This is a genomic window from Photobacterium ganghwense (genome assembly GCF_017329545.1).
Taxonomy (GTDB): domain Bacteria; phylum Pseudomonadota; class Gammaproteobacteria; order Enterobacterales; family Vibrionaceae; genus Photobacterium; species Photobacterium ganghwense.
In genome coordinates, this window is sequence record NZ_CP071325.1 from 1 (window position 1) to 57,671 (window position 57,671).

Below are 57,671 nucleotides of genomic sequence, written 5' to 3' on the forward strand. Positions count from 1 at the left end.
TTGTCATCTTCGCTATGGTTGCAGTGCCTTCAACGCCTTCAGGAAGAACTCCCTGCAACAGAATTCAGTATGTGGGTTCGACCGCTTCAAGCCGAGTTGAACGACAACACGTTGACCTTGTTCGCACCGAATCGATTTGTCCTGGATTGGGTGCGGGATAAGTACCTCAACAATATTAACCGCTTGCTTAACGAGTTTTGCGGTAATGATGTGCCGATCCTGCGATTTGAGGTTGGCAGCCGACCTGTCACGGCACCGCCGCCGCAACCGGCGGTGATACCCGCCAGCCTGCAGCCCGCTCCGGGCATTATTGATGAACCGCCTTCCCGTCGCTGGGAGCCTGCGCCGTCACCGGTGCAGCCGGAATCGCAGGCCGGGTACCGCTCGAACGTCAACCCGAAGCACAACTTCAACAATTTCGTGGAAGGTAAGTCGAACCAGCTGGGTCTGGCTGCCTGCCGCCAAGTGGCGGACAATCCGGGCGCGGCGTACAACCCGTTGTTCCTGTACGGCGGAACCGGCCTGGGTAAAACCCACTTGTTGCATGCGGTGGGTAACGCGATCGCGGATCGCAAGCCGAACGCCAAAGTGGTGTACATGCACTCGGAACGTTTCGTGCAGGACATGGTAAAAGCGCTGCAGAACAATGCCATCGAAGAATTCAAACGTTACTACCGCAGCGTCGATGCGCTGCTGATCGATGACATTCAGTTCTTCGCCAACAAAGAGCGCTCACAAGAAGAATTTTTCCACACCTTTAACGCTTTGCTGGAAGGCAACCAGCAAATCATTCTGACTTCGGACCGCTACCCGCGAGAAATTAACGGGGTAGAGGATCGCCTCAAGTCCCGTTTTGGCTGGGGCCTGACGGTGGCGATTGAGCCGCCGGAGCTGGAAACCCGGGTCGCGATCCTGATGAAAAAAGCGGAAGACCACAATATCCGTCTGGCCGACGAAGTGGCCTTCTTTATTGCCAAGCGCCTGCGCTCAAACGTGCGTGAGCTGGAAGGGGCGCTGAATCGGGTAATTGCCAACGCCAACTTTACCGGCCGTGCGATTACCATTGATTTTGTCCGTGAAGCGCTGCGCGATTTGCTGGCGCTGCAGGAAAAACTGGTCACGATCGATAACATTCAGAAGACCGTGGCTGAATACTATAAGATTAAGATGGCTGATATGCTGTCCAAGCGCCGGTCACGCTCGGTGGCTCGCCCGCGCCAGATGGCGATGGCGCTGGCTAAGGAGCTGACCAACCACAGCCTGCCGGAAATCGGCGATGCCTTTGGCGGTCGTGACCACACGACGGTGCTACACGCGTGCCGCAAGATTGAGCAGCTGCGTGAAGAAAGCCATGACATCAAAGAAGATTATTCCAACCTAATTAGAACATTGTCATCTTAATATGAAGTTTACCGTTGCACGCGAACAATTACTGAAGCCGCTCCAGCAGGTGTCTGGGGCGCTGGGAAGCCGTCCGTCACTGCCGATTCTCGGCAATATTCTGCTGGTGGTGGAGCAGGGTTGCCTGTCTATGACCGGGACCGATCTGGAAGTGGAAATGATCGCCCGCCTGCCGCTGGAAGGTGACTTCGAACCGGGAGCGGTGACTGTGCCGTCTCGTAAGTTCCTGGATATCTGCCGCGGTCTGCCGGATCAGGCCAGCATCAGTGTGACCCTGGAAGGTGATCGGGTGATCATCCGGTCCGGTCGCAGCCGCTACACCCTGTCCATTCTGCCGGCGGCGGACTTCCCGAACATTGAAGACTGGCAAAGTGAAGTGGAATTGGCACTGCCACAGGGGCAAATGCGCCACCTGATCGACAGCACCCAGTTTTCCATGGCCCACCAGGATGTCCGTTACTACCTAAATGGGATGCTGTTTGAGACCGATGGCTCGCACCTGCGTTCCGTGGCGACCGACGGTCACCGGATGGCGGTGTGTGCGATCGACCTGGCGGATACGCTGCCAGCTAAACAAATCATTGTGCCGCGCAAAGGCGTGATGGAGCTGATGCGTCTGCTCGATACTCCTGATGCGGACGTCCGCATTCAGATCGGCCATTCCAACATCCGGGCGGAAGTGAATAACTTTATCTTCACCTCGAAGCTGGTGGATGGTCGCTTCCCTGACTATCGCCGGGTGCTGCCGCAAAATACCACCAAAACCCTGGAAGCCAATTGTGATGAACTGCGTAAGGCGTTCTCGCGAGCGGCGATTCTGTCGAACGAAAAATTCCGTGGTGTGCGCCTGAACCTGGCCAACGGTGAAATGCGGATCACCGCAAATAACCCAGAACAGGAAGAAGCGGAAGAATTTCTGGATGTCGACTACCAGGGAGAGCCACTGGAAATCGGCTTTAACGTCAGTTATGTGCTGGACGTTTTAAATACCCTGAAGTGTGAACAGGTGCGCTGGTCGCTGACCGATGCCAATGCCAGTGCTTTGCTGGAAGACTGCGCCAATGGCGATGCCATGTATGTGGTGATGCCAATCAGGCTGTAAGGTATGCCATTAACACGTCTTATCGTAAAAGACTTCCGTAATATTGAAGCCTGCGACCTGTCGTTGTCGCCAGGCTTTAATTTTCTGGTCGGTGCTAACGGCAGTGGGAAAACCAGCGTGCTGGAGGCCATCCATTTTCTTGGCCATGGCCGTTCTTTTCGTAGTCACCTGACCGGGCGTGTGATCCGCCATGAGCAGGCCGAATTGTTTGTCCATGGTAGGTTGCAGTCGGCTTCTCTCAAAATGGAACTGCCGGTCGGCATCAATAAAAAACGCGACGGTACCACTGAGCTGAAAATCGGTGGAGAGAGCGGGCAAAAGCTGGCTCAGCTGGCGCAAATCCTGCCGCTGCAGCTCATTACCCCGGAAGGGTTTGAGCTGCTGATTGGTGGGCCTAAGTTTCGGCGATCGTTTATCGACTGGGGCGTGTTTCACGTGGAACCTCAGTTTTATCACGCTTGGAGCCGGGTGCGCCGATTAACCAAACAGCGCAATGCCTTGTTGAAAACGGCCGCCAGTTACCGCGAGCTCAGCTACTGGGATCAGGAACTGGCTCAGCTGGCGGAAGACATCGACCGCTGGCGTGATGCGTATTTACAGGCAGTCAAAGCCAAAGCGGCCGAAATTTGTCAGGGCTTCTTGCCGGAATTTGATATCCAGCTCGGGTACTACCGCGGCTGGGAAAAAGACACCCCGTATGCTGAGCTGCTGCGCCGCAATTTTGAGCGTGACGGACAGTTGGGGTATACCGCAAGCGGACCGCACAAAGCGGACTTGCGGATCAAAGTGGCCGGTACGCCGGTCGAAGATGTACTGTCCCGCGGTCAGCTGAAATTAATGGTCTGTGCCCTGCGCCTTGCCCAGGGATTACACCTGACCGAAGCCACCGGGAAGCAGTGCATTTATTTAATTGACGATTTTGCTTCCGAACTGGACAGCCAGCGGCGCACGCTGCTGGCACAACGGTTAAAGGAAACCGGTGCCCAGGTGTTCATCAGTGCGATCAGCGGTGACCAAATCGCGGAAATGCATGATGAAAATGGCAAGATGTTTCATGTGGAACACGGTAAAATAACCGCAGGATAATCAAAGCGAGAGTAACTCAATGTCCAACAACTACGATTCATCAAGTATCAAGGTACTGAAGGGCCTTGATGCGGTACGTAAGCGCCCAGGGATGTACATTGGTGATACCGATGACGGCACGGGCTTGCACCACATGGTCTTTGAGGTGGTCGATAACTCTATCGATGAAGCTCTTGCTGGCCATTGTGAAGATATCATCGTAACTATCCATGAAGACGGCTCGGTGTCTGTAAGCGATGATGGTCGTGGTATTCCGACAGAACTGCACCCTGAAGAAGGGGTTTCTGCGGCAGAAGTCATCATGACGGTTCTGCACGCCGGCGGTAAGTTTGACGACAACTCCTACAAAGTTTCCGGCGGTCTGCACGGGGTGGGTGTGTCGGTAGTGAACGCCCTGTCTGAAAAAGTGGAACTGACCATTCACCGCGGCGGCCATATCCATCAGCAGATTTACCACCATGGTGAACCTCAGGCACCTCTGGCTGTGATTGGTGATTCTGACCGCACCGGTACCCGTATTCGTTTCTGGCCGAGTGCGGCCACGTTTAGCAACATCGAATTCCACTACGAGATCCTGGCGAAGCGTCTGCGCGAACTGTCGTTCCTGAACTCCGGGGTTTCTATCCGACTGATTGATGAGCGCGAAGAAAACAAGCAAGACCACTTCATGTATGAAGGCGGGATTAAAGCGTTCGTTGAGCACCTGAACCGTAACAAGACTCCAATTCACCCGAAAGTGTTCCACTTTGAGTTCACTCGTGAAGACGGTATCGGGGTTGAAGTGGCGATGCAGTGGAACGATGGTTTCCAGGAAAACATTTACTGCTTTACCAACAACATTCCGCAGCGTGACGGCGGTACACACCTGGCGGGTTTCCGTGGCGCGCTGACCCGTACCCTGAACCTTTTCATGGAAAAAGAAGGGTATTCGAAGAAAGCGAAAACCGCGACCTCGGGTGACGATGCCCGTGAAGGCCTGACGGCCGTGGTCTCGGTGAAAGTGCCGGATCCTAAGTTCTCCAGCCAGACCAAAGACAAGCTGGTATCGAGTGAAGTGAAACCGGCCGTTGAGTCGGCGATGGGTGAAAAGCTGAGTGAATTCCTACTGGAAAACCCAAGTGATGCCAAAACGGTTTGTAGCAAGATTATCGAAGCGTCACGAGCCCGTGAAGCGGCTCGTAAAGCGCGCGAAATGACGCGTCGTAAAGGCGCTCTGGATCTGGCGGGTCTGCCGGGCAAACTGGCTGACTGTCAGGAAAAAGATCCTGCGCTGTCTGAACTCTACATAGTGGAGGGTGACTCGGCGGGCGGTTCTGCCAAGCAGGGTCGTAACCGTAAGAATCAGGCGATTCTGCCGCTGAAAGGTAAAATCCTGAACGTGGAAAAAGCCCGTTTTGACAAGATGCTGTCTTCGCAGGAAGTGGCTACGCTGATCACGGCCATGGGCTGTGGTATCGGCCGCGACGAATACAACCCGGATAAACTGCGTTACCACAGCATCATCATCATGACCGATGCCGACGTTGACGGCTCGCACATCCGTACGCTGCTGTTGACCTTCTTCTACCGTCAGATGCCAGAACTGATCGAGCGTGGTCATATCTACATTGCTCAGCCACCACTGTACAAAGTGAAGAAAGGCAAACAAGAGCAGTACATCCAGGATGATGACAACATGACGCAGTACCAGATCACTCTGGCACTGGATAACGCGCAGCTGTTTACCGCAGAAGGGGCGCCGGCGATCATGGGTCAGGCGTTGGAAACGCTGGTGCAGCAATACAATAGTGCCGGTAAGATGATTGACCGCATGAGCCGTCGCTATCCGAAACTGATGCTGAATGAGTTCCTGTATCAGCCGCGTCTGACGGCGGACATGCTGGCGGATCAGTCTCAGGTAGAAGGCTGGACGAACACGCTGGTGGCCGCGCTGCAGCAAAAACAAACCGGTGAAAGTCACTTCTCGTTTGAGGTGGTGAAGGACGACGAGCACAACGTATGGTTGCCGAAAGTGATCGTGCGTACTCACGGTGTGGAATACGACTACCTGCTGAGTGTTGATCTGCTGAACTCGAAAGAGTATGCGAAACTGGCGGATCTGTCGGAAGCATTGGACGGCCTGCTGGATGACTCTGCCTACGTTCAACGTGGCGAGCGTAAACAGCCGGTTGACAGTTTCAGTGAAGCACTGGACTGGATGATCAAAGAATCTCGCCGTGGCCTGAGCATTCAGCGCTATAAAGGTCTGGGTGAAATGAACCCGGATCAGCTGTGGGAAACCACCATGGATCCAGAATCGCGCCGTATGATGCAGGTAACTGTTCAGGATGCAGTTGCTGCTGACGAACTGTTTACCACGCTGATGGGTGATCAGGTTGAGCCGCGTCGTAACTTTATCGAAGCGAACGCCCTGAACGCCAACCTGGACGTGTAATTACGCCGAGATAGTACCTGCCCAAGTGGCAGAATGTCAGATAGGGTGTTGGAAAACGCCGCTCGAAAGAGCGGCGTTTTTTTATGACCTCGATTATAGGCTGCCGTAGCCGTTATCCTGGCGGAGGCTTTTCTTTTGGATCGTGGTTAGTCTGGAGTATGAACTGGGCAGGCTCGCTGCTCCCAGATCACGTTTGAGTAAAGATGCGGGCTCTCCTTGCTAAACCGTAGTGGGTATTTTCTGATTTTGGGCAAATTTGTTGTCGGGGATGGGAGACTTTTACTTGCTGGGTGCTGCAGTTTTGGGGGAACCAGACGGCTAGTTGCCTGGTTAGGACAAAAACGGCTGACTGCGAATAAACCGCTGAGCAAAAAAATTGCTATCGGGGTCTTGAATCGGATTTGGCCGACCTTATATCTAGTAGTGAAGCAGAGCAAGGTGCCAGAGTTTGGGCCTGCATACGCTTGTCCGGTAGGAAAGCAGCTTCACTGACCTTAACCGTAATCATATTGCTTCAAAGAAGGATAGGTATTATGCGTACACTTGATTTTACTCCTCTATATCGTTCTGCCATTGGTTTTGATCGTCTGTTTAATCAGATGGAGCAGAACCTGAACAACAGCAATGGTGGCTACCCGCCATACAACATTGAGCAGCGTGGCGATAACCAGTACCGCATTACGATGGCGGTCGCGGGGTTTGCTGAGTCGCAGCTGGATATCACTCAGCACGAGAACAAACTGATTGTGCGCGGTACTCGCCCTGAGTCCGAGCACGACGAGCGCCAGTACCTGTATCAGGGGATCGCAGAACGCGACTTTGAGCGCAAGTTCCAGTTGGCAGACTATGTCAAAGTGATTGGGGCTAATATGGAGAACGGGCTACTGCATATTGATCTTGAACGTGAGATCCCAGAAGAGCAGAAGCCACGTAAGATCACCATCAATGGCACGCCGCTACTGGAAAGTGAGTAACGCCGCTAGCTAAACGCAGCAACGATAAGAGAGAAGGTCAGCCATCGGCTGGCCTTTTTGTTTGGCTGGATTCTAGTAATTGCAGTAGGAGAAGCGGTTCCCGTTTTGGTTTCACGTGAAACCAAGAAAGCTGCCTAATGGCAGCTTTCTGAGGGAGAGCGATAATAACAATGCTCGCGGCGGACCAAGGTTGGTGACTTGGTAAAGACCGATTACCCATCTAGATGCGATGCTGCTATGTCCCTAAACGGGGAGTGCACTCCAGGAGTCATAGCTTGTAGGCTATCAATCAGCGGGTTTGCCTTCCCGGTAGGCGCGAGCAACTTCTTCGGCAATGATAGCAATGCCGCGTTGCATCACGTCGTCTTCCTGCACATAGTTCATGCGCAGGCATTCATGACCATGCTGCCAGTCTTCTTCCAATCCGATAAAGAAGTATTCGCCCGGGACAATCAACACTCCGCGATCCTTGAGGCGTTGGTACAGTTCCATGGTGCTGATAGGGAGATCGTTAAACCACAACCACAGGAACATGGCCCCTTCAGGTTTGTGAATTCGAAAGCGCGGATCGGTAATGGCTTGTTGCAGCAGTGCGACCGCGTGCTGTGATTTACGCTGGTAAAACGGTTTAATCACAGTTTCGCTCAGCGTCAGCAAGTCGTTCTGTTCAATCATCCGATAAGCCAGGGCGGGCCCGACACTGCCAGGGGCCAGGCTGAGCACGCCGTTCATGTTGGTAATGGCTGTCGCGATTTCTTCGCGGGCAACGACAATCCCACAGCGGACACCCGGCAAGCCGAGCTTGGACAGGCTCATGCACAGCACCGTGTTGTCGTTCCAGAAAGGGGTGACATCTTCAAAAATGATATCCGGGAACGGCATGCCGTAGGCGTTATCAATAATCAGTGGGATACCGTGTTCACGCGCCAGTGCATCCAGGTGGGCAATTTCTTCGTCGGTCAACACATTGCCGGTTGGGTTGGTCGGGCGCGACGCACAGATCGCCCCAATGCTGTCATCCACCACCAGGTTTTTGAAGTCGACATGGTACTTAAACAGGCCATCTTCCAGTAGGGTGATTTCCGGGCGGTAGGAGATAAACATCTCTTCACTTAACCCCGCATCCCCATAGCCAATGTATTCCGGTGCCAGCGGCAGCAGAATTTTTTTGCGGGTCCCATCGCTGAATGTGCCTGCCAGAAGGTTGAACAAATTGAAGAAGGCGCTCTGGCTGCCGTTGGTCAGGGCGATATTGCGTGCGGTTATCGGCCAGCCGAATCGCTCACGCAACAGATCGGCCAGGGCATTGATGAACGTGTTTTTGCCTTGCGGACCATCGTAGTTCGTCATGGCCTGGGTCAGTTCGCCACTGGCGGCCATTTGCTGGCAAAGCTGATTGAAGTAGGTGAGCATTTCGGGAATCTGCGCCGGATTCCCGCCACCCAGCATGATGGCATCGGGATTGCGTAATCCGTCGTTCAAATCATCCATTAGTTGGGTGATCCCAGAGTAGCGGGCGAACTTGTCACCGAATGTTGAAAACTCCATCTTATTACTTCCGATTCTCAGTCTATCTAAGGTTGACTTTTATTTATTCGATATGGTTATGGATTATGTTGTGTACTCCGTCAACATACCTGAATGCTGGAGGTAGGGAAAGTCTGAATTGCGGCGTTCTTTTCCCTTTACACCCAGTGAAGAATTCCGCGGTTTAATCCGGTGTGGCGGAGAATCTGTGGTCGTGATTTTTGGCATTCTGGTTCTGTTGCCATGCCTCTGCCTCTGCCTCTGCCTCTGCCTCTGCCTCTGTGTGTTTCACATGAAACATTTCTCTGCTTGGGAGGGGTGAGTAAGGTCGGTTGGGCTGGCGGTTGGAGGTATATACTGTTGGCTGCAATGGCTCATTTATCACTGGCAATTGGCTGTAGATGCAGGTTCACCAGAGACGGCAGATGCAGGTTCCACGTGAAACCACTTACCGTCAGACTCAGTCATGCCCGAGGGGCGGAATCAGTAGCGTCGGCATCAGGGGGGAGTTCAGGGGAAGTAAGTAGCGGAATTGCCAAGAGTTACTCAGGCTATATAGTGGAATAGTGGAGCAGAAGAAAAACCCCGGCACTGCCGGGGTTTGGACTAACTTATTTCTGAAGCAGTGAAATATCAGCCACTTTCAGGAATTCGTTACGCAGCAGGTTCAGCATGGTCAGACGGTTCACTTTTAGCTTCTCGTCATCAGCCATGACCATGACGTTGTCGAAGAACGCATCAACCGCTTCACGCAGGGTGGCCAGTTCAGACAGTGCCAACTGGTAATCGCCTTCCGCAAAGATTGGCGCCAGAGCCGCGATTTTCGCTTCCACTTTTTCGGCCAGAGCTTTCTCGGCATCTTCAACCAGCAGACCGGTATCAATCGCGTCAGACAGCGCTCCGTCAAATTTCGCCAGGATATTACCCACACGCTTGTTCGCGGCAGCCAGCGACTCCGCGGCATCCAGTGATCGGAAGTGGCTCACGGCTTTCACGCGTTTGTCGAAATCAGCAGGCTGGGTTGGGCGACGGGTCAGAACCGCTTGGATCACGTCAACGCTGTGGCCTTCATCCTGATACCAGGCGCGGAAACGGCCCAGCATGAATTCCAGTACTTCAGCTTCAACCTCACGGTTGCTGACTTTGCCGTCCAGCAATTCGTGCGCTTTGGCGATCAGGTCAACCAGATCCAGGTTGTAACCACGCTCAACAATGATGCGTAGCACACCCAGTGCTGCACGACGCAGGGCAAATGGGTCACTGCCTTTTGGCGCCTGACCGATACCAAAGATACCTACCAGCGTATCCAGTTTGTCGGCCATCGCAACAGCTGCAGAGACGTCAGTGCTTGGCAGGCTGTCACCGGCAAAGCGTGGCATGTACTGCTCGTTCAGTGCCAGTGCGACATCTTCCAGTTCACCGTCGTGGCGTGCGTAGTGCATGCCCATAACACCTTGGGTGTCGGTAAACTCAAAGACCATGGAGGTCATCAGGTCACATTTAGACAGCAGACCGGCACGCTCAGCGTGCTCCACATCGGCACCAATTTGCGCCGCAATGTAACCTGCCAGGGCTGTGATGCGATCGGTTTTGTCGCGCAGGGTACCCAGTTGTTTCTGGAACAGGACATTGTCCAGTTCTGACAGACGTTCAACCAGCGGACGTTTGCGGTCAGTGTTGAAGAAGAACTCGGCATCTGCCAAGCGCGGACGAACCACTTTCTCATTACCTTCAACGATTTGACGTGGATCTTTGGAAATGATGTTCGATACGAAGATGAACTTAGGCAGTAGCTTGCCGTTCTGATCGTAAATCGGGAAGTACTTCTGGTCACCTTTCATGGTGTAAACCAGTGCTTCAGCCGGCACTTTCAGGAATTCTTCTTCGAATGATGCAGTCATAACGACTGGCCATTCAACCAGCGACGTTACTTCTTCCAGCAGGTCATCTTCCAGATCGGCAATGCCGCCCACTTCGGCTGCGGCTTTTTGCGCATCGGCCAGAATCAGGGCTTTACGGGTTTCGTAGTCGGCCATAACCATACCGCGTTCCTGCAAAATTGCAGGGTACTGATCAGCGTGGTCGATAGTGAACTCAGCTTCACCCATGAAGCGGTGACCGCGAATCACGCGATCGGCGGTAACGCCCAGTACTGTGCCGGAGATCAGCTCGTCACCCAGCAGCATCGTCAGGGTTTTCACCGGACGGATGAATTGTGTTTCTTTGTCACCCCAGCGCATTGGCTTAGGGATAGGCAGTTTAGCCAGGGCATTTGCCACCAGTTCAGGGAGCAGATTTTGTGCCGGTTGGCCTTTAACGGCTTCTTTGTACAGCAGCCATTCGCCTTTGTCTGTGGCCAGACGCTCAGCCTGGTCAACGGTGATACCGTTACCGCGAGCCCAGCCCATTGCTGCTTTGGTTGGGTTACCGTTAGCATCGAATGCGGCCGCGACGGCTGGGCCACGTTTTTCTACCACTTTGTCAGGCTGCGCCGGTGCCATGGCCTGCACTTTCAGTGCCAGACGACGTGGAGCTGCGAACCACTCGATACCCTGATGGGTCAAATCGGCGGTGTTCAGCTCTGCGGCAAAGTTTTCAGCAAAAGCTTCGGCCAGAGTACGCAGCGCTTTTGGTGGCAGCTCTTCGGTACCCAGTTCAATCAGAAAATTCTTTTCGCTCATGCCGTTCCCTTATAGATTGGTTTTGCACATCGGGAAGCCCAGAGCTTCACGGGAAGCGTAATAAGCTTCAGCAACTTGTTTAGTCAGGTTGCGAATACGCAGGATGTAACGCTGGCGCTCAGTAACAGAGATCGCTTTGCGGGCATCTAGCAGGTTAAAGGCATGGCCGGCTTTCAGAATACGCTCGTAAGCAGGCAGCGGCAGGGGCTTCTCCAGCTCCAGCAGCGATTGACATTCTTTTTCGCATTGGTCGAAGAAAGTGAACAGGAAGTCAACGTCCGCGTGCTCGAAGTTGTACGTGGATTGTTCCACTTCGTTCTGGTGGAAGATGTCACCGTACGTCACTTTACCTAGCGGGCCGTCGGTCCAGACCAGGTCATACACAGAGTCAACGCCCTGAATGTACATTGCCAGACGCTCAATACCGTAAGTGATTTCACCCGTCACCGGTTTGCATTCAAGTCCACCAACCTGCTGGAAGTAAGTGAACTGGGTCACTTCCATGCCGTTCAGCCAGACTTCCCAACCCAGACCCCAAGCACCCAGCGTCGGGTTTTCCCAGTTGTCTTCCACAAAGCGGATATCGTGGATTTGAGTATCGATGCCCAGCGCTTCCAGTGAACCCAGGTACAGTTCCTGAATGTTGTCCGGTGATGGCTTGATGATCACCTGGAACTGGTAGTAGTGCTGAAGGCGGTTCGGGTTTTCACCGTAACGGCCGTCAGTCGGGCGACGGGAAGGTTGCACATACGCTGCTGCAATAGGTTCCGGACCCAGAGCACGTAGACATGTCATCGGGTGCGAGGTACCGGCACCGACTTCCATGTCCAGCGGTTGTACGATAGTACAGCCTTGCTGGCCCCAGTAATCCTGCAGCGCGAGGATCATGCCCTGAAAGGTTTTAATATCATATTTCTGCATTGTCAGCTTCGCGTGATTGATGGATTAATAGATGTTAAGTAACAATCCAGTATACCTCGCCAGCCCGCTTGCTAGTAGGGTTCGTGCATGTTTTTTGGGCATGTTTACGGCTAATTGCCAAAATTTGTGTGGGTAACGGGTGTGGCGTTAAAGAAATAGCACTATTTTGACAATGTTCTGAATATTTTGTCTTAATGACAGTATAAAATTACCTGAGAGGGAAATTGGCTACATCGTTCTGCCAAGACAGTGAGATCGGCGGAGCCGAGAGTGAATGAGATTTTTACTATGGAACTGAAAATGACCAATAAAAATAAATGGGTTCGCAATCTGGTGATGGCGACGGCCGCTGCGCTGGTAGCGACGGGCTGTTCGACCGTGAATCCATATACGGGTGAAGAGCAAACAGCGAAAGCAACAACCGGTTCACTGATCGGTGCGGTGGCTGGTGCTGCGATCGGTGTTGCTTCTTCCAGTAAGAGCGACCGTGGTAAGGGTGCCCTGATTGGTGCTGCTTCTGGTGCTGCCCTGGGCGGTGGTATCGGTTACTACATGGATGTTCAGGAAGCGGAACTGCGTAAGAAACTGCGTGCGTCAGGCGTGAGCGTGACTCGTGACGGTGACAACATTGTGCTGAACATGCCAAACGCCATTACTTTTGGTTTTGATCAGACCGATCTGAGCTCTCAGGCAAAACAAGCACTATCGAGCGTAGCGGTTGTGGTGAAAGAGTATGAGAAAACTCGCCTGAACGTTTACGGCTTTACTGATAGCAAGGGTACGGATTCGTACAACCTGCGTTTGTCTCAGGTTCGTGCGAGCGAAGTGAGCAACCAGCTGATGCGTGAAGGTGTGGCGAGCAGCCGTATTATCACCAAAGGTATGGGTGAAGCGCATCCAATCGCGTCAAACTCGACTGAGCAGGGCCGCGCGGAAAACCGCCGTGTTGAGATCGTTCTGTCTCCAATGTCTTAATGGCATGGTCTTAATAGCATGGTGAGATTGTTCACCATCTAATTGCTAACTTATCAGTTAATTCCCAAAAGGAGCCATCATGGCTCCTTTTTCTTGGCTGCGATTCGGCCATTGGGCCAGGGGGCAGTGTCGGTTTTGTGCTTGATCCAGAGCGCAAAGCTGGCTAGAATTCACGCTCCTTTGGGGAGTAGCCTCTTGTTCTGTACAAGACAAACGTCAACATAATTGAAGCAAAATCTTCATGGCGTTTGTGACCCACGCAATCCTACTTGTGGGTTTGGCGAGACCATTGGTAAATCGGCATGAACCGGGGTGGGGCGTGCTTGTTTACCTATGGTTTAAAATAATTACCCTCGCCCCAAAGAGCATGTCATGAGCATTTTAGCTGTTTCCATTACTACCGTTGCCTTGGCCGAAATTGGGGATAAAACCCAGCTGTTGTCCTTGCTGCTGGCCAGTCGTTATCGTAAACCGGTGCCGATTATTCTGGCGATTTTCTTTGCCACCATTGCCAATCATGCCCTGGCGGCGTGGCTGGGTGTGGTCGTCGCTGATTACCTCAGCCCTGACGTACTGAAGTGGGTACTGGTGGTCAGTTTTGTCGCGATGGCAGGGTGGATTCTGATCCCCGACAAGCTCGACGATGACGAGAAAATTTCCGGCCGCGGCCCGTTTATTGCCAGCTTTATTGCCTTCTTTGTAGCGGAAATCGGTGACAAAACTCAGGTGGCGACCACGATGCTGGGCGCGAAGTACTCCGACGGTTTGCTGTTGGTTGTCCTGGGTACCACCATCGGGATGTTGCTTGCTAATGTACCGGTTGTCCTGATTGGTAAACTCTCGGCGGATCGTATGCCGCTGAAAACTATCCGTATCATTACCGCTGTGTTGTTCCTCGGCTTGGCGGTGGTGGCCGGCATCGGACTGTAAGCGGGTGGCGGCGGGGCGCGCAGAGGCCAGAAAGGTTTCACGTGAAACCTTTCTGCAGCACGGTTGCGGATCGCCCCAAGAGGGCTTGCATTTTACTGCAGTGTTGCAATTAACATTTTGAAATATAAATGTTTAATGAAAGTTCGATGACGTTGGCAGGATTTGTGAGCCTGAGTGTAGTGCAGGAAAATTGCTCGTGCTAAGGTGATACCAGTACCGGAAAGCGTGCTCTAAGGAGGAGATATGGAACGTTTTCTCGCAATCTCACCACGCAGCCAGTTTTGGCTGTTTAATGTCGCACTGGCACTGAATATCCTTGGGATGGTGCTGACTGATATGTGGTTACCGATGGTGGTGGGTGCCATCATCACGACTTATCTGTCGGTGGATGCGCTGGTGCGGTTACGTTACGTCCTGCCGATGAAAAAGGAAATTCGCGAGCTGCGCCATGAGTTAGAGAAAGCCCGCCGTCAATTGCGCGAGAATGACACGGAGCGTGAGTGGCAGGAGCCGTAATGCAGTACCGTGTTGTGCATCCCTAACGGACGAATAAGCAAAAGGCAGCTCATTGAGCTGCCTTTTTTAGTTAGTCCCTTTCTTAATCAGATACCGGTAGGGAACCGTATCTGTCTCGGCGGCGATCAGAGTGTGATCCATAAACCGGCAGAAGCTCGGAATATCGCGCGTCGTTGACGGGTCATCAGCGATCACCAGCAGGGTATCGCCATCCGCCATTTTTCTTACCGTTTTCCGCACCATCATTACGGGTTCCGGACAGCGGAGTCCTTCTGCTTCCAGGCAATGTGTCGGGTTATCAAAAATCGTAGTCATAGTGTCGACATCTTGTTGCGAAGCCTTCGATCATACTTACGGGCAAGAATTAATCAATAAGGGTTGGCAAATCGAAATAAAACGTGTAACTTATTTAACAAGTCGTTAACGTTTTATCTTCTAATGGATTAGGAGGGATGACTATGCTTACGTCGATGGATCGCCTCACCATTTACAGTGTGTTGTGCTTTATCACTTTTTGTACCCTGATATTGCGTACACCGAACGACTCCAGTTTTTTTGCGCTGGCTGGTTTGATTGCCGCCGCGCTGGGCCTTTGGTTCGAGCTTATTCATTCTCCTGAGCTCGAAGAAGAGGAAAGCTGACAGCTAACTTTGCACATCTACTACACTCCCCCAGTTTTCTTGGGCTTCCCCGCTTTTATAGCGGGATTTTTTTTATTGGGCGCGGGATAATATGCTTTCCTTGGGCATAGACACAGGTAAGGCATGGAACTCGAAGACATCTATCGCCGCGATCTGAATCTGCTGGTAGCGCTGCGGGTGCTGCTGGAAGAAGGCAGCGTCAGTAAAGCTGCTGTTCGGCTCAATCTGAGCCAGTCAGCCATGAGCCGAGTACTGGGACGCTTGCGCGATCTACTGAATGACCCCTTATTCACCCGTCAGGGACAGCATCTGTTGCCGACTCAGCGGGCGCTGGAAATCAATGAAGCGCTGAATGCACCACTGGAAGCCATGCGTAACCTGCTTAGTCCAAGTGATTTCCGGCCGCAGGCGTGTGAGCAGCGGTTTGTGATTGCCACCACTGACTATGCGATGCAAACCATTCTGCCGTTTGCCCTGCCGCGCATTTATCAGGAAGCCCCCCACATTTCCCTGGAGTTTGCCCCGCTGCAGCATGATCACTTGTTGACCCAGCTGACCACCGATGGGTGTGACATGGCGATCTGTCGCCCGACCGGGCCGGTTGCTCCACTGCAAGCGGAGCACCTTGGCCGGGTCAGTGTGTTTTGCATGATGTCCCGTCAGCATCCGTTGGCGGCACACCCACTCACGCTGGCGGATTACCTGGCGTATCCGCATGCCATGATAGCGATCAGCGACGGGGTGAAAGCGCTGATCGATGATGCTTTGCTGGGACAGCCGGAAAGAAAATTGGTGTTGCGGGCCTATCATCTTGAAGCAGCTCTGGCGATTGTGGATACCATGCCACTGATCATTACCGTCCCGGCTGATTTGGCGTACCTGGTGGCAGCGCAGCATGATCTGGTGGTCAAGCCGTTGCCATTTACGTTTAAGCCGTTTGACTATTCACTGATCTGGCATCCGCGCTGTGAATATTCAGCGTCGCAGATCTGGCTGCGCCAACTGATCCGCGAAGAGTGCGGCAGGTTGATTGATAAACGGATTCACGACATGGGTTTACTGGGTGAAAGTGAGCGCTTGACGTGAGGTTAGCGATGAGACGGTGATCTGTGGTCGTGAGGGATGGAGGTGATTGCCGGTTATTATCTCTTCATCTTCATCGCCATAGTCGTGCTATAAAAAAGGCCAGCATGATGGCTGGCCAAGGTAGTCATTCGGGTCTTGTCGTTTGTGATCGGATCGCGTCAGCCTGTTAGTGTTTACACTGTGAGTGCTTACACTGATGATGGCTACCGCTACAGTTTGATCACCACCCGACCGGTGATTTGTCCGCGGGTGATCGCCTCGGCGCACTCTGGCACCTCTTCCAGGTTCACTTCGCGGCAGGCCTGGGCGTAGAAACTCGCTGGCAGCAGTTCGCTCAAACGCTGCCACGCCGCCATGCGTTTTTCATACGGACACATCACGGAATCGATGCCCAGCAGTTTGACGTTACGCAGAATAAACGGCATGACTGTGGTCGGCAGGTCAAATCCGCCCGCCAGCCCACACGCAGCCACGGCACCATCGTAGTCAACCTGCGCCAGGACTTTAGCCAGCACTTTACTGCCGACGGTATCGACCGCGCCGACCCAGAGTTGTTTTTCCAGTGGACGCGCCGGTTCTTCCAGCTCATGGCGTTCAGTGATCCGGCTGGCACCCAGTGATTTCAGCCAATCCCCGTTTTCTGCTGCACGACCGGTCACGGCTGCCACCTGATAGCCAAGTTGAGCCAGTAGCGTGACCGCGACTGAGCCCACACCGCCGCTGGCTCCCGTTACCAGCACTTCACCGGCTTGCGGTTTGACCCCGGCATCGACCAGTGCCTGGACACACAACATCGCTGTCAGACCGGCGGTGCCGATCATCATCGATTGCTTGCCGTCCAGCGCCGCAGGCAGTGGTACCAGCCAATCGGCGTTGAGGCGCGCTTTCTGGGCCATGCCGCCCCAGTGGCCTTCACCTACGCCCCAGCCGGTCAGCACGACTTTATCTCCAGGCTGGTAACGCTCGTCGCTGGACTCACACACTGTACCGGTAAGATCGATACCCGGCACCATAGGAAACTGGCGGACAATTTTGCCTTTCCCGGTAATGGCCAGGCCATCTTTGTAGTTCAGGGAGGAGTAATCGACATCAATGAGCACATTGCCTTCCGGCAGCTGGCTGTCATCCAGTTGTTCAATCGTTGCAAGGGTCTGCTTGTCGTGTTGGTTGAGTACCAAGGCCTTAAACATAGGGAAGCTCCGAATTCGTCAGGCGTCTTTAATTGGTTTTGAGTGTAGACGCCAAATAACCATGAATAAAATGAAACTTAATCATCTGATATATGCGGTGACTGCATAGTTAACAGAGATCAAAAAAAGCCCGCAAAAGCGGGCTTCATCAGGCGAAAAGGCTTATTCCACTCGTTCAAAGACCGTGGCGATCCCCTGACCGAGCCCGATACACATGGTCGCCAGGCCGAATTTCGCATCCTGATGTTCCATCAGGTTGATCAGCGTAGTCGAGATACGCGAGCCGGAACAGCCAAGCGGGTGACCTAGCGCGATCGCACCACCGTTCAGGTTCACTTTCTCATCGACCTTCTCCAGCAGACCCAGATCTTTGGCGCAAGGCAGTGACTGCGCCGCAAAGGCTTCATTCAGTTCAACCAGATCGATATCGTCGATTGTCAGGCCTGCGCGCTGCAGGGCTTTCTGCGTCGCCGGAACCGGGCCGTAACCCATGATCGACGGATCGCAGCCGGCAATCGCCATGGACTTGATGCGGGCACGAATGGTCAGACCCAGCGCGCGGGCTTTGCTCTCGCTCATGACCAGCATGGCCGAGGCACCGTCAGACAGGGCGGAAGATGTCCCGGCGGTCACGGTGCCGTTAACCGGATCAAACACCGGACGCAGGGCAGCCAGCGACTCAATGGTTGTTTCGGGGCGGATCACTTCGTCGTGAGCCAGCAGCGTCAGGCGGCCATCGGCATCATGGCCTTCCGTTGGCAGGATTTCGTTGGTAAAGCGGCCTTCCAGCGTCGCAGCATGGGCTCGCTGGTGGGAGCGGGCAGCGAACGCATCCTGCATTTCGCGGCTGATGCCGTGCATGCGGCCAAGCATTTCCGCGGTCAGCCCCATCATACCGGCAGCTTTGGCCACCGACTTTGACAGACCCGGGTGGAAATCGACGCCGTGGTTCATTGGGACGTGACCCATATGTTCCACACCACCAATCAGGCAAATGTCCGCATCGCCGACCATGATGGCGCGTGCCGCATCATGCAGTGCCTGCATGGACGAGCCACACAGGCGGTTGACCGTGGTGGCGCCCACGGTGTGCGGGATGCCGGCCAGCAGCGCGGCATTACGGCCAATGTTGAAACCTTGCTCCAGCGTTTGTTGAACACAGCCCCAGTAAATGTCTTCGATGGCCGCTGGATCCACCTGCGGGTTACGGGCCAGCAGGCCTTTCATCAGGTGCGCAGACAGATCTTCGGCGCGGACATGGCGGAACGCACCGCCTTTTGAACGGCCCATTGGGGTACGGAGACAGTCGACAATTACAACGTTATTCATTTATTAATCCTCATCCTTAAGCCGTGATCACGCGTTGGTTGGTACTGGGTAGTAAGTTTCACCTTTGCCCGCTTTTTCGCGCAGGCCAGCCGGTACCTCATACAGGGCACCCAGATGAGCAAAACGATCTGCCATCGCCACGTAGTTCGCCAGACCCACAGTATCCAGGTAACGGAACACACCGCCGCGGAACGGAGGGAAACCAAGACCATATACCAGCGCCATATCGGCTTCTGCCGGGCTGGCAATAATGTCTTCTTCCAGACAGCGAACGACTTCGTTGATCATCGGTACCATCATGCGGGCGATGATAGCCTCGGCATCCAGCTCCACATTGCCACTGACCACCGGTGCCAGTAGCCTGGCCACGTCGGCATCCACTGTTTTCTTAGGCTTGCCTTTACGGTCAACCGTGTAGGCGTAGAAGCCTTTGCCATTTTTCTGGCCGAAGCGCTGGGTTTCGTACATTACATCCACAGCGTCTTTGAAGTCTTTGCCCATACGATCAGGGAACCCTTCTGCCATGACGGCTTGCGCATGGTGCGCGGTGTCGATACCCACCACATCCAGCAGGTAAGCCGGGCCCATCGGCCAGCCGAATTGCTTCTCCATCACTTTGTCGATTTGCGTGAAGTCGGCACCGTCACGCAGCAGCAGGCTGAAACCCGCAAAGTAAGGGAACAGCACACGGTTGACGAAGAACCCCGGGCAGTCGTTGACCACAATCGGGGATTTACCCATCTTCGCGGCATACGCGACGACGCGGTTAATGGTCTCTTCCGATGTGTGCTCGCCACGGATAATTTCAACCAGCGGCATGCGGTGAACCGGGTTGAAGAAATGCATTCCGCAGAATTTTTCCGGGCGCTTCAGGCTTTTCGCCAGTTGGTTGATCGGGATGGTAGAGGTATTCGAGGTAATCACGGCATCGTCACCGACCAGCGCTTCCACTTCGCTCAATACAGCAGCTTTGATTTTCGGGTTTTCCACGACCGCTTCCACAACCACATCTACGTCTTCGGCACCGGCGTAGTGGAGGGTTGGTGTGATGCTGCTCAGGACGCGGGCCATGCCCAGGCCGTCAAGGTAGCCGCGTTCCATCTGCTTGTTAAGCAGTTTGGCCGCTTCTCCCATCCCCAGCTCCAGTGACGGGTCAGCAATATCTTTCATGATTACCGGCACACCTTTCAGTGCTGACTGGTAGGCAATACCGCCACCCATGATGCCGGCACCCAGTACCATGCCTTTAGCTGCTGGTTTACCGGCTTTGGCTGCTTGTTTGGCCTGGCCTTTGATGTACTGGTCGTTCAGGAAGATGCCGACCAATGCTTTGGCTACGTCGGTTTTCGCCAGGGTTACAAAGTGTTTGTTTTCGATAGCCAGCGCTTCATCACGGCTGCAGCGGGCAGCTTCTTCGATGGTTTTGACGGCTGTCATGGGGGCCGGATAGTGTGGGCCGGCAATTTGCGCCACCATGCCTTTGGCCATGGTAAAGCTCATGGTGGCTTCGATCTTGTTCAGTGCCAGCGGGGCTTTTTTCTGGGCACGGCGGTGTTGCCAGTCCAGCTTACCGGCAATGGCCTCTTTCAGCATGGCCAGTGCTGCATCACGCAGCTGCGCCGGTTCGACCACACCGTCCACCAGGCCCAATTTCAGGGCATCCAGGGCTTTTTTGTCTTTACCGGCAGTAATGATTTCCATGGCGGAGTCCGCCCCCAACAGACGAGGTAGTCGGACAGTGCCGCCAAATCCAGGCATGATGCCCAGCTTGATTTCCGGCAGGCCAACGCGGGCCGTGCTGTCTGCCAGGCGGAAGTCGGTGGACAGCACGCATTCGCAGCCACCACCCAAAGCATGACCATTGATCGCCGACAGTGTCGGCACCGGCAGGTCTTCTAATTTGTTGAAGATATCATTGGCATGGGTCACCCATTGAGACAATTCTTCAGCCGGTTTGGCAAACAGGCCGAGGAACTCGGTAATGTCAGCGCCGACAATGAAAGCGGATTTAGCCGATGTCAGTAGCAGTCCTTTCAGCTCGGTTTGGTGATACAGGACATTCAGTGCTTCGTTCAGGCTCTCTAGGGTTTTCAGGTCGAATTTATTGACACTGCCAGGGGCATTGAAGTTGAGTTCCGCGATGCCATCTTCCAGATAGCTAACGGATAGGGTTTCACCTTGGTAAATCATGTTCTATCTCCGTGAAGTTCGGTCTGAGCCGAATTGATTTAACTAGTTAGACCTGCCAGTAGGTTAAAGAATAGTCTGAACCCCTTGCTCAACAATTACAACACTCAATTTAAACATTTGTTTAACTTTCTTGATCTATACCCAAGAGGGATAGGGTATGTAAATGCAAAATATTGCTTTTTTGGAAGGTGATTTATTCTGTTTTTCAGTCAATTAGATGGTTTTGGGAGAAAGCTCTAAAGCTGAAAGATGAAGACTGGCAGGCTGAAAAGTATCGATCGTAAATGAGATATTCGTAGCACGGGGCTGCGGATTTATTCCATCGAAGGATCGATAGATATGAAGAATAAGCGGACATTTTTGTCTGTGGCGCTGGCGGCGGCATTATTGCCGGTGACAGGGCAAGCAGCCATGATGAAGAAGCCTGAACCGGTATGGGTGCCGGATATGGATTTCAGCTGGGTACCCGATTTACCACCCGGTGACCCGTTGTTCAGTCAGCAGTGGCATTTACGCAATACCGGCCAGAATGCTTTTGCTAAGACCGCCGGGACACCCGGTCAGGACATGAACCTGTGGCTGACTCATCTGCTGGGGATTCATGGTGTCGGGGTGAATGTCGCTGTTATTGATGACGGCCTGGAGATCCACCATCCGGATCTGGCTGCCAATATTCGTCCCGGCTCCTGGGATGTGGTGAACAATGACAACGATCCCAGCCCGGAAGATCCGTCCGACAATCACGGTACTGCGGTAGCCGGTTTAACGGCAGCGGTGGGCTGGAATGCGATCGGGGGCCGAGGAGTGGCTCCCCGGGCCGGATTGAAAGGGTTTAACTGGCTGAAAAACCAGTCTCAGGAAGGATGGCTGATGTCACACGGGGCGGCCGCCAATACCCAAGACACCCGGGTATTCAACCAGAGTTACGGCTATTCCACCATTTTCCCCATTGCTTATGATTTGACGGACCCTGAGTTTGCCCTCGAAGAGCAAGTGTATGAGCAGGTGACCCGCGATGCCCATCAGGGGCGCGGCAGTCTATTCGTGAAGTCGGCCGGTAACAGCTACCGTTATTTCTATGGCTGGATTGGCGAGGGGCTGGGCGGTGCTTATGTTCTACCGGGTGACTTTTTCGATAAATCCCGGGTCGGTCCGGCTAATGCCGGGCTGCCGATGCAGGACAGTAACCTGACGCCGACCAATGCCAACTACTGGAACCTGGTCGTTTCGGCCCTCAATGCCGACGGCGGTTTGTCTTCCTACAGCAGTGTGGGAGCCAACGTCTTCGTTTCTGCCCCGGGTGGGGAATACGGTGATGAAAAACCAGCCATGATTACCACCGACTTGTCGGGCTGTGAAGCCGGCAGCAATGTCACTGGTGATACCAGTAACGGCTTGCACGGTGGCCATGAGCTTGACCCGAACTGTGACTTTATAGGCACCATGAACGGGACGTCATCTGCGGCACCGAATACATCGGGTGCGGTCGCGTTGATCATGTCGGCCAATCCGGCGCTGAGCTGGCGGGACATCCGCCATATCCTGGCGTCGACAGCGACCAAAACCGATCCGGCTAACTCGGGGGTTTCGCTCAGTTTTACCCAGACATCGGGAGATGTAGCCACCTATGACGCGATACCGGGCTGGCAAACCAATGCGGCCGGATACGATTTCCATAATTTTTATGGCTTTGGCCGGGTCAACATTGATGCGGCTGTAATGATGGCGATGCACTACCGCAAGCATTTACCGCCATTGCAGATTACTGACTGGGCAACGACTCAGGCAGATGCCGTCATTCCGGATGCGAAGATTGACGGGGTGACCAGTACGTTTAATCAGCGCAAGAACTTTGTGGTCGAGAGCGTCCAGGTCAAACTGGATCTTGATCATGAGCGCCTGAATGATCTGGCGATCGAGCTGGTCTCGCCGTCCGGTACCCGCAGTGTCCTATTGTCACCACGTACCGGTCTGGTAAGCCAGTCGCTGGACAAATCCATTACCGGGTTTGAGCAGCAGTTGCTGCTGACCCACCATTTCTACGGTGAGAAAGCGAAAGGCAACTGGCAGCTGGTGGTACGGGATACCAGCCAGGACAGCAGTAGCTGGGTGGCGTATTTTGATCCGTCGAACGCCTTCCCAATCAGTTTCCCGAATAACAGTGCCGATGGGGTGCTGAAGGCATGGGATATTCGTTTCTTCGGTCACAAGGGCAATAAGGGGAAAAAACAATGAAGAAATTGCATTGGCAGTTCGGACTGCTGGCGGCACTGGTGATGGGTGCCGGTTCTGTAATGGCTGAACAGCTTCCCCCGTTACCGGCTGACGCGCAGGCGAGTTTGCATGCTGCGGGCGAAGTGGAAATGAACGGTAAGCGCTACACCAAACTGGCGCCGACGGCTGCGGCTCCTGGCATGCTTCGTGCCGCTCCGACAGTGAGCGAGGGTCTGTTTGTCGGGGATCGATTGCTGGCGGATGGGTCAACCCTGGGGCCGGTAGAGGTCAGCGGGGGAATTTTTGTCCGTCTCGCGCCGGGTGTCAGCGCGCAGCAATTTGCGGCGGATAATCAGCTGGACGTGGTGTTCACCGGGACAGACATTGTATTGTTTAAAGCCGCGGCGGGGGGGGATTTGCTCCCTCTGCTGGCGGAGCTGGAGCGCGATCCCCGTGTCAGCCAGGCAAAACTGGAGCTGGTAGGGCAGCGTAATCGCCCGCAATAATCGGTCGAAGTTTAACTGGGCCAAAGCAGCAAAGGGAGGCGTAAGCCTCCCTTTTGTTATCTGGGTTGTTGCTGGCATTGCCGTTTGTGCTCTCAGTGTAGGTCGCGTCAGGGGAAAAAGTCACAAGTTGTGAGCCGGGAGCCGTAATCTGGTTGGCGAGGCCGTGGGCAGGATGTGTTATTCTGTGTGGTTCACGTAATTTGACGAGCAGCATGGCAGAAGCATGACAGCATCACAGCCCTATCTCATTCCGGCCCAGGGGGTAGTGTTTGAGGAAGAAATCAAAAAAAGCCGCTTTATTACCTATCTGGCGCACACGCCTACGGTTGAAGCGGCTAAAGCCTTTGTCCAGCAGATAAAGGAAAAGCACCATGATGCCCGTCATAACTGCTGGGCGTTTGTCGCTGGCCGGCCGGAAGATTCCATGAAGTGGGGCTTCAGTGATGATGGCGAGCCCTCCGGGACTGCCGGTAAACCGATTCTGGCCCAGCTGACCGGTTCCGGTGTGGGAGAGATCACGGCTGTGGTCACCCGTTACTACGGGGGGATTCGGTTGGGGACCGGTGGTCTGGTCAAAGCGTATGGCGGCGGTGTGCAGCAAGCGCTAACTGTGCTGCAAACCAAAGAAAAGATAATAACTTCAGAATTAACAGTAAGCTGCGCGTATAATCAGTTGTCATTGGTGGAAACCCTGATGGCAGAGTACGATGCGCAGCAAATTGATGCGGTCTATGCCGATGGGGTGACCCTCACTATAGTGCTGGATCGGCGTCAGGTTGACACCTTTTGTGCCAAGCTGACCAACCGTAGTGGCGGTCAGGTTGAAGCCAGCCCGCGCTCGGCTGAAGCCCCGTAAACCCTGTTTATCAATAGCATAGATGAGAGCCGAACCAGGCCATGCAATTTCGCTCTATTATTAGGATTGTCGGGCTGCTGCTCGCATTATTCAGTGTCACCATGCTGGCACCGGCCATTGTTGCCCTTATTTACCGCGATGGGGCCGGTTTTCCCTTTGTTGTCACCTTCTTCTTACTGCTGGCTGGTGGGGCCCTGCTGTGGCTGCCTAACCGCCGTTATCGCCGGGAATTAAAAGCCCGGGATGGTTTCCTGATCGTCGTGTTGTTCTGGACCGTTATCGGCAGCGCCGGGGCGGTGCCTTTTATCTTGTCCAAAACCCCAGACCTCTCCGTGACCGATTCTTTTTTTGAATCTTTTTCGGCCCTGACCACGACCGGGGCAACAGTAATTGTCGGGTTAGACCATCTGCCTAAAGCCATCCTGTTTTACCGTCAGCTGCTGCAATGGTTCGGTGGTATGGGGATCATCGTCCTGGCAGTGGCCATCTTGCCGGTACTGGGGATCGGGGGCATGCAGCTGTACCGGGCGGAAATTCCGGGACCGGTCAAAGACAGCAAGATGACTCCTCGAATCGCTGAAACCGCCAAAACGCTCTGGTATATCTACCTGACGTTAACGGTCACCTGTGCCGTGGCGTTCTGGCTGGCGGGAATGTCAGTCTTTGATGCAATCTCTCATAGCTTCTCGACCATCGCGATTGGTGGATTTTCTACTCACGATGCCAGCATGGGCTACTTTAACAGTTCCACCATCAATATGATCACCGTGGTGTTTCTGTTGATATCGGCCTGTAACTTCTCGCTGCACTTTGCCGCATTTGCTCATGGCGGGATAAATCTGCGTGCCTACGCGCGGGATCCGGAGTTTCGGGCCTTTCTGGTTTCGCAGCTGATCCTGTTGGCGATCTGTTATTCCATGCTGTTAAAGCATCATTCGTATGAGTCGTACTTTGATGCTTTTGATCAGGCGCTGTTCCAGACCGTGTCCATCTCAACGACAGCCGGTTTTACCACAACCGGTTTCTCCGAGTGGCCACTGTTCCTGCCGGTGTTGCTCTTGTTTTCCTCCTTCGTCGGAGGCTGTGCAGGTTCGACCGGAGGGGGCATTAAAGTGATTCGTATGCTGCTGTTATTGCTGCAGGGGATTCGAGAGCTGAAGCGCCTGGTGCACCCACGCGCGGTATACACCATCAAAGTCGGGAACAAGGCATTGCCACAGCGAGTTGTCGATGCGGTATGGGGATTTTTCTCGGCTTATGCGCTGGTCTTTGTCATTTGTATGCTGGCCCTGATTGCGACTGGCATGGATGAGCTAACGGCATTCTCGGCTGTGGCAGCAACGCTGAATAATCTCGGGCCGGGGCTGGGCGAAGTCGCGGTGCATTTCGGGGAAGTGAACGACACCGCAAAGTGGGTGTTGATTGTGGCCATGTTGTTTGGTCGTCTTGAAGTCTTTACGTTACTGGTGCTGTTTACGCCGACGTTTTGGCGTAACTAATCACTGATAGCAGGGGTAGTAAGGAGGAAAGGTGGAAAAAGTATTACTGCTTCATTCCAGCAGTGATGGGCAAACCATCAAAATCATGCGTCACATTGAAGCTTCGCTGGGCGAGGGATATCAGTGTGAGCTGGTGGATTTAAATCAGTTACCTGACGTTGAATTTTCCCGGTATGACCGAGCTCTGATTGGCGCCTCGATCCGCTATGGTCATCTTAATAAAGCGCTGTATCAGTTTATTGCCAAGCATCAGTCAGCACTGGCGCAACACAAAGTCGGCTTTTTCTGCGTGAACCTGACGGCACGTAAAGAAGGCAAGAATACGCCGGAAACCAGCGTCTATATAAAGAAGTTCCTACAAAAATCCGCCTGGCGGCCTGAACTGATGGGCGTGTTTGCCGGTGCTTTGCGTTATCCGCGCTACAAGTGGTTCGATCGGGTCATGATTCAGTTCATCATGCGTCTGACGGGGGGAGAGACCGATACCTCGAAAGAGGTTGAATATACTGATTGGCAAAAAGTCGCGGCTTTTGCAGGTCAGTTCAAGGCGCTGTAATACGCTCTCCTAGTGGTTTTGCGTGTTTTTTGTGCGAACGCTTCGGTAGGGCATTTTTTTTTCAAAAAAAGCCCTTGCCAAGCCGATCGAACTCTCTATAATGCGACCTCACTGACACGGAGCGCGGCGAAATAAGCCAGCGACGTGAAAGAAAAGTTCTTTAACAATTTGACCATGCAATCTGTGTGGGCACTCGTGAACTGATAGTCAAAAAGATTTATCGATGAACTGAGTGACCAATTCAAAATGACTTCGGTTATTTTGGCACAGTCAATTTAATTCAGTATTCATCGAGCCAAAACTTTAATTGAAGAGTTTGATCATGGCTCAGATTGAACGCTGGCGGCAGGCCTAACACATGCAAGTCGAGCGGCAGCGACAACATTGACCCTTCGGGGGATTTGTTGGGCGGCGAGCGGCGGACGGGTGAGTAATGCCTGGGAACATGCCTTAGTGTGGGGGATAACCATTGGAAACGATGGCTAATACCGCATAATCTCTTCGGAGCAAAGAGGGGGACCTTCGGGCCTCTCGCGCTAAGATTGGCCCAGGTGGGATTAGCTAGTAGGTGGGGTAACGGCTCACCTAGGCGACGATCCCTAGCTGGTCTGAGAGGATGATCAGCCACACTGGAACTGAGACACGGTCCAGACTCCTACGGGAGGCAGCAGTGGGGAATATTGCACAATGGGGGAAACCCTGATGCAGCCATGCCGCGTGTGTGAAGAAGGCCTTCGGGTTGTAAAGCACTTTCAGCAGTGAGGAAGGCGGTATCGTTAACAGCGGTATTGTTTGACGTTAGCTGCAGAAGAAGCACCGGCTAACTCCGTGCCAGCAGCCGCGGTAATACGGAGGGTGCGAGCGTTAATCGGAATTACTGGGCGTAAAGCGCATGCAGGCGGCTTGTTAAGCCAGATGTGAAAGCCCGGGGCTCAACCTCGGAATCGCATTTGGAACTGGCAGGCTAGAGTCTTGTAGAGGGGGGTAGAATTTCAGGTGTAGCGGTGAAATGCGTAGAGATCTGAAGGAATACCGGTGGCGAAGGCGGCCCCCTGGACAAAGACTGACGCTCAGATGCGAAAGCGTGGGGAGCAAACAGGATTAGATACCCTGGTAGTCCACGCCGTAAACGATGTCTACTTGGAGGTTGGTGTCTTGAACACTGGCTTTCGGAGCTAACGCGTTAAGTAGACCGCCTGGGGAGTACGGTCGCAAGATTAAAACTCAAATGAATTGACGGGGGCCCGCACAAGCGGTGGAGCATGTGGTTTAATTCGATGCAACGCGAAGAACCTTACCTACTCTTGACATCCACGGAATCCTGCAGAGATGCGGGAGTGCCTTCGGGAACCGTGAGACAGGTGCTGCATGGCTGTCGTCAGCTCGTGTTGTGAAATGTTGGGTTAAGTCCCGCAACGAGCGCAACCCTTATCCTTGTTTGCCAGCACTTCGGGTGGGAACTCCAGGGAGACTGCCGGTGATAAACCGGAGGAAGGTGGGGACGACGTCAAGTCATCATGGCCCTTACGAGTAGGGCTACACACGTGCTACAATGGCATATACAGAGGGCAGCAAGACCGCGAGGTGGAGCGAATCCCACAAAGTATGTCGTAGTCCGGATTGGAGTCTGCAACTCGACTCCATGAAGTCGGAATCGCTAGTAATCGTGGATCAGAATGCCACGGTGAATACGTTCCCGGGCCTTGTACACACCGCCCGTCACACCATGGGAGTGGGCTGCACCAGAAGTAGATAGCTTAACCTTCGGGAGGGCGTTTACCACGGTGTGGTTCATGACTGGGGTGAAGTCGTAACAAGGTAGCCCTAGGGGAACCTGGGGCTGGATCACCTCCTTACCTAAAGACTGCGCTTTGCGTAGTGTCCACACAGATTGCTTGGTCGAAATGTAGAGAACATGTGTTCGGGTACCCAAACCCGAAACAAAAGTCCCATTCGTCTAGAGGCCTAGGACACCGCCCTTTCACGGCGGTAACAGGGGTTCGACTCCCCTATGGGACGCCACGGGTCGTTAGCTCAGTTGGTAGAGCAGTTGACTTTTAATCAATTGGTCGCAGGTTCGAATCCTGCACGACCCACCATCTTCTCCTCGGAAGATGTAAAACATCGGAGGGCGATTAGCTCAGTTGGGAGAGCACCTCCCTTACAAGGAGGGGGTCACTGGTTCGAGCCCGGTATCGCCCACCATCTTTCTTTAGAAAGACTGAAATTAGAGGGGCTATAGCTCAGCTGGGAGAGCGCTTGCATGCATGCAAGAGGTCGGCGTTCGATCCCGCTAGCTCCACCACTCTCTAAACACACTTACGAGTGTTGTTAGAAAGTGTCTATTCTTCGGGATAACAACACATGCTCTTTAACAATCTGGAAAGCTGACTAGTAATTCGATTCAGATGAATCGAAATTATTGTTTCTCGAAAGAGAAACGAGTTCTCAAGCAATACACATTCAAGTGTCTTGTGTAAGAAGAGTCCGGCAAAACAAACTAACCATCTTAACTCAGATGGAAAAACCTTGGTTGTTTGAACATACGAAACCTCTTGGGGTTGTATGGTTAAGTGACTAAGCGTACACGGTGGATGCCTGGGCAGTCAGAGGCGATGAAGGACGTACTAACTTGCGATAAGCGTAGATGAGGCAGTAAGAGCCACTTGAGTCTGCGATTTCCGAATGGGGAAACCCAGCTGCATAAGCAGTTATCATCAAGTGAATACATAGCTTGGTGAGGCGAACCGGGGGAACTGAAACATCTAAGTACCCCGAGGAAGAGAAATCAACCGAGATTCCGGCAGTAGCGGCGAGCGAAACCGGATTAGCCCTTAAGTGGTTTGGTGTCAGGTGAATGAGCTGGAAAGCTCAGCGATACAGGGTGACAGCCCCGTAGCCGACAACACCTTATCAGTGAAAACGAGTAGGACGGGACACGTGTTATCTTGTCTGAAGATGGGGGGACCATCCTCCAAGGCTAAATACTCCTGACTGACCGATAGTGAACCAGTACCGTGAGGGAAAGGCGAAAAGAACCCCTGTGAGGGGAGTGAAATAGAACCTGAAACCGTGTACGTACAAGCAGTAGGAGCAGGCTTTGTCCTGTGACTGCGTACCTTTTGTATAATGGGTCAGCGACTTAATTTCAGTAGCAAGGTTAACCGTATAGGGGAGCCGTAGGGAAACCGAGTCTTAACTGGGCGTGCAGTTGCTGGGATTAGACCCGAAACCGAGTGATCTAGCCATGGGCAGGTTGAAGGTGCGGTAACACGCACTGGAGGACCGAACCGACTAATGTTGAAAAATTAGCGGATGACTTGTGGCTAGGGGTGAAAGGCCAATCAAACTCGGAGATAGCTGGTTCTCCCCGAAAGCTATTTAGGTAGCGCCTCGGACGAATACTACTGGGGGTAGAGCACTGTTAAGGCTAGGGGGTCATCCCGACTTACCAACCCTTTGCAAACTCCGAATACCAGTAAGTACTATCCGGGAGACACACGGCGGGTGCTAACGTCCGTCGTGGAGAGGGAAACAACCCAGACCGCCAGCTAAGGTCCCAAAGTTATCGCTAAGTGGGAAACGATGTGGGAAGGCTCAGACAGCCAGGATGTTGGCTTAGAAGCAGCCATCATTTAAAGAAAGCGTAATAGCTCACTGGTCGAGTCGGCCTGCGCGGAAGATTTAACGGGGCTAAGCGATACACCGAAGCTGCGGCAATGCGCATTAGCGTATTGGGTAGGGGAGCGTTCTGTAAGCCGCTGAAGGTGTCCTGTAAGGGGCGCTGGAGGTATCAGAAGTGCGAATGCTGACATGAGTAACGATAAAGGGGGTGAAAAACCTCCTCGCCGGAAGACCAAGGGTTCCTGTCCAACGTTAATCGGGGCAGGGTGAGTCGACCCCTAAGGCGAGGCCGAAAGGCGTAGTCGATGGGAAACGGGTTAATATTCCCGTACTTCTTGCTATTGCGATGGGGGGACGGAGAAGGCTAGGTGGGCCTGGCGACGGTTGTCCAGGTTCAAGGGTGTAGGCTGATGGTTTAGGCAAATCCGGACCATCTTAAGGCTGAGACCCGATGTCGAGGCACCACGGTGCTGAAGTCATTGATGCCATGCTTCCGGGAAAAGCCTCTAAGCTTCAGATAGCAAGAAATCGTACCCCAAACCGACACAGGTGGTCGGGTAGAGAATACCAAGGCGCTTGAGAGAACTCGGGTGAAGGAACTAGGCAAAATGGTACCGTAACTTCGGGAGAAGGTACGCTGCCGGCGGTGAAGAGACTTGCTCTTGGAGCTGCTGGCAGTCGCAGATACCAGGTGGCTGCAACTGTTTATTAAAAACACAGCACTGTGCAAAATCGAAAGATGACGTATACGGTGTGACGCCTGCCCGGTGCCGGAAGGTTAATTGATGGGGTTATCCTTAGGGAGAAGCTCTTGATCGAAGCCCCGGTAAACGGCGGCCGTAACTATAACGGTCCTAAGGTAGCGAAATTCCTTGTCGGGTAAGTTCCGACCTGCACGAATGGCGTAATGATGGCCACGCTGTCTCCACCCGAGACTCAGTGAAATTGAAATCGCAGTGAAGATGCTGCGTACCCGCGGCTAGACGGAAAGACCCCGTGAACCTTTACTACAGCTTGGCACTGAACATTGACCCTACATGTGTAGGATAGGTGGGAGGCTTCGAAGCAGGTACGCCAGTATCTGTGGAGCCGTCCTTGAAATACCACCCTTGTAGTGTTGATGTTCTAACGTCGCCCCCTCATCGGGGGTGCGGACAGTGCCTGGTGGGTAGTTTGACTGGGGCGGTCTCCTCCCAAAGCGTAACGGAGGAGCACGAAGGTGGGCTAATCACGGTCGGACATCGTGAGGTTAGTGCAATGGCATAAGCCCGCTTGACTGCGAGAATGACGGTTCGAGCAGGTGCGAAAGCAGGTCATAGTGATCCGGTGGTTCTGAATGGAAGGGCCATCGCTCAACGGATAAAAGGTACTCCGGGGATAACAGGCTGATACCGCCCAAGAGTTCATATCGACGGCGGTGTTTGGCACCTCGATGTCGGCTCATCACATCCTGGGGCTGAAGTCGGTCCCAAGGGTATGGCTGTTCGCCATTTAAAGTGGTACGCGAGCTGGGTTTAGAACGTCGTGAGACAGTTCGGTCCCTATCTGCCGTGGGCGTTGGATGATTGAGAGGGGCTGCTCCTAGTACGAGAGGACCGGAGTGGACGAACCTCTGGTGTTCGGGTTGTGTCGCCAGACGCATTGCCCGGTAGCTAAGTTCGGAATCGATAACCGCTGAAAGCATCTAAGCGGGAAGCGAGCCTCAAGATGAGTCATCCCCAGAGCTTTAAGCTCTCTGAAGGGTTGTTCGAGACTAGAACGTTGATAGGCAGGGTGTGTAAGCGCTGTGAGGCGTTGAGCTAACCTGTACTAATTGCCCGTGCGGCTTAACCATACAACACCCAAGGGGTTTTACGGACTCCACGAGCACTTGAATGGTGTGCTTGAACTTTAGTCAGTTTTTTCCAAGATTGTGATTTGCGGCCTGCGGGCGGTGAATCAAAGAATTTGCCTGGCGACCATAGCGCTGTGGACCCACCTGATCCCATGCCGAACTCAGACGTGAAACGCAGCAGCGCCGATGGTAGTGTGGGGCCTCCCCATGTGAGAGTAGGACATCGCCAGGCACCTATTCCAGAAAGCCCGTTGGGTCACAACGGGCTTTTCTTTCGCTCTCACCGATGGTGATCAGTGAGCGGAGTCAACATAAGGTTTTTACTTTCTCGACGGTTGGCAAAAAAGGTGAGAAAGTTTTATCTTGACTTAAAAACTGGAACGCGTAGTATACGCGTCCTGACTTGCTGAAGCGCACTCGCGCTAACGCATTGAAAGTCAACGTTCTTTAACAATTTGACCATGCAATCTGTGTGGGCACTCGTGAACTGATAGTCAAAAAGATTTATCGATGAACTGAGTGACCAATTCAAAATAGCTTCGGTTATTTTGGCACAGTCAATTTAATTCAGTATTCATCGAGCCAAAACTTTAATTGAAGAGTTTGATCATGGCTCAGATTGAACGCTGGCGGCAGGCCTAACACATGCAAGTCGAGCGGCAGCGACAACATTGACCCTTCGGGGGATTTGTTGGGCGGCGAGCGGCGGACGGGTGAGTAATGCCTGGGAACATGCCTTAGTGTGGGGGATAACCATTGGAAACGATGGCTAATACCGCATAATCTCTACGGAGCAAAGAGGGGGACCTTCGGGCCTCTCGCGCTAAGATTGGCCCAGGTGGGATTAGCTAGTAGGTGGGGTAACGGCTCACCTAGGCGACGATCCCTAGCTGGTCTGAGAGGATGATCAGCCACACTGGAACTGAGACACGGTCCAGACTCCTACGGGAGGCAGCAGTGGGGAATATTGCACAATGGGGGAAACCCTGATGCAGCCATGCCGCGTGTGTGAAGAAGGCCTTCGGGTTGTAAAGCACTTTCAGCAGTGAGGAAGGCGGTATCGTTAATAGCGGTATCGTTTGACGTTAGCTGCAGAAGAAGCACCGGCTAACTCCGTGCCAGCAGCCGCGGTAATACGGAGGGTGCGAGCGTTAATCGGAATTACTGGGCGTAAAGCGCATGCAGGCGGCTTGTTAAGCCAGATGTGAAAGCCCGGGGCTCAACCTCGGAATCGCATTTGGAACTGGCAGGCTAGAGTCTTGTAGAGGGGGGTAGAATTTCAGGTGTAGCGGTGAAATGCGTAGAGATCTGAAGGAATACCGGTGGCGAAGGCGGCCCCCTGGACAAAGACTGACGCTCAGATGCGAAAGCGTGGGGAGCAAACAGGATTAGATACCCTGGTAGTCCACGCCGTAAACGATGTCTACTTGGAGGTTGGTGTCTTGAACACTGGCTTTCGGAGCTAACGCGTTAAGTAGACCGCCTGGGGAGTACGGTCGCAAGATTAAAACTCAAATGAATTGACGGGGGCCCGCACAAGCGGTGGAGCATGTGGTTTAATTCGATGCAACGCGAAGAACCTTACCTACTCTTGACATCCACGGAATCCTGCAGAGATGCGGGAGTGCCTTCGGGAACCGTGAGACAGGTGCTGCATGGCTGTCGTCAGCTCGTGTTGTGAAATGTTGGGTTAAGTCCCGCAACGAGCGCAACCCTTATCCTTGTTTGCCAGCACTTCGGGTGGGAACTCCAGGGAGACTGCCGGTGATAAACCGGAGGAAGGTGGGGACGACGTCAAGTCATCATGGCCCTTACGAGTAGGGCTACACACGTGCTACAATGGCATATACAGAGGGCAGCAAGACCGCGAGGTGGAGCGAATCCCACAAAGTATGTCGTAGTCCGGATTGGAGTCTGCAACTCGACTCCATGAAGTCGGAATCGCTAGTAATCGTGGATCAGAATGCCACGGTGAATACGTTCCCGGGCCTTGTACACACCGCCCGTCACACCATGGGAGTGGGCTGCACCAGAAGTAGATAGCTTAACCTTCGGGAGGGCGTTTACCACGGTGTGGTTCATGACTGGGGTGAAGTCGTAACAAGGTAGCCCTAGGGGAACCTGGGGCTGGATCACCTCCTTACCTAAAGACTGCGCTTTGCGTAGTGTCCACACAGATTGCTTGGTTAAAATGTGAAGAGCGAAACGATGCTGGGTCTGTAGCTCAGGTGGTTAGAGCGCACCCCTGATAAGGGTGAGGTCGGTGGTTCAAGTCCACTCAGACCCACCACTTCCTGCCCAAAGGAAGCTGGTGAGGCATCGGAAACGTTGGGGCTATAGCTCAGCTGGGAGAGCGCCTGCCTTGCACGCAGGAGGTCAGCAGTTCGATCCTGCTTAGCTCCACCACTCTTTAAGGGTTTTCCCTGAGAATCTTTAAACAGTGGCGTTATCTCGTTGGAGATAACGACACATGCTCTTTAACAATCTGGAAAGCTGACTAGTAATTCGATTCAGATGAATCGAAATTATTGTTTCTCGAAAGAGAAACGAGTTCTCAAGCAATACACATTCAAGTGTCTTGTGTAAGAAGAGTCCGGCAAAACAAACTAACCATCTTAACTCAGATGGAAAAACCTTGGTTGTTTGAACATACGAAACCTCTTGGGGTTGTATGGTTAAGTGACTAAGCGTACACGGTGGATGCCTGGGCAGTCAGAGGCGATGAAGGACGTACTAACTTGCGATAAGCGTAGATGAGGCAGTAAGAGCCACTTGAGTCTACGATTTCCGAATGGGGAAACCCAGCTGCATAAGCAGTTATCATCAAGTGAATACATAGCTTGGTGAGGCGAACCGGGGGAACTGAAACATCTAAGTACCCCGAGGAAGAGAAATCAACCGAGATTCCGGCAGTAGCGGCGAGCGAAACCGGATTAGCCCTTAAGCGCTTTAGGTGTCAGGCGAATGAGCTGGAAAGCTCAGCGATACAGGGTGACAGCCCCGTAGCCGACAACACATTTGGCGTGAAAACGAGTAGGACGGGACACGTGTTATCTTGTCTGAAGATGGGGGGACCATCCTCCAAGGCTAAATACTCCTGACTGACCGATAGTGAACCAGTACCGTGAGGGAAAGGCGAAAAGAACCCCTGTGAGGGGAGTGAAATAGAACCTGAAACCGTGTACGTACAAGCAGTAGGAGCAGGCTTCGTCCTGTGACTGCGTACCTTTTGTATAATGGGTCAGCGACTTAATTTCAGTAGCAAGGTTAACCGTATAGGGGAGCCGTAGGGAAACCGAGTCTTAACTGGGCGTGCAGTTGCTGGGATTAGACCCGAAACCGAGTGATCTAGCCATGGGCAGGTTGAAGGTGCGGTAACACGCACTGGAGGACCGAACCGACTAATGTTGAAAAATTAGCGGATGACTTGTGGCTAGGGGTGAAAGGCCAATCAAACTCGGAGATAGCTGGTTCTCCCCGAAAGCTATTTAGGTAGCGCCTCGGACGAATACTACTGGGGGTAGAGCACTGTTAAGGCTAGGGGGTCATCCCGACTTACCAACCCTTTGCAAACTCCGAATACCAGTAAGTACTATCCGGGAGACACACGGCGGGTGCTAACGTCCGTCGTGGAGAGGGAAACAACCCAGACCGCCAGCTAAGGTCCCAAAGTTATCGCTAAGTGGGAAACGATGTGGGAAGGCTCAGACAGCCAGGATGTTGGCTTAGAAGCAGCCATCATTTAAAGAAAGCGTAATAGCTCACTGGTCGAGTCGGCCTGCGCGGAAGATTTAACGGGGCTAAGCGATACACCGAAGCTGCGGCAATGCGCATTAGCGTATTGGGTAGGGGAGCGTTCTGTAAGCCGCTGAAGGTGTCCTGTAAGGGGCGCTGGAGGTATCAGAAGTGCGAATGCTGACATGAGTAACGATAAAGGGGGTGAAAAACCTCCTCGCCGGAAGACCAAGGGTTCCTGTCCAACGTTAATCGGGGCAGGGTGAGTCGACCCCTAAGGCGAGGCCGAAAGGCGTAGTCGATGGGAAACGGGTTAATATTCCCGTACTTCTTGCTATTGCGATGGGGGGACGGAGAAGGCTAGGTGGGCCTGGCGACGGTTGTCCAGGTTCAAGGGTGTAGGCTGATGGTTTAGGCAAATCCGGACCATCTCAAGGCTGAGACCCGATGTCGAGGCACCACGGTGCTGAAGTCATTGATGCCATGCTTCCGGGAAAAGCCTCTAAGCTTCAGATAGCAAGAAATCGTACCCCAAACCGACACAGGTGGTCGGGTAGAGAATACCAAGGCGCTTGAGAGAACTCGGGTGAAGGAACTAGGCAAAATGGTACCGTAACTTCGGGAGAAGGTACGCTGCCGGCGGTGAAGAGACTTGCTCTTGGAGCTGCTGGCAGTCGCAGATACCAGGTGGCTGCAACTGTTTATTAAAAACACAGCACTGTGCAAAATCGAAAGATGACGTATACGGTGTGACGCCTGCCCGGTGCCGGAAGGTTAATTGATGGGGTTATCCTTAGGGAGAAGCTCTTGATCGAAGCCCCGGTAAACGGCGGCCGTAACTATAACGGTCCTAAGGTAGCGAAATTCCTTGTCGGGTAAGTTCCGACCTGCACGAATGGCGTAATGATGGCCACGCTGTCTCCACCCGAGACTCAGTGAAATTGAAATCGCAGTGAAGATGCTGCGTACCCGCGGCTAGACGGAAAGACCCCGTGAACCTTTACTACAGCTTGGCACTGAACATTGACCCTACATGTGTAGGATAGGTGGGAGGCTTCGAAGCAGGTACGCCAGTATCTGTGGAGCCGTCCTTGAAATACCACCCTTGTAGTGTTGATGTTCTAACGTCGCCCCCTCATCGGGGGTGCGGACAGTGCCTGGTGGGTAGTTTGACTGGGGCGGTCTCCTCCCAAAGCGTAACGGAGGAGCACGAAGGTGGGCTAATCACGGTCGGACATCGTGAGGTTAGTGCAATGGCATAAGCCCGCTTGACTGCGAGAATGACGGTTCGAGCAGGTGCGAAAGCAGGTCATAGTGATCCGGTGGTTCTGAATGGAAGGGCCATCGCTCAACGGATAAAAGGTACTCCGGGGATAACAGGCTGATACCGCCCAAGAGTTCATATCGACGGCGGTGTTTGGCACCTCGATGTCGGCTCATCACATCCTGGGGCTGAAGTCGGTCCCAAGGGTATGGCTGTTCGCCATTTAAAGTGGTACGCGAGCTGGGTTTAGAACGTCGTGAGACAGTTCGGTCCCTATCTGCCGTGGGCGTTGGATGATTGAGAGGGGCTGCTCCTAGTACGAGAGGACCGGAGTGGACGAACCTCTGGTGTTCGGGTTGTGTCGCCAGACGCATTGCCCGGTAGCTAAGTTCGGAATCGATAACCGCTGAAAGCATCTAAGCGGGAAGCGAGCCTCAAGATGAGTCATCCCCAGAGCTTTAAGCTCTCTGAAGGGTTGTTCGAGACTAGAACGTTGATAGGCAGGGTGTGTAAGCGCTGTGAGGCGTTGAGCTAACCTGTACTAATTGCCCGTGCGGCTTAACCATACAACACCCAAGGGGTTTTACGGACTCCACGAGCACTTGAATGGTGTGCTTGAACTTTCGTCAGTTTTTTCCAAGATTGTGATTTGCGGCCTGCGGGCGGCGAATCAAAGAATTTGCCTGGCGACCATAGCGCTGTGGACCCACCTGATCCCATGCCGAACTCAGACGTGAAACGCAGCAGCGCCGATGGTAGTGTGGGGCCTCCCCATGTGAGAGTAGGACATCGCCAGGCACCCAATTTAGGTTAGCGTTATGAACGAAACGTTAATCCTGAGTGGAGCGGTAGTTCAGTTGGTTAGAATACCGGCCTGTCACGCCGGGGGTCGCGGGTTCGAGTCCCGTCCGCTCCGCCACTTATTCAGACAAAGTTAAGTCTTAAAAATAACTACAGGGGTGTAGCTCCAATTGGCAGAGCAGCGGATTCCAAATCCGCGTGTTGGGAGTTCGAATCTCTCCACCCCTGCCACTTTTGAAGCCTCAGCAGAAATGCTGGGGCTTTTTTGCATTTGAAATTTGAAAAACTATTCAGCAGATATTCTCCTATGCTTCTTCTCTTCAGTCTGTCTTTGTTTTTGTCTTTGTACTCAGAGAGTGTCTCAAGGAATGATGCCGGCTTGGCGTAGCGCGATGAGAGACAGTGCAAAGTGCGTAGGATGAAGGAATAATTGAGTAGATAGACGAGCGGAGAGTTGTGCTCATCATCAAATCTGTGAGCAATACCGAAACAATCAGCATTGACCTCTGGCGTTGAGTCGATAGAATAATTTCGTAAACAATATTAGGGGTGTAGCTCCAATTGGCAGAGCAGCGGATTCCAAATCCGCGTGTTGGGAGTTCGAATCTCTCCACCCCTGCCATCTTTATAAGGCCTCAGTCTATGCGTCACGAACGCGAGACTGGGGCTTTTTTACGTCTGTAGTTTCCAAGGTTCAACGGCATCACCGAGGTATAATGGTATGACAGAAGCCGCGGATAGATGACTGGATGGGTAACTGTGGTCAGGGGTAAAGCTTGTCTTGTCTGGCGCGTAAACAAACCTCAGTCAGGGACTGAGGTTGTTGGGATGGATGCTGGAAAAGGTAACGGATTCACTCAGCTTTTCAGTATGAGTTGATAGCCGATAAAGCAGGCGGCTAGGCTGACAGCCACATTGAGCAGGATGTTAATTCCTACTTTGAGAAACTCACCTTGTTGCAACAAGACAACGTTATCCATGGAAAACGTGGAAAATGTCGTCAGGGCGCCCAGAAAGCCTAAACCAATCAATGGGCGGGCCGGGATCGCTTCTAGCCAGCCTTGATTGATGGCTGACATCAACACTCCCATGATCAGAGAGCCAATTACGTTGACGGCTAGTGTGCCATAGGGAAATCCTCGCCCTAATAAGGCCACACACAGCTCAGAGATAAGGTAGCGGGAGCAAGCGCCAAATGCGCCGCCTAAGGCGATCAGTCCCAAAAAAAGTAATTGACTCATAGATATCACAACGGCAGATGAAGAGTGGCCATACTAATACCACGAACACAGGGCAGCAAGGATCACCTTTGTGTCGGGGAAAATCTGCAATCATTGATTGAAGTGATTTGGATTGCATTCAGAGTCTTAAAGGGCTGACATCGAAATGGGTTAACGGAGGAGGGAGCGATGGCACTGTATCAGACAATATTACTGGCGGTAGATCCGGATAACCGTGATGCGCATACCTTGATGGTCAAAGCCGGGGTAATTGCGCAGCAGAACCATGCTGAATTGCACGTGGCGTTTGTCGAGCCGGGGTTGGGGAATGTGAGCTTTCTGGATGCTGAGCTGGGTCTTGAGGAAGCGCACAGGGACTTACAGGCAACCCGTATTCAGCAGTTGTCTGCACTTTCTCAGGCATCGCCGTATAAGGTGCGTGCGTTGCATATTGCCGATGGTGATGTCGCCAAACACCTGGTAGAGCTGGTCACGCAAATTGGTGCCAATTTAGTACTGATTGGTGCACATAAACCCGGTATTCAGTGGTATGGCAATATCAGCCAGATACTGTCGCAGCAGTCGCGCTGTGATGTTCTGATTTGTCAGGCAACGGTCTGACCTGTCACAGACTGAGTGAAATAGACGGAAGGCTGCTTGCTGCCTGTACAATTAGCTCTTATACTCGATGATAACTTGTCGGAGTGCCAATAGGCTGAGACCGCATTGCGGGATCCGTAGAACCTGATCAGGCTAATACCTGCGAAGGGAACAAGAGAAAATCTTCTGTATTGCTGCATCCGCAGCTGCTGTTCCAGATGATGCTGCACACCCTACGTGTAGCCTCTTGTTTACGCACCCATCCGATAAGCAACTTCCCCATTTACGGACATCAAGGAAATTGCTATGTCGAATCGCAAACAAGCGAGACTGGAAGCGAAACAATTTATCGATTCACTGACCACCCAAGCTTATCCCAATTCCCAAAAGGTTTATGTCACTGGTAGTCGCGAGGACATTCGTGTTCCGATGCGGGAAATTACCCTGGCTGACAGCCTGGTTGGCGGTAGCAAAGACGCCCCGATTTTTGAGCCCAATGAGCCTGTCCGGGTCTATGACACCTCCGGTTTCTATACCGATCCTAACTACGCGATTGATATCTATGCCGGTCTGCCAAAGCTGCGTGAGCAGTGGATTGCAGAGCGCGGTGATACTGAACTGCTGGATGAACTGAGCTCGGCGTACTCGAAGGAGCGATTGGCGGATGACACGCTGGATGAGCTGCGCTTTGGTGAGCGTGCCCGCATCCGCCGTGCCAAAGCCGGCGCGAATGTTACCCAGCTGCACTACGCCCGTCAGGGAATGATTACCCCGGAGATGGAATTTATCGCCATCCGGGAAAACATGGGGCGAGCGGAATATCGCGATGCGGTACTGACCCAGCAACACCCGGGACAAAACTTCGGGGCCAACCTGCCGGAAGATATCACCCCTGAGTTTGTTCGTCAGGAAGTGGCAGAAGGGCGTGCGATCATCCCTTCGAACATCAACCACCCGGAATCCGAGCCTATGATCATCGGCCGTAATTTCCTGGTGAAAGTGAATGCCAATATCGGTAACTCCTCGGTCAGTTCCTCGATTGAAGAGGAAGTGGAAAAGCTGGTCTGGTCGACCCGCTGGGGCGGCGATACCGTGATGGATCTGTCTACCGGCCGTAATATCCACGAAACCCGTGAGTGGATCATCCGTAACAGCCCGGTGCCAATCGGTACCGTGCCGATGTATCAGGCGCTGGAAAAAGTGAACGGTATTGCCGAGAACCTGAACTGGGAAGTGTTCCGCGATACGCTGCTGGAACAGGCCGAGCAGGGGGTCGATTACTTTACGATTCACGCCGGAGTCTTGCTGCGTTATGTCCCGATGACCGCCAAACGTGTGACCGGCATCGTTTCCCGTGGTGGCTCCATCATGGCCAAGTGGTGTCTGGCACACCACAAAGAAAGCTTCCTGTATGAACACTTCCGCGAAATTTGTGAAATCTGTGCCCAGTACGATATCGCTCTGTCACTGGGAGATGGCCTGCGTCCGGGCTCGGTAGCGGATGCCAACGATGAGGCCCAGTTCAGCGAACTGCGTACGCTGGGCGAGCTGACCAAGATTGCCTGGGAATACGATGTACAGGTGATGATTGAAGGGCCGGGGCATGTGCCGATGCACATGATCAAAGAAAACATGGAAGAGCAGCTCAAGCACTGCCACGAAGCGCCTTTCTATACCCTTGGCCCGCTGACCACCGATATTGCGCCGGGCTACGACCACATTACTTCCGGGATCGGCGCGGCGATGATTGGCTGGTACGGCTGTGCCATGCTGTGTTATGTGACGCCGAAAGAGCACCTGGGGCTGCCGAACAAGGAAGACGTAAAGGTGGGTCTGATCACGTACAAGCTGTGCGCCCATGCGGCAGACTTAGCCAAAGGTCACCCTGGCGCTCAGGTGCGGGACAACGCATTGTCGAAAGCCCGTTTTGAGTTCCGCTGGGAAGATCAGTTTAATCTGGCTTTAGACCCGGAAACGGCGCGCGCCTACCACGATGAAACCCTCCCTCAGGAGTCCGGCAAAATTGCTCACTTCTGCTCAATGTGCGGGCCGAAATTCTGCTCCATGAAGATCTCTCAGGAAGTCCGTGAGTATGCCAGCGGTCTCGAGCAGGAGGCCGCGTTGACGATCAAACTGCTGGATGATCCGTTGGAAGGGATGCAGCAGAAAGCGCAGGAGTTCCGTGTCCGGGGAAGCGAGCTCTACCATCCCCTTGAAGAGGAAAGCTAATGAACGCATTGTGTTTACCCGATCACCTGACCCCCTTGTTGATGCATCTTGAGCCGCTGCTGGCGGCGGCCGACAAGTATCAGTTAGGGGAGCCCGTCAGTGTGGGCTGGAGTGAGTCGGCAGTGGTAGACATGGAGGTCGGCGGGTGTACGTTCGCGGTGGCGTTTAACCCCGCCGAACCTGTCGCAATGGGATATGACGTGCGCGATCAATGGATCGCGCCATATCCTGCCGTGGCTGACATGCAGCGGAAAGTGGCTGCCACTCCTAACCTGGTGGTGTGTGGTTTGCCGACGGACAGCGGTTGTGTCGATATGTGGCATCACAACGGCGAGGCCCGTGCGGTTTACTGCCACCATGCCGGGGCCAGTGAGCCGCAACGAGCAATGCTGCTGACTGCGCTGGCACTGGATTATCCGCTGGAAGATGCCGTGACACTGGCGCGGGCACATGCCCGGGGGTATCTCGAAACCCATGCCAATGGCTATGGTAAGGTCAGCTGGCCGGTGGCCAGAGCGTTGTTTCCGCGTCCGCTGACGGCGAACCACCCGGAAGTACAAGCGCTGGGCTGGACAAGTACAGAAGTCGCGGTGGCACCGTTTGCACCTATGAACCGCGAACAGATGGCGTTGTATCCGGTCGTGGATACGGCCCAGTGGGTAGAAACACTGCTGGCACTGGACGTCAAGCTAACCCAGCTACGGATCAAAGACCCGACAGCCCCAGATCTGGCTGAGCAGGTTGACCGCGTGATTCAGGCCGGTGAGCAGCATCAGGCTCAGGTGTTTATTAACGACTACTGGCAACTGGCGATTGCGCATCGGGCGTACGGGGTACACCTCGGCCAGGAAGATTTGGAAACCGCGGATTTGGCTGCTATCCAGCAGGCCGGATTACGGCTGGGCCTGTCGACCCACGGTTATTACGAAATTTTGCGGGCGGCAGAGTTTGCGCCCAGCTATATCGCCCTGGGGCATATCTTCCCGACCACCACCAAAGAGATGCCATCAAAGCCCCAAGGGCTGAGTCGTCTGGCGCTGTATCAGAAACTGATTGGTGAAGCGTTCCCGACGGTGGCTATTGGCGGCATTGATCTGGAACGGGCGGAACGCGTCTGGCGTACCGGGATCACCAGTGTCGCGGTCGTGCGCGCCGTGACGCAGGCGGCGGATCCGGCGCAGGCGGTGGCGGCGTTCAACCAGATCCTCACGCCGCGGCCCTCACAACAGGACTGACTATGCTAAGCGATCAGGAATTCTTGCGTTACAACCGTCAGATCATGCTGCCGGAAATCGGTGAGGCCGGGCAGGCGAAGCTCAGTCAGGCGCAGGTACTGCTGGTTGGGGCCGGTGGACTGGGCTCGGCGGCGGCTTTGTATCTGGCCAGTGCGGGCATTGGTCATCTGGTGATTGCCGATGATGACGAGGTGGAAAGCTCGAACCTTCAGCGTCAGGTGATTTACCGTGACAGCGATGCCGGGCTGGCGAAAGCCGAACAGGCCGCCGATCAATTGCGGGCGCTGAATCCTCACATTCGGGTACGTCCGGTTAAGGCCAGACTGGCCGGTCAGCGGCTCGCGATGGAAGTCGCCCTGGCCGATGTGGTGCTGGATTGCTCTGACAACCTGGAGACCCGCCACGCGGTTAATCAGGCATGCCTGGAGGCTCGCAAGCCCCTGATTGCCGGAGCGGCCATCCGCTGGCAGGGGCAACTGATGGCGTTTGATTTTCGCGCCGGTCAGGGGCCGTGCTATCACTGCCTGTTTCCCCGCCGTCCCGGTGCTACGGATCAGCCGCAGAACTGCAGCAATAGCGGTATTGCCGGGCCGGTGGTTGGCACGATCGGCACCTTACAGGCGCTGGAGACAATCAAGTTGCTAGCCGGTGCCGGTGACATGGGGTTTGCGACCCTCAAGCAGTTCGATGGCCTGAACATGACGTGGCAATCCTTTCGCTTAGCGCATGATCACAGGTGCCCGGTTTGCGGCACAGGAGAGAACAACGAATGACAACGACAACCGCGATTCAAATCCGGGTCAATGATAAGCCGGTCGAGATCCCGGCAGATGACACCACCTTATCAGCGCTGCTTACCCAGCTGGCAATGCCGCTGGACGCCACCGCGGTGGCACTGAACGATGAGATCGTGGCCCGCAGTGCCTGGGATGCCACGGTACTTAGTGCAGGGGATCGTATTGCCCTGTTTCAAGCGATAGCAGGAGGCTGAATGCTTAAGATTGCCGATAAAACCTTTTCATCCCGGTTGTTTACCGGTACCGGTAAGTACGCTAACCGGACAGTGATGGCCGAATCCCTGATTGCTTCGGGTTCCGAGCTGGTGACCATGGCGCTGAAACGGGTCGATATTGATAACCGCGACGATGATATCCTGGCGCCGATTCAGGCGGCCGGGCTTAGCCTGCTACCAAATACCTCCGGAGCCAAGAATGCCAAAGAAGCGGTCTTTGCGGCCAAGCTGGCGCGTGAGGCGTTAGGCACTAACTGGCTGAAATTGGAAATCCACCCGGATCCGAAATACTTGATGCCGGACCCGATTGAAACCCTGGCGGCAGCGGAAATACTGGTGCGCGAAGGCTTTATCGTGTTGCCGTACTGCCATGCAGATCCGGTGCTGTGTAAGCGGCTGGAAGAAGTCGGTTGTGCCGCCGTGATGCCGCTGGGCGCGCCGATCGGTTCCAACAAGGGATTAGCGTCACGGGATTTTCTGGAAATTATCATCGATCAGGCCCGGGTGCCGGTGGTGGTGGATGCCGGGATTGGGGCACCCTCGCATGCTGCTGAAGCGATGGAAATGGGGGCTGATGCCGTGCTGGTGAATACCGCGATTGCGGCGGCGGCCGATCCCATTGCGATGGGGCGTGCGTTCCGGCTGGCGGTGGAGAGTGGCCGGATGGCGTACGAAGCCGGTCTGGCCGGGACAGTAAACCATGCCATCGCCTCCAGTCCGCTGACCGCGTTTCTCGACCAGCCGGTACTGACGACGGCCTTCGATCCGACAGCCTAAGGGGGCGCCATGAGCTATGTGGATGTATGGCAGCAGCTGGACTGGGATGATGTCCGGCTGTCGATTTACAGCAAAACTGCAACGGATGTGGAGCGGGCACTGCGTAAGCCAAAGCGGGATCTGGAAGATTTCAAAGCCCTGATCTCCCCGGCGGCAGAGCCGTATCTGGAGCAGATGGCGCAGCAATCGGCAGCGCTGACCCGCAAGCGGTTCGGGCGTACCATCTCGTTTTATGTCCCGTTGTATTTGTCGAATCTGTGCGCCAATTCCTGCACGTATTGCGGGTTTTCGATGGATAACCGGATCAAGCGACGTACCCTGAATCTGGCTGAGATAGAGCGCGAGTGTGAGGCAATCAAAGCCTTGAACTTCGACAATATCCTGCTGGTGACCGGCGAGCATGAACGTAAGGTCGGGATGGACTATTTCCGTGAGGCGCTGCCGCGCATCAAGTCCCATTTCAGTTATCTGTCGATGGAAGTGCAGCCGCTGGATCAGGCGGACTATGCTGAACTGAAAACGCTCGGTCTGGATGCGGTCATGGTGTATCAGGAAACCTACAGCGCACCGACCTATGCCCAGCACCATCTGCGCGGTAACAAGATGGATTTTCGCTACCGGCTGGAAACACCGGACCGGCTGGCCCGTGCCGGTATCGACAAGATTGGCATCGGCGCTTTGATCGGGCTGGAAGAGTGGCGGACGGACTGCTTTTTTGTGGCCAGTCATCTGGATTACCTGGAGCAGACCTACTGGCAGACCCGCTATTCAATTTCGTTCCCGCGGCTGCGGCCGTGTACCGGCGGGCTGCAACCGAAATCGGTGATGTCGGATCGCCAGCTGGTTCAGCTGATTTGTGCTTACCGCCTGTTTAACCCTGAGGTGGAACTGTCGCTGTCAACGCGCGAGTCGCCGCTGTTTCGGGATAACGTGCTGCCGCTGGGGATCACCAGCATGTCTGCCGGGTCAAAAACCCAGCCGGGCGGTTATGCCGATGATGAACCGGAGCTGGAGCAGTTTGCGATCAGCGATGAGCGGGCGGTGGCAGAGGTCGCCAGTGCGGTGAAACACCATGGTTTTGAGGTGGTGTGGAAAGACTGGCACCCGGCCTATTCTGGCTGACGTGTCGGTGAGCGCCAAAGACAAAAACGCCTGCATCATGCAGGCGTTTTGCTTTCCGGGCGACGGCGCTATTGCTTTGACGCCGCGCTTGCTTCGTGAGCTTAACGGCTCAGCGGTGCCGTGGCCTGCTGCAGCCAGGCCAGATCGTCACCTTGCAGAGACGGGCTGATCACGGCAAACACCGTTTGATGGTAGCGGTTCAGCCATGCCAGCTCGGTGTCTGTCAGTAGGGACAAGTCAACCAGACGGCGGTCAATCGGGGCACGGGTCAGCGACTCGAAACCCAGCATGGTCATGTCACCAGCGGTTTCCACTTCAACCACCAGTTCCAGGTTCTCAATTCGGATCCCGAAGGCGTCAGCGCGGTAGTAGCCCGGCTCATTTGACAGCACCATACCCGGCAGCAGAGCGGTTGGGTTGTAGGCCTTGGCAATCCGCTGTGGCCCTTCGTGGACACTCAGGAAGTGGCCGACGCCGTGGCCGGTTCCGTGGTCGAAGTCAAAGCCGTGCGCCCACAGGTGCTGGCGAGCCAGTGCGTCCAGCTGCGAGCCGGTGGTGCCTTTCGGGAAGCGGGCAGAGGCAAGGGCAATGTGACCTTTCAGGACCAGCGTGAAGGTGCGCTTCACTTCGGCATCCGGCTCACCAACCGCAATTGTTCGGGTGATGTCGGTGGTGCCGTCCGGGTACTGGCCGCCTGAATCCACCAGGTAAACATTGTCCATCTCCAGCACGCTTGGCGCTGGCTGATTGGTGTGGTTGTAGTGGCACATCGCGGCATTGCCGCCAGCTGCCGAAATGGTATCGAAGCTGACATCGGTACAGCTGCTGTCTTCACAGCGGAACGTCCACAGCTGGTCGGCCAGGGTGCCTTCGTCCAGCGGGTTACCCTGAGCAACCTGACGGTCAACCCAGGCCAGGAATTTCGAGACCGCAACACCATCACGGATATGGCAGGCTTTCATACCGGCGATTTCGGTCGGGTTTTTCGCCGCTTTTGGCAGCAGGCACGGGTCGGCCGCCGCGATCAGCGTGGCTCCGGCACTCTGTAGGGTTTGGCTGGCCCAGGCATTGCTGGTGGCCGGATCCACCAGGACGGTTTTACCGCCAAGCTGGGTCAGGCTGGCTTCCAGATGCGCCGGATCCTGTACGCGGACACCGGTGCCGACATGGGCACTGAAGTCTTCCGGCAGGCGGGCCGGGTCAATGAAGAAGTCGACACTCTGATCGGCATGCAGGATCGCGGTGGACAACAGTACCGGCAGGCTTGGGATATCGCTGCCGCGGATGTTCAGCAGCCACGCAATACTGTCAAGCTGGGTCAGTAGCACAGCATCGGCTTTCTGCTTGGTCAGCGCGGCGGCGATTTGAGCGCGTTTGTCGGCGCTGCTGACCCCGACAAAATCCAGACTCATCAGTTTGGCATTGGACAGGGTCGGTGCCGGACGGTCATGCCACAATACATCGATCGGGTTTTCTGCAATCACGGTCAGTTCCAGCTCGCCCTGCACCTGCTCGCGGGTGCGGCTCAGCCAGGCACTGCTGTGCAGGCGCGGGTCGATCGCTATTTTGCTGCCGGTCGCCAGATTATCCAGCGCCCACTGAACCGGTGGCTCGTCAATCAGGTGGCGGTACTCGTAAACCTCGCCCGGCACCTGCTTGCGCACCTGAACGACGTAGCGGCCATCCACAAACATGGCGGCCTTGTCGCGGCTGATCACGGCCATACCGGCAGAGCCTGTGAAGCCGGTTGCCCACAGCAGGCGTTCATTGTGTGCCGGAATGTATTCGCCCAGGTATTCGTCTTCGTGGGGAATAAGAATCGCGTCGAGCTGGTTGTCGATCAGCCATTGGCGGATCTGCGCGACACGTTGCGAAATAGCTGCTTGCATGTGTGTATTTCCTTTCTAAGGGTCACCGTCCCTGTGACGGCATGAGGCCAGCCTGAATAGCTAACGCGGCTGAAAATGCCACGGCAGCGTTAACTGTGCAGGCTGTGATCACAATACGTTAACGCGTTTGCGATATGGCTGCAATTAGCCGACAGGCAAATCACGACAACGGCTGATAATAATCTGGCGTAACCAGCTGTGGCCGTGGTCTTTCTCCTGATGTTGATGCCAGAACAGGGTGTAGGCCATAGGAGGAAGCTCTGTCGGCAGCGGGATCACCACCAGGTCGAGCTGGGAGGCAATGTAGTGGGCGAAATGGCTGGGCGCGGTAAAGACAAAGTCGGTCTGGCTGCACAGGCACGCTGCGCTGTTGAAGTCCGGTACATACATGGCGATGTCGCGGGCAATACCGCGCTCGGCCAGCTTGTAATCCAGCAGCCAGCGGTCGTTACCGATGCAGCGTACCTGAATATGGCGCTGGGTCAGGTAGGTGGCTTCGTCCCAGGTTTGGGTCAGTGCCGGATGGCCTTTGCGGACGATGCAGCATTGGCGGTCGCGGCACAGCTCCTGAAACACTATCCCTTTGGGCGGCATCAAAGTGAGCATGGCGTCGGAGGGATTGAGATCTTTCCCAGTGATGCCGAAATCAATTTCACCGGCCTGGAGCTTGTCGAACGTGTTGGGCTCCCAGGCCTGGGTATCGATCGTCAGGTTCGGGCCTTCCGAGAAAATGTCACCGAGGAACTGGGGCAAAAACAGCGGGTAGGCACTTTCCACCAGTGCCATGGTGAAGTGGCGGTCACTGGTCTGCGGGGTAAAGGTCGGCGGTGCGGTTAGCTGATCGATTTCGTGCAGCAGGTGCTCCAGCATCGGCTGCAGGGCACGAGCGCGCGGGGTTGGCACCAGGCCGTGGGCTGAACGGGTGAACAGTGGGTCATCAAACTGTTCACGCAGCCGGTTCAGGCTTTTGCTGACCGCTGACTGGCTCAGGCACAAGCGTTTGGCGGCATAGGTGACACTGCCTTCTTCGAGCAGGACATGCAGGCACACCAGCAGATTCAGATCCATCCGGGCGAGTTTTTCAAAAGACACATTCACCTCCGCGTGAACAAGTGATATTCCATAAGGGAAATTAGGTGTTGAATATATACCATTTCAATTCATATCTCGAACCACGTAGACTTCCGCCATCACCCAATAGGATAGCTACATGAATACGAATACTTCTGCCGATACCCGCTTGGTCGCCCTGATGGTGATCCTGGTATTGTTTAGCCCGTTAGCCATTGATATTTACTTACCGGCTCTGCCTGTGATGGCCGATAACTTTGCCGTTGATTCGGCACGGGTGCAGGATACTGTGACCTGGTTTATGTTCAGCCTTGGCCTGGGCCAGCTGTTGGCCGGCCCGCTGGCAGACCGCATCGGGCGCCGTCCGATCGCGCTGGGCGGGATCGCCATTTACGGCATGAGTGCCGGGCTGGCGTATGTGGCGCAGACACTGGATCTGCTGCTGGTGGCACGTCTGCTACAAGGCTTTGGTGCCTGTGCAACGTCGGTGGCGGCGTTTGCTGCTGTGCGTGACAGTTTCGGGCCGGAGAAAAGTGGCCGGATGATCAGCTACCTCAACGGCGCGATCTGTTTTATTCCGGCACTGGCACCGCTGCTGGGTACCTGGCTGACGCACCAGTTCGGCTGGCGCTCCAACTTCAGTTTCATGGCTGGTTTTGCCGTGGTGGCCGGGGCGCTGGTACTGACGTTGTTCCGCGAAACCCGTCCGGCCAATACCGATGTCTCAGGGGCGATGCTGAGCTGGTCGCGCTACCAGTCGGTGCTGCGTGAGCCGACCTTCCTGTACCACAGTACCATGTGCATGCTGGCGATGGCCGTGATTCTGGCCTACGTCACCTCGGCACCGGTCTGGCTGATGACTGAGCTGGGTGAAGATATGGGGCAGTTTACCCTGTGGTTCGGGGTGAATGCGGCGCTGAATATTCTCGCTTGTATGGTGGCACCGAAATATATCGACCGCTTCGGTTCGCGCCGGACCCTGAGCACCGGGCTGGCAATGCTGGTGATTGCCGGGATGGCGATGCTGATGCTAAGCCATATCCGTGAAGCCTGGGCGTTTATGGTGCCGATTTTCATGTCTTCGTTCGGCTTTGCCTTTGTGCTGGGCTCGGCGGCCGGTAAAGCACTGGCTCCGTTCGGCGACCGCGCCGGGACGGCGGCGGCATTACTGGGACTGTTTCAGATGAGCGGCGCCGGGGCCATGGTCAGCCTGACCCAGCGTCTGGATTTGTCACCACCGGATTTGATGGTGCTGCAGATGTTCCTGCTGGTACCGGGACTGCTGATTTTGTGGTCACGACTGGGTAAACGCTGGCATGCTCCTGCTGCCGCGTAAGCTGGTCTTACGCCGCATCCTGCGCTGAATGATGATACCAAGCGTGAACACGTACTCTCGCACAATAATTAGACGCCATCCCTTTTAAGGCGCTCGGGTCTCGACAACCCTTACCTCTGTTGCCTGCCACTGTGTGGCAGGCTTTTTTTTTGCCGCGGTTACCGTACTACCGCCCGTGCCGTTGTGGCTTGGCCAGTGAGAGGGTGATGTGATGCCGGCGCAGGGATACCGAGAAAAAGAGTCGGGCGGTTAACTGGCGGGTTGCTCGGCTTTCTGTGTTTTGCCTTTCCATTGCTGACAGAGCAGGCCGATGATAATCATGACCAGACCCAGCAAGGTCGAGGAATGGATCTCTTCGCCGATGATCGTAGCCAGCAGCATCAGGGAAATAAATGGCGCGATGAAAATCAGGTTACTGATCCGTGCGGTGTTGCGGGTCATCTTCAGGGCATTGATCCACAGGACAAAGGTGATCCCCATTTCAAACAGCCCGACATAACTGACGGCGGCCCAGCCTTGCCAGGGGGCGGAAGGCCAACCCTGCAGGTACAGGCTGGCACCGACGGAAAACGGCAGGGAGATCAGAAAGCCCAGCAGTACACTGATCACCGGATCGGCCTGATTTTTCGTGTTGAGGATCCAGTACATGGCCCACAGCAGGGTCGAGACCAGCGCCAGCGCAACGCCGGTCGGATTGTCAAACTCCAGCGCCAGCACATCCCCTTTGGTGGCAATCACGACGACCCCGGCATAGCCGAGCAGACAGGCTACCCAATCCTGCTTGCGGATCTTGTGGCCGAGGAATACGGCCGCCATCAACGTCAGGGTAATGGCCCAGCTGTAGTTCAGGGGCTGGGCCAGCGAGGCTGGCAACAGGTCGTAGGCCTGAAACAGAATCAGGTAATAGGCGAGGGGGTTGATGAGCCCCAGCGCAAGGTAATACAGCGGGCGGGAGCGTAAGGTGCGCCCCACCAGATGCAACTTGTTCTGATACGCCGCAATTGCCGTCAGAGCCAGGACCGAGACCGTGCTCGCGGCGGCCAGCATTTGCAGCGGAGTGAAAGATTGCAGGGTGATTTTGAAGGCCGTCGCGACGGTCGACCAGAGCAGCACGGCCGTCAGACCGTACCCGAGTGCGTAACGTTCGTTCATTGTGTATCCGTATTCCAAATAGCCAGCCATGGCTGCGCCCGTTGCAGGGGCAGCGGAAGTCCTCAGTCTATTTCATTGCCGCGGGCGGGTCGATGACCGGAAGGGAGGAAGGTCTGGTTTTTCTGCCTGAATACCGGCTTAGCGGGGTTTTGCTGGACATTTATCCAGTGTCATCTTAGCCTTGTGGCAGTGATTTCAGGGGCCAGAGCCCCTTCAACCATCAGGAACAAGCAACATGATAAACGAGTGGTTGTCCGGCTATGGACTGGCCATGGTGGCAGGTGTGTCCGGCTCGGTGCTGGCCGGGGCGATCTCTGCCTGGGTCGTCCGCAATCGCTGGCAGCAGGAGCTGCAGCTCCTGCGTCAGCAGGCCGAATCAGAACTGCGGCTGGCCCAGCACCGGGAGCAGCAGCTCAGCGGCCAGGTAGCAGAACAAACCCGGGATCTGGACGAGATGGATCTCGAACGGGATCGCCTGACGAACGAGCTGCGCCAGATGCACGGCCGGCTGGCGGCGGCGCTGGAAAAAATGCGCTACTTTGAAGCCCTCAAGAACGAAAAACAGTATCTGGCGGAGCAGCTGGACAATGCCCGGATGGCCAACGCCGGGCTGGAAGCCGATCTGCGCGAGCAGGAAGCGCGCCATATGGAAGAGCATAAGGCCGCGGCGGAAAAAATTGCCCTGCTGGAAAATGCCGAAGAGCGGCTGCGGATTCAGTTCGAAAGTCTGGCCAACCGGGTGTTCGAGCAGAAAACCCAGCGCGTGGACGAGCAGAACCGGCTCAGCATGGAAAGCCTGCTGAGTCCGTTGCGCGAGCAGCTGGAAGGGTTTCGCAAGCAGGTCAACGACAACTTCAGTCAGGAAGCGCGGGAGCGCCATACCCTGGTGCATGAAATCAACAACCTCAAGCAGCTGAACGAGCAGATGGCGCGGGAAGCGGTGAACCTGACCCAGGCCCTGAAGGGCGATAACAAGGCCCAGGGCAACTGGGGTGAGGTGGTACTGGCACGGGTACTGACCGAGTCCGGCCTGCGTGAGGGTCACGAGTACCAGACACAGGTGAGCCTGGAAAGTGAATCCGGTAAGCGCTTTCAGCCGGATGTGGTGGTGCACCTGCCGCAGGATAAAGACGTGGTCATTGATGCCAAGATGTCGCTGGTGGCTTATGAACGCTACTATCACGCTGACACGGTGGCCGAACAGGAACTGGCGCTCAGCGAGCATGTGGCTTCGGTACGCAGTCATATCCGCGGCCTGAGCCGCAAGGATTACCATCAGCTGCACGGGGTGAAAACCCTGGATTACGTGCTGATGTTTGTCCCGGTGGAGCCGGCGTTCCAGGCCGCGGTGGCCGCGGATCCGAGCCTGATTCGGGACGCCATGGAGCAGAACATTATGCTGGTCAGCCCGACCACCTTGCTGGTGGCGCTGCGGACAATCAACAACCTGTGGCGCAACGAGCGTCAGAACCAGAATGCCAAGCAGATCGCCGAGCGTGCCAGCAAGCTGTATGACAAGCTGCGCCTGTTTGTGAATGACATGGAAGCGGTCGGCGCGTCGCTGGAAAAAGCCAGCCAGAGTTATCAGGGGGCGATGAGCAAGCTGGTGACCGGGCGGGGTAACGTGATTCGCCAGGCGGAAGGATTTCGCCAGCTTGGGGTGGAAGTTAAACGGGATATCTCACCGCTACTGGTTGAGCGTTCCCAGCTTGGTGCGGCTGATGACGAACCTACATTGGATGGGGTCGCCGTGCCGCCGCGCTCCCGTCTGACCGCAAATGAATGAGTCTAGTGCTTTGAGCAAACCTCCACCATCAAGTACACTAGGGCCTGTTTTTCTGAGAACGCCTGCTGCCGAAGCGGCCGTGAGATCAACAGGCTTTTGCGTTTCATACAAGTAACCATGACGGATTTAGCATGACGGACACCACACAAGAAACGACCCATTTTGGCTACCGGACTGTAGCCAAGGAAGATAAAGCAGAGCTGGTGGCTGAGGTATTCCACTCAGTCGCGGCGAAGTACGACATTATGAATGACCTGATGTCGATGGGCATCCACCGCGTCTGGAAGCGATTCACGATCGATTGCAGTGGTGTACGCCGTGGTCACAAAGTGCTGGATCTGGGCGGTGGTACCGGGGACCTGACGGCGAAGTTCTCCCGCATTGTGGGCGAAGACGGCCAGGTGATCCTGGCAGACATCAACAACTCGATGCTGAAAGTCGGCCGCAGTAAGCTGCGCGATATGGGCGTGGTGGGCAACGTCGGTTATGTGCAGGCTAACGCCGAGGAACTGCCGTTCCCGGATGATTTCTTCGACTGTATCACTATCAGCTTCTGTCTGCGTAACGTCACGGACAAGGACAAGGCGCTGCGTTCGATGTTCCGCGTGCTGAAGCCGGGCGGTCGCCTGCTGGTGCTGGAATTTTCCAAGCCGGTGTTTGAGCCGCTGTCGAAAATTTATGATGCGTACTCGTTCCACCTGCTGCCGAAAATGGGTGAGATGATTGCCAACGATGCCGAGAGCTACCGTTACCTGGCGGAATCTATCCGTATGCACCCGGATCAGGACACCCTGAAAGGGATGATGGAAGCCGCCGGCTTTGAACAAGCGACTTACCACAACCTGACAGGGGGCATTGTTGCCCTGCACCGTGGTTACAAATTCTGAGGTTCCCATGCCGTTAGATGCGTTGGTCACCGGAGCGATTGAAACCTCGCTCAATGCCCTGCTCAAAGATAATGACGAAAATCAGCGTCGCCTGACCCGCTTGCGCGGCAAAGTGATCGGTGTGACCGTCAACGAATTCGGCAAGCAGCTGTATTTTATCTTCAGCCAGCAAATTGATGTGCTGGCGGTGTTCGAAGGCGATGTTGATTGTCAGCTGGCCTTCAATCTGTCGGTGCTGCCGGAGCTGCGTCAGCAGGCAAACCTGACACAGCTGATCAAAGCCGACAAGCTGGCACTGGATGGCGACATTCAGCTGGCTCAGCAATTCTCTACATTACTCAGCGGGTTAAAACCGGATATTGAAGAAATATTATCGCAATATACCGGTGATATAGTGGCCCACACTTTGGTGAGCGGTATGAAACGTAGCGCTAATCTGGTCCGGCATGGACTGGCGCGTCGCCAGCGCGATCTCGCCGAAGTGATCACGGAAGAATGGCGACTGGCTCCCCAGGCTTTGGAAATTGCCCATTTTGCTGATCAGGTTGATGATCTGAAAACCGATGTGGCCCGCTGCGAGGCGCGCCTGAATCGTCTGTTGGAGCGTCACCCGGCATGATGGGATTTTCTGAACTGAAACGGCTTTATCAGATCACCTCCGTACAGCTGCGCTACGGCCTCGATGAACTGCTGCCGGACGATCCCCGTCTCAAGCTGCCCAAAGCTGCGCGCCAATCCTTGTTCTGGATTAAAAACCAGCACCCGGAGAAACCGCTGGGTGAGCGACTGCGCCTTGCGCTGCAGTCACTGGGGCCTGTCTGGATTAAGTTTGGTCAGATGATGTCGACCCGACGTGATCTGTTCCCGCCGCATATCGCCGACCAACTGGCGTTGCTGCAGGATCAGGTGGCGCCGTTTGACGGCAGGCTGGCCAAGCAACAGATGGAAGCCGCTCTTGGCGGGCCGCTCGAAAACTGGTTCTTTGATTTCGATGAAACCCCGCTGGCCTCGGCCTCTATCGCCCAGGTCCATACGGCGCGGTTGAAGGAAAATGGCCGGGAAGTGGTACTGAAGGTGATCCGACCGGACATCCTGCCGGTGATTCAGGCGGATATTAAGCTGATGTACCGGATGGCCCGGATTCTGTCTCGCATCCTGCCGGAGGCGCGCCGCCTGCGGCCGGTCGAAGTGGTCCGCGAGTACGAGAAAACCTTGCTCGATGAGCTGAACCTGATGCGCGAAGCCGCGAACGGGATCCAGCTGCGACGCAACTTTGAAGACAGCGATATGCTGTACGTGCCGGAAGTCTTTACCGATCTGAGCCGCGAAAATCTGCTGGTCATGGAGCGGATTTACGGGATTCAGGTGTCGGATGTCAGTGCCCTGATTGCCAACGGCACCGACATGAAAGTGCTGTCGGAAAACGCGGTGACGATTTTCTTCACTCAGGTGTTCCGAGACAGCTTCTTCCATGCCGATATGCACCCGGGTAATATTTTTGTCTCGCGGGAAAATCCGGACAATCCGCAGTGGATTGCCCTCGATTGTGGCATTGTCGGCACCCTGAACCGGGATGACAAACGCTACCTGGCAGAAAACCTGCTGGCGTTTTTCAACCGGGATTACCGCAAGGTGGCGGAGCTGCATGTGGATTCCGGCTGGGTACCGCAAGATACCAATGTCGATGAGTTCGAATTTGCAATTCGCACGGTGTGTGAACCGATTTTTGAAAAACCGCTGGCGGAAATTTCGTTCGGTCACGTACTGTTGAACCTGTTCAACACCGCGCGCCGCTTCAATATGGAAGTGCAGCCGCAGTTGGTGTTGCTGCAGAAAACCCTGCTGTACGTGGAAGGGTTGGGGCGTCAGCTGTATCCGCAGCTTGATTTGTGGGATACCGCCAAGCCGTTCCTGGAAGACTGGATGTCGCGTCAGGTCGGGCCGCAGGCCGTGATCGAAGGGGTCAAAAACCGGGCGCCGTTCTGGGCGGAAAAGTTACCCGAATTGCCGGAATTACTTTACGACAGTTTGCGCCAGGGCAATGCTTTGAACCAGCGAATCGATAAACTCTATGATCACTTCATGGAAAGTCGACGCTATCAGAGCCAGGCAAGGTTCCATTTTGGCATTGGTGCAACTCTGGTTGTATGTTCTGCCATACTTTTTAGTAATCATGTTGAAACCTATCCGGCGGTCAGTGCTGTAATGGGCGTCACGTTTTGGTTACTGGGGTGGCGTGCTTGCCGTAAATAGACGGTAAAGTATGCGGCCATTAAAGAAAACGTTTGGTTATCAACCACAATAAGCTGAGGTAAAACAAGCATGGGTGGTATTAGTATCTGGCAACTGCTGATTATTGCACTGATCATTGTGCTTCTGTTCGGAACCAAAAAACTGCGTTCACTGGGTGGTGACCTGGGCTCAGCGGTGAAAGGGTTCAAGAAAGCGATTAGCGACGATGAATCTGTTGCCAAGAAAGACGCGGACGCTGACTTTGAACAGAAAAAACTGGCAGAGCAGCAAGGTGATCAGGCTCAGAAGAGCCAGAAAGACAAAGAGCAGGTTTAACGCGTGTTTGATATCGGGTTCTGGGAACTGATACTGATCTCCGTCGTGGGATTGGTTGTACTGGGGCCGGAACGCCTACCCGTCGCGATCCGTACGGTATCGCGCTGGGTTGGCGCTGCTCGTAATATGGCGAACTCGGTGAAGGATGAACTGTCACAGGAGCTCAAGCTCCAGGAACTGCAGGAAAACCTGAAAAAAGCTGAGCAGATGGGGATGAAAGATCTCTCGCCAGAGCTGAGGGACTCCGTCGAAGAGCTGAAGAAAGCCGCTTCTGACGTGCAGCGTCCCTACGCACCGAAAAACGAGGAGCAGCATTCGGCGACGACCTCTCAAAAGCAGGATTAATATACTTCACTATGTCTAGCGTTGACGAAACGCAGCCGTTATTCAGCCACCTTCTGGAGCTGCGTAACCGCCTGCTGCGTTCTATCCTGAGCGTTATTGTGGTGTTTCTTGGCCTGGTGTGGTTTGCCAACGATATCTATGCTTTCCTGTCGGCCCCGCTGGTAGAACGTCTGCCAGAGGGAGCCTCAATGATTGCAACGGATGTGGCATCCCCCTTCTTTACGCCAATTAAACTTACCCTGGTAACGTCAGTCTTTATTGCGGTACCGTTGATTCTGTACCAGGTCTGGGCGTTTGTGGCGCCGGGTCTGTACAAGCATGAGCGCCGCCTGATTATGCCGTTGCTGTTTTCCAGCTCGGTATTGTTTTACGCCGGTGTCGCGTTTGCGTATTTCGTTGTCTTCCCGTTGGTGTTTGGGTTTTTTACCAGTATCGCACCGGAAGGAGTACAGGTCGCGACCGATATCTCCAGCTACCTCGACTTTGTGCTGGCCCTGTTTATGGCGTTTGGCATCGCGTTTGAAATTCCGGTTGCCATCATATTGTTGTGCTGGACCGGGGCGACGGATC

41 protein-coding genes, 8 tRNA genes, 6 rRNA genes and 2 riboswitches (1 of these 57 running past the window's edge) are annotated in these 57,671 nt (G+C 54.5%); of the genes, 44 read left to right on the plus strand and 11 right to left on the minus strand.

All coding sequences use genetic code 11. The features are described from left to right. From dnaA to ibpA, 5 genes are all read left to right on the plus strand, one after another. Positions 1-1,401: a chromosomal replication initiator protein DnaA gene (gene dnaA / locus FH974_RS00005; RefSeq protein ID WP_047887509.1), complete on the plus strand. Its 1,401-nt coding sequence runs from the start codon at positions 1-3 to the stop codon at positions 1,399-1,401. Position 1,402: 1 nt separating this feature from the next. Further along, the gene (gene dnaN, locus FH974_RS00010) at positions 1,403-2,503 is read left to right on the plus strand and encodes a DNA polymerase III subunit beta (RefSeq protein ID WP_047887510.1); all 1,101 of its coding nucleotides are present in this window, start codon (positions 1,403-1,405) and stop codon (positions 2,501-2,503) included. Positions 2,504-2,506: 3 nt separating this feature from the next. Beyond that, the gene (recF, locus tag FH974_RS00015; protein ID WP_047887511.1) at positions 2,507-3,589 is read left to right on the plus strand and encodes a DNA replication/repair protein RecF; all 1,083 of its coding nucleotides are present in this window, start codon (positions 2,507-2,509) and stop codon (positions 3,587-3,589) included. 19 nt (positions 3,590-3,608) lie between these two features. Beyond that, positions 3,609-6,023 (plus strand): DNA topoisomerase (ATP-hydrolyzing) subunit B, encoded by a 2,415-nt coding sequence (gyrB, locus tag FH974_RS00020; protein WP_047887512.1) that lies wholly within the window; start codon positions 3,609-3,611, stop codon positions 6,021-6,023. Positions 6,024-6,556: 533 nt separating this feature from the next. Further along, positions 6,557-6,997 (plus strand): small heat shock chaperone IbpA, encoded by a 441-nt coding sequence (gene ibpA, locus FH974_RS00025; RefSeq protein WP_047887513.1) that lies wholly within the window; start codon positions 6,557-6,559, stop codon positions 6,995-6,997. 285 nt (positions 6,998-7,282) lie between these two features. Here ibpA and FH974_RS00030 read toward each other — a convergent pair whose 3' ends face one another. The 3 genes from FH974_RS00030 to glyQ all read right to left on the minus strand — a co-directional run bounded on the left by FH974_RS00030 (position 7,283) and on the right by glyQ (position 12,126). After that, positions 7,283-8,545, minus strand: coding sequence for a valine--pyruvate transaminase (locus FH974_RS00030; protein WP_047887514.1), 1,263 nt, complete (start codon positions 8,543-8,545; stop codon positions 7,283-7,285). Positions 8,546-9,135: 590 nt separating this feature from the next. Beyond that, a complete protein-coding gene (gene glyS / locus FH974_RS00035) occupies positions 9,136-11,205 on the minus strand; it encodes a glycine--tRNA ligase subunit beta (RefSeq protein ID WP_047887515.1) in 2,070 nt (689 codons plus the stop codon). Positions 11,206-11,214: 9 nt separating this feature from the next. After that, positions 11,215-12,126, minus strand: a complete 912-nt coding sequence (glyQ, locus tag FH974_RS00040; protein WP_047887516.1) for a glycine--tRNA ligase subunit alpha — start codon at positions 12,124-12,126, stop codon at positions 11,215-11,217. Positions 12,127-12,426: 300 nt separating this feature from the next. Here glyQ and FH974_RS00045 point away from each other — a divergent pair, with 300 nt between their 5' ends. The 3 genes from FH974_RS00045 to FH974_RS00055 all read left to right on the plus strand — a co-directional run bounded on the left by FH974_RS00045 (position 12,427) and on the right by FH974_RS00055 (position 14,547). After that, on the plus strand, positions 12,427-13,101 hold the full coding sequence (locus FH974_RS00045) for a YiaD family glycine zipper/OmpA-like lipoprotein (protein WP_047887532.1): 675 nt from the start codon (positions 12,427-12,429) through the stop codon (positions 13,099-13,101). Positions 13,102-13,278: 177 nt separating this feature from the next. Further along, positions 13,279-13,380: riboswitch (yybP-ykoY riboswitch) on the plus strand. 93 nt (positions 13,381-13,473) lie between these two features. After that, positions 13,474-14,031, plus strand: a complete 558-nt coding sequence (locus FH974_RS00050) for a TMEM165/GDT1 family protein (RefSeq protein WP_047887517.1) — start codon at positions 13,474-13,476, stop codon at positions 14,029-14,031. 243 nt (positions 14,032-14,274) lie between these two features. Further along, a complete protein-coding gene (locus FH974_RS00055; RefSeq protein WP_047887518.1) occupies positions 14,275-14,547 on the plus strand; it encodes a hypothetical protein in 273 nt (90 codons plus the stop codon). Positions 14,548-14,613: 66 nt separating this feature from the next. On the opposite strand, the gene tusA is transcribed toward FH974_RS00055, so the two are convergent. Then, positions 14,614-14,862, minus strand: coding sequence for a sulfurtransferase TusA (gene tusA, locus FH974_RS00060; protein ID WP_047887519.1), 249 nt, complete (start codon positions 14,860-14,862; stop codon positions 14,614-14,616). Between the two features lie 143 nt (positions 14,863-15,005). On the opposite strand from tusA, the gene FH974_RS00065 reads away from it, so the two are divergent. Continuing rightward, positions 15,006-15,188: a hypothetical protein gene (locus FH974_RS00065; RefSeq protein ID WP_047887520.1), complete on the plus strand. Its 183-nt coding sequence runs from the start codon at positions 15,006-15,008 to the stop codon at positions 15,186-15,188. 123 nt (positions 15,189-15,311) lie between these two features. Next, positions 15,312-16,274: a LysR family transcriptional regulator gene (locus tag FH974_RS00070; protein ID WP_047887521.1), complete on the plus strand. Its 963-nt coding sequence runs from the start codon at positions 15,312-15,314 to the stop codon at positions 16,272-16,274. Between the two features lie 209 nt (positions 16,275-16,483). Here the strand turns inward: FH974_RS00070 and acuI are convergent, their stop codons facing one another. The 3 genes from acuI to fadB form a co-directional block, all read right to left on the minus strand. Further along, the gene (acuI, locus tag FH974_RS00075) at positions 16,484-17,464 is read right to left on the minus strand and encodes an acrylyl-CoA reductase (NADPH) (protein ID WP_207103415.1); all 981 of its coding nucleotides are present in this window, start codon (positions 17,462-17,464) and stop codon (positions 16,484-16,486) included. A 162-nt stretch (positions 17,465-17,626) separates the two neighbouring features. Next, positions 17,627-18,793 carry an acetyl-CoA C-acyltransferase FadA gene (fadA, locus tag FH974_RS00080; RefSeq protein ID WP_047887523.1) on the minus strand — a complete coding sequence of 389 codons (1,167 nt, stop codon included), beginning with the start codon at positions 18,791-18,793 and terminating at the stop codon, positions 17,627-17,629. 27 nt (positions 18,794-18,820) lie between these two features. Continuing rightward, a complete protein-coding gene (fadB, locus tag FH974_RS00085; RefSeq protein ID WP_207103416.1) occupies positions 18,821-20,983 on the minus strand; it encodes a fatty acid oxidation complex subunit alpha FadB in 2,163 nt (720 codons plus the stop codon). 339 nt (positions 20,984-21,322) lie between these two features. Between fadB and FH974_RS00090 the strand changes: the two genes are divergently transcribed. The 19 genes from FH974_RS00090 to FH974_RS00180 all read left to right on the plus strand — a co-directional run bounded on the left by FH974_RS00090 (position 21,323) and on the right by FH974_RS00180 (position 38,494). Next, a complete protein-coding gene (locus tag FH974_RS00090; protein ID WP_047887525.1) occupies positions 21,323-23,218 on the plus strand; it encodes a S8 family peptidase in 1,896 nt (631 codons plus the stop codon). Next, a complete protein-coding gene (locus tag FH974_RS00095; protein WP_047887526.1) occupies positions 23,215-23,703 on the plus strand; it encodes a hypothetical protein in 489 nt (162 codons plus the stop codon). Before FH974_RS00090 ends, FH974_RS00095 begins: the two co-directional genes overlap by 4 nt. A gap of 223 nt (positions 23,704-23,926) precedes the next feature. Further along, positions 23,927-24,559, plus strand: a complete 633-nt coding sequence (locus tag FH974_RS00100) for a YigZ family protein (protein WP_047887527.1) — start codon at positions 23,927-23,929, stop codon at positions 24,557-24,559. Positions 24,560-24,600: 41 nt separating this feature from the next. Continuing rightward, the gene (locus FH974_RS00105) at positions 24,601-26,058 is read left to right on the plus strand and encodes a TrkH family potassium uptake protein (RefSeq protein ID WP_047887528.1); all 1,458 of its coding nucleotides are present in this window, start codon (positions 24,601-24,603) and stop codon (positions 26,056-26,058) included. A gap of 31 nt (positions 26,059-26,089) precedes the next feature. Next, positions 26,090-26,614 (plus strand): menaquinone-dependent protoporphyrinogen IX dehydrogenase, encoded by a 525-nt coding sequence (gene hemG / locus FH974_RS00110; RefSeq protein ID WP_047887529.1) that lies wholly within the window; start codon positions 26,090-26,092, stop codon positions 26,612-26,614. Between the two features lie 304 nt (positions 26,615-26,918). Then, positions 26,919-28,470: ribosomal RNA gene (locus FH974_RS00115) — 16S ribosomal RNA — on the plus strand. Positions 28,471-28,560: 90 nt separating this feature from the next. Beyond that, a tRNA-Glu gene (locus FH974_RS00120) sits at positions 28,561-28,636 on the plus strand. Position 28,637: 1 nt separating this feature from the next. Further along, positions 28,638-28,713 (plus strand) — tRNA-Lys (locus tag FH974_RS00125). 30 nt (positions 28,714-28,743) lie between these two features. Continuing rightward, positions 28,744-28,819: transfer RNA gene (locus FH974_RS00130), tRNA-Val, on the plus strand. Positions 28,820-29,181: 362 nt separating this feature from the next. Next, positions 29,182-32,072 (plus strand): 23S ribosomal RNA (locus FH974_RS00135). A gap of 116 nt (positions 32,073-32,188) precedes the next feature. Continuing rightward, positions 32,189-32,304, plus strand: a 5S ribosomal RNA gene (rrf, locus tag FH974_RS00140). 359 nt (positions 32,305-32,663) lie between these two features. Next, positions 32,664-34,215 (plus strand): 16S ribosomal RNA (locus FH974_RS00145). Between the two features lie 70 nt (positions 34,216-34,285). After that, positions 34,286-34,362 (plus strand) — tRNA-Ile (locus FH974_RS00150). A 40-nt stretch (positions 34,363-34,402) separates the two neighbouring features. Next, a tRNA-Ala gene (locus tag FH974_RS00155) sits at positions 34,403-34,478 on the plus strand. A gap of 267 nt (positions 34,479-34,745) precedes the next feature. After that, positions 34,746-37,637, plus strand: a 23S ribosomal RNA gene (locus tag FH974_RS00160). Between the two features lie 116 nt (positions 37,638-37,753). Then, a 5S ribosomal RNA gene (gene rrf, locus FH974_RS00165) occupies positions 37,754-37,869 on the plus strand. Together the 16S, 23S and 5S rRNA genes with 8 tRNA genes alongside form the textbook arrangement of a ribosomal RNA operon. A gap of 44 nt (positions 37,870-37,913) precedes the next feature. Then, positions 37,914-37,990, plus strand: a tRNA-Asp gene (locus tag FH974_RS00170). A gap of 36 nt (positions 37,991-38,026) precedes the next feature. After that, positions 38,027-38,103: transfer RNA gene (locus FH974_RS00175), tRNA-Trp, on the plus strand. Between the two features lie 314 nt (positions 38,104-38,417). Continuing rightward, positions 38,418-38,494, plus strand: a tRNA-Trp gene (locus tag FH974_RS00180). A 235-nt stretch (positions 38,495-38,729) separates the two neighbouring features. On the opposite strand, the gene crcB is transcribed toward FH974_RS00180, so the two are convergent. Continuing rightward, the gene (gene crcB / locus FH974_RS00185; RefSeq protein WP_047887326.1) at positions 38,730-39,113 is read right to left on the minus strand and encodes a fluoride efflux transporter CrcB; all 384 of its coding nucleotides are present in this window, start codon (positions 39,111-39,113) and stop codon (positions 38,730-38,732) included. Positions 39,114-39,281: 168 nt separating this feature from the next. On the opposite strand from crcB, the gene FH974_RS00190 reads away from it, so the two are divergent. From FH974_RS00190 to thiH, 7 genes are all read left to right on the plus strand, one after another. Next, the gene (locus FH974_RS00190) at positions 39,282-39,713 is read left to right on the plus strand and encodes a universal stress protein (RefSeq protein WP_047887325.1); all 432 of its coding nucleotides are present in this window, start codon (positions 39,282-39,284) and stop codon (positions 39,711-39,713) included. 69 nt (positions 39,714-39,782) lie between these two features. After that, positions 39,783-39,880: riboswitch (TPP riboswitch) on the plus strand. A 118-nt stretch (positions 39,881-39,998) separates the two neighbouring features. Beyond that, positions 39,999-41,921, plus strand: a complete 1,923-nt coding sequence (thiC, locus tag FH974_RS00195) for a phosphomethylpyrimidine synthase ThiC (protein ID WP_207103417.1) — start codon at positions 39,999-40,001, stop codon at positions 41,919-41,921. Further along, positions 41,921-43,156 carry a thiamine phosphate synthase gene (thiE, locus tag FH974_RS00200; protein ID WP_047887323.1) on the plus strand — a complete coding sequence of 412 codons (1,236 nt, stop codon included), beginning with the start codon at positions 41,921-41,923 and terminating at the stop codon, positions 43,154-43,156. Before thiC ends, thiE begins: the two co-directional genes overlap by 1 nt. A gap of 2 nt (positions 43,157-43,158) precedes the next feature. Beyond that, on the plus strand, positions 43,159-43,929 hold the full coding sequence (locus tag FH974_RS00205; RefSeq protein WP_207103418.1) for a HesA/MoeB/ThiF family protein: 771 nt from the start codon (positions 43,159-43,161) through the stop codon (positions 43,927-43,929). Further along, positions 43,926-44,147: a sulfur carrier protein ThiS gene (thiS, locus tag FH974_RS00210; RefSeq protein ID WP_047887321.1), complete on the plus strand. Its 222-nt coding sequence runs from the start codon at positions 43,926-43,928 to the stop codon at positions 44,145-44,147. Before FH974_RS00205 ends, thiS begins: the two co-directional genes overlap by 4 nt. Beyond that, positions 44,148-44,945: a thiazole synthase gene (locus FH974_RS00215; RefSeq protein ID WP_047887320.1), complete on the plus strand. Its 798-nt coding sequence runs from the start codon at positions 44,148-44,150 to the stop codon at positions 44,943-44,945. 9 nt (positions 44,946-44,954) lie between these two features. Beyond that, positions 44,955-46,067, plus strand: coding sequence for a 2-iminoacetate synthase ThiH (gene thiH, locus FH974_RS00220; RefSeq protein WP_047887319.1), 1,113 nt, complete (start codon positions 44,955-44,957; stop codon positions 46,065-46,067). Between the two features lie 101 nt (positions 46,068-46,168). Here thiH and FH974_RS00225 read toward each other — a convergent pair whose 3' ends face one another. Next, positions 46,169-47,956 carry an aminopeptidase P family protein gene (locus FH974_RS00225; RefSeq protein WP_047887318.1) on the minus strand — a complete coding sequence of 596 codons (1,788 nt, stop codon included), beginning with the start codon at positions 47,954-47,956 and terminating at the stop codon, positions 46,169-46,171. A 144-nt stretch (positions 47,957-48,100) separates the two neighbouring features. Beyond that, positions 48,101-49,048: a LysR substrate-binding domain-containing protein gene (locus tag FH974_RS00230; RefSeq protein WP_047887317.1), complete on the minus strand. Its 948-nt coding sequence runs from the start codon at positions 49,046-49,048 to the stop codon at positions 48,101-48,103. A 118-nt stretch (positions 49,049-49,166) separates the two neighbouring features. Between FH974_RS00230 and FH974_RS00235 the strand changes: the two genes are divergently transcribed. After that, positions 49,167-50,363, plus strand: a complete 1,197-nt coding sequence (locus FH974_RS00235) for a multidrug effflux MFS transporter (RefSeq protein WP_047887316.1) — start codon at positions 49,167-49,169, stop codon at positions 50,361-50,363. Positions 50,364-50,612: 249 nt separating this feature from the next. Here the strand turns inward: FH974_RS00235 and FH974_RS00240 are convergent, their stop codons facing one another. Further along, positions 50,613-51,515, minus strand: coding sequence for a DMT family transporter (locus tag FH974_RS00240; RefSeq protein ID WP_047887315.1), 903 nt, complete (start codon positions 51,513-51,515; stop codon positions 50,613-50,615). A gap of 235 nt (positions 51,516-51,750) precedes the next feature. Between FH974_RS00240 and rmuC the strand changes: the two genes are divergently transcribed. The 7 genes from rmuC to tatC form a co-directional block, all read left to right on the plus strand. Beyond that, complete coding sequence (gene rmuC, locus FH974_RS00245) at positions 51,751-53,301, plus strand: DNA recombination protein RmuC (protein WP_084712687.1); 1,551 nt, start codon at positions 51,751-51,753, stop codon at positions 53,299-53,301. A 131-nt stretch (positions 53,302-53,432) separates the two neighbouring features. Further along, a complete protein-coding gene (ubiE, locus tag FH974_RS00250; protein WP_047887314.1) occupies positions 53,433-54,188 on the plus strand; it encodes a bifunctional demethylmenaquinone methyltransferase/2-methoxy-6-polyprenyl-1,4-benzoquinol methylase UbiE in 756 nt (251 codons plus the stop codon). Between the two features lie 7 nt (positions 54,189-54,195). After that, the gene (locus FH974_RS00255) at positions 54,196-54,807 is read left to right on the plus strand and encodes a ubiquinone biosynthesis accessory factor UbiJ (RefSeq protein WP_207103419.1); all 612 of its coding nucleotides are present in this window, start codon (positions 54,196-54,198) and stop codon (positions 54,805-54,807) included. Next, positions 54,807-56,441 (plus strand): ubiquinone biosynthesis regulatory protein kinase UbiB, encoded by a 1,635-nt coding sequence (gene ubiB / locus FH974_RS00260; RefSeq protein WP_047887335.1) that lies wholly within the window; start codon positions 54,807-54,809, stop codon positions 56,439-56,441. Before FH974_RS00255 ends, ubiB begins: the two co-directional genes overlap by 1 nt. 69 nt (positions 56,442-56,510) lie before the next feature. Next, a complete protein-coding gene (gene tatA / locus FH974_RS00265; RefSeq protein WP_047887312.1) occupies positions 56,511-56,756 on the plus strand; it encodes a Sec-independent protein translocase subunit TatA in 246 nt (81 codons plus the stop codon). A gap of 3 nt (positions 56,757-56,759) precedes the next feature. Further along, entirely contained in the window at positions 56,760-57,101 is a 342-nt protein-coding gene (tatB, locus tag FH974_RS00270; RefSeq protein WP_047887311.1) for a Sec-independent protein translocase protein TatB, read from the plus strand. A gap of 11 nt (positions 57,102-57,112) precedes the next feature. Further along, a protein-coding gene (gene tatC, locus FH974_RS00275; RefSeq protein WP_047887310.1) for a Sec-independent protein translocase subunit TatC crosses the window boundary here: on the plus strand, positions 57,113-57,671 show its 5' portion. Its footprint extends 188 nt past the window's final position; only the first 559 of its 747 coding nucleotides appear in the window; it begins with the start codon at positions 57,113-57,115; its stop codon lies off the right edge, out of view.

Excerpts from the sequence above, each read along its gene's own strand:
- ubiB (WP_047887335.1), top strand. The coding sequence starts at position 54,807 with ATGGGATTTTCTGAACTGAAACGGCTTTATCAGATCACCTCCGTACAG.
- FH974_RS00215 (WP_047887320.1), top strand. The coding sequence starts at position 44,148 with ATGCTTAAGATTGCCGATAAAACCTTTTCATCCCGGTTGTTTACCGGT.
- gyrB (WP_047887512.1), top strand. The coding sequence starts at position 3,609 with ATGTCCAACAACTACGATTCATCAAGTATCAAGGTACTGAAGGGCCTT.
- thiH (WP_047887319.1), top strand. The coding sequence starts at position 44,955 with ATGAGCTATGTGGATGTATGGCAGCAGCTGGACTGGGATGATGTCCGG.
- glyQ (WP_047887516.1), bottom strand. The coding sequence starts at position 12,126 with ATGCAGAAATATGATATTAAAACCTTTCAGGGCATGATCCTCGCGCTG.
- FH974_RS00050 (WP_047887517.1), top strand. The coding sequence starts at position 13,474 with ATGAGCATTTTAGCTGTTTCCATTACTACCGTTGCCTTGGCCGAAATT.
- tatA (WP_047887312.1), top strand. The coding sequence starts at position 56,511 with ATGGGTGGTATTAGTATCTGGCAACTGCTGATTATTGCACTGATCATT.
- ubiE (WP_047887314.1), top strand. The coding sequence starts at position 53,433 with ATGACGGACACCACACAAGAAACGACCCATTTTGGCTACCGGACTGTA.
- thiE (WP_047887323.1), top strand. The coding sequence starts at position 41,921 with ATGAACGCATTGTGTTTACCCGATCACCTGACCCCCTTGTTGATGCAT.
- FH974_RS00100 (WP_047887527.1), top strand. The coding sequence starts at position 23,927 with ATGACAGCATCACAGCCCTATCTCATTCCGGCCCAGGGGGTAGTGTTT.
- fadA (WP_047887523.1), bottom strand. The coding sequence starts at position 18,793 with ATGAATAACGTTGTAATTGTCGACTGTCTCCGTACCCCAATGGGCCGT.
- FH974_RS00055 (WP_047887518.1), top strand. The coding sequence starts at position 14,275 with ATGGAACGTTTTCTCGCAATCTCACCACGCAGCCAGTTTTGGCTGTTT.
- FH974_RS00255 (WP_207103419.1), top strand. The coding sequence starts at position 54,196 with ATGCCGTTAGATGCGTTGGTCACCGGAGCGATTGAAACCTCGCTCAAT.
- FH974_RS00240 (WP_047887315.1), bottom strand. The coding sequence starts at position 51,515 with ATGAACGAACGTTACGCACTCGGGTACGGTCTGACGGCCGTGCTGCTC.
- FH974_RS00070 (WP_047887521.1), top strand. The coding sequence starts at position 15,312 with ATGGAACTCGAAGACATCTATCGCCGCGATCTGAATCTGCTGGTAGCG.
- acuI (WP_207103415.1), bottom strand. The coding sequence starts at position 17,464 with ATGTTTAAGGCCTTGGTACTCAACCAACACGACAAGCAGACCCTTGCA.
- FH974_RS00225 (WP_047887318.1), bottom strand. The coding sequence starts at position 47,956 with ATGCAAGCAGCTATTTCGCAACGTGTCGCGCAGATCCGCCAATGGCTG.
- glyS (WP_047887515.1), bottom strand. The coding sequence starts at position 11,205 with ATGAGCGAAAAGAATTTTCTGATTGAACTGGGTACCGAAGAGCTGCCA.
- FH974_RS00090 (WP_047887525.1), top strand. The coding sequence starts at position 21,323 with ATGAAGAATAAGCGGACATTTTTGTCTGTGGCGCTGGCGGCGGCATTA.
- fadB (WP_207103416.1), bottom strand. The coding sequence starts at position 20,983 with ATGATTTACCAAGGTGAAACCCTATCCGTTAGCTATCTGGAAGATGGC.
- FH974_RS00065 (WP_047887520.1), top strand. The coding sequence starts at position 15,006 with ATGCTTACGTCGATGGATCGCCTCACCATTTACAGTGTGTTGTGCTTT.
- crcB (WP_047887326.1), bottom strand. The coding sequence starts at position 39,113 with ATGAGTCAATTACTTTTTTTGGGACTGATCGCCTTAGGCGGCGCATTT.
- FH974_RS00105 (WP_047887528.1), top strand. The coding sequence starts at position 24,601 with ATGCAATTTCGCTCTATTATTAGGATTGTCGGGCTGCTGCTCGCATTA.
- FH974_RS00045 (WP_047887532.1), top strand. The coding sequence starts at position 12,427 with ATGACCAATAAAAATAAATGGGTTCGCAATCTGGTGATGGCGACGGCC.
- FH974_RS00190 (WP_047887325.1), top strand. The coding sequence starts at position 39,282 with ATGGCACTGTATCAGACAATATTACTGGCGGTAGATCCGGATAACCGT.
- FH974_RS00205 (WP_207103418.1), top strand. The coding sequence starts at position 43,159 with ATGCTAAGCGATCAGGAATTCTTGCGTTACAACCGTCAGATCATGCTG.
- dnaN (WP_047887510.1), top strand. The coding sequence starts at position 1,403 with ATGAAGTTTACCGTTGCACGCGAACAATTACTGAAGCCGCTCCAGCAG.
- recF (WP_047887511.1), top strand. The coding sequence starts at position 2,507 with ATGCCATTAACACGTCTTATCGTAAAAGACTTCCGTAATATTGAAGCC.
- FH974_RS00235 (WP_047887316.1), top strand. The coding sequence starts at position 49,167 with ATGAATACGAATACTTCTGCCGATACCCGCTTGGTCGCCCTGATGGTG.
- ibpA (WP_047887513.1), top strand. The coding sequence starts at position 6,557 with ATGCGTACACTTGATTTTACTCCTCTATATCGTTCTGCCATTGGTTTT.
- tusA (WP_047887519.1), bottom strand. The coding sequence starts at position 14,862 with ATGACTACGATTTTTGATAACCCGACACATTGCCTGGAAGCAGAAGGA.
- rmuC (WP_084712687.1), top strand. The coding sequence starts at position 51,751 with ATGATAAACGAGTGGTTGTCCGGCTATGGACTGGCCATGGTGGCAGGT.
- FH974_RS00095 (WP_047887526.1), top strand. The coding sequence starts at position 23,215 with ATGAAGAAATTGCATTGGCAGTTCGGACTGCTGGCGGCACTGGTGATG.
- FH974_RS00030 (WP_047887514.1), bottom strand. The coding sequence starts at position 8,545 with ATGGAGTTTTCAACATTCGGTGACAAGTTCGCCCGCTACTCTGGGATC.
- thiC (WP_207103417.1), top strand. The coding sequence starts at position 39,999 with ATGTCGAATCGCAAACAAGCGAGACTGGAAGCGAAACAATTTATCGAT.
- thiS (WP_047887321.1), top strand. The coding sequence starts at position 43,926 with ATGACAACGACAACCGCGATTCAAATCCGGGTCAATGATAAGCCGGTC.